The sequence below is a fragment of the Natronococcus roseus genome (assembly GCF_043677095.1).
Lineage (GTDB): Archaea > Halobacteriota > Halobacteria > Halobacteriales > Natrialbaceae > Natronococcus > Natronococcus roseus.
The window spans coordinates 1-56,516 of the sequence record NZ_JBHLJR010000008.1 but is presented as its reverse complement, the minus strand read 5'-3'; the positions used below and the strand labels follow the sequence as shown (position 1 = coordinate 56,516).

The 56,516-nt window shown below is 63.3% G+C and carries 49 protein-coding genes, 1 tRNA gene and 1 pseudogene (1 of these 51 running past the window's edge); 19 read left to right on the top strand and 32 right to left on the bottom strand.

What is annotated here, in order from left to right:
• The 3 genes from ACFEMD_RS19825 to ACFEMD_RS19815 all read right to left on the bottom strand — a co-directional run.
• On the bottom strand, positions 1–546 hold the 5' end (the start) of the coding sequence (locus ACFEMD_RS19825; protein ID WP_394743014.1) for an RNA-guided endonuclease TnpB family protein. 690 nt of this gene lie to the left of the window's left edge; only the first 546 of its 1,236 coding nucleotides appear in the window; the start codon lies at positions 544–546; its stop codon lies off the left edge, out of view.
• Between the two features lie 245 nt (positions 547–791).
• On the bottom strand, positions 792–1,559 hold the full coding sequence (locus ACFEMD_RS19820; protein WP_394743013.1) for an NAD(+)/NADH kinase: 768 nt from the start codon (positions 1,557–1,559) through the stop codon (positions 792–794).
• Between the two features lie 42 nt (positions 1,560–1,601).
• Positions 1,602–2,912, bottom strand: coding sequence for a M28 family peptidase (locus ACFEMD_RS19815; RefSeq protein ID WP_394743012.1), 1,311 nt, complete (start codon positions 2,910–2,912; stop codon positions 1,602–1,604).
• A 168-nt stretch (positions 2,913–3,080) separates the two neighbouring features.
• On the opposite strand from ACFEMD_RS19815, the gene ACFEMD_RS19810 reads away from it, so the two are divergent.
• The 4 genes from ACFEMD_RS19810 (at position 3,081) to ACFEMD_RS19795 (ending at position 5,454) form a co-directional block, all read left to right on the top strand.
• Positions 3,081–4,145, top strand: a complete 1,065-nt coding sequence (locus tag ACFEMD_RS19810; RefSeq protein ID WP_394743011.1) for a polyprenyl synthetase family protein — start codon at positions 3,081–3,083, stop codon at positions 4,143–4,145.
• A 157-nt stretch (positions 4,146–4,302) separates the two neighbouring features.
• Positions 4,303–4,518 (top strand): hypothetical protein, encoded by a 216-nt coding sequence (locus ACFEMD_RS19805; RefSeq protein ID WP_394743010.1) that lies wholly within the window; start codon positions 4,303–4,305, stop codon positions 4,516–4,518.
• Positions 4,519–4,714: 196 nt separating this feature from the next.
• Positions 4,715–5,095, top strand: a complete 381-nt coding sequence (locus tag ACFEMD_RS19800) for a DUF7541 family protein (RefSeq protein ID WP_394743009.1) — start codon at positions 4,715–4,717, stop codon at positions 5,093–5,095.
• A gap of 80 nt (positions 5,096–5,175) precedes the next feature.
• Positions 5,176–5,454 carry a hypothetical protein gene (locus tag ACFEMD_RS19795; protein WP_394743008.1) on the top strand — a complete coding sequence of 93 codons (279 nt, stop codon included), beginning with the start codon at positions 5,176–5,178 and terminating at the stop codon, positions 5,452–5,454.
• Here the strand turns inward: ACFEMD_RS19795 and ACFEMD_RS19790 are convergent, their stop codons facing one another.
• The 18 genes from ACFEMD_RS19790 to ACFEMD_RS19705 form a co-directional block, all read right to left on the bottom strand.
• Positions 5,455–6,369, bottom strand: a complete 915-nt coding sequence (locus ACFEMD_RS19790) for a cation diffusion facilitator family transporter (protein ID WP_394743007.1) — start codon at positions 6,367–6,369, stop codon at positions 5,455–5,457.
• 66 nt (positions 6,370–6,435) lie between these two features.
• A complete protein-coding gene (locus ACFEMD_RS19785) occupies positions 6,436–8,136 on the bottom strand; it encodes an acyl-CoA mutase large subunit family protein (RefSeq protein ID WP_394743006.1) in 1,701 nt (566 codons plus the stop codon).
• A gap of 46 nt (positions 8,137–8,182) precedes the next feature.
• Complete coding sequence (locus ACFEMD_RS19780) at positions 8,183–8,920, bottom strand: NAD(P)-binding oxidoreductase (RefSeq protein ID WP_394743005.1); 738 nt, start codon at positions 8,918–8,920, stop codon at positions 8,183–8,185.
• Positions 8,921–8,984: 64 nt separating this feature from the next.
• A complete protein-coding gene (locus ACFEMD_RS19775) occupies positions 8,985–9,791 on the bottom strand; it encodes a CBS pair associated ParBc domain-containing protein (protein WP_394743004.1) in 807 nt (268 codons plus the stop codon).
• Positions 9,792–9,834: 43 nt separating this feature from the next.
• The gene (locus tag ACFEMD_RS19770; protein ID WP_394743003.1) at positions 9,835–11,316 is read right to left on the bottom strand and encodes a DHH family phosphoesterase; all 1,482 of its coding nucleotides are present in this window, start codon (positions 11,314–11,316) and stop codon (positions 9,835–9,837) included.
• A 90-nt stretch (positions 11,317–11,406) separates the two neighbouring features.
• Positions 11,407–12,936, bottom strand: coding sequence for an NADH-quinone oxidoreductase subunit N (locus tag ACFEMD_RS19765; protein ID WP_394743002.1), 1,530 nt, complete (start codon positions 12,934–12,936; stop codon positions 11,407–11,409).
• Positions 12,936–14,462 carry a complex I subunit 4 family protein gene (locus ACFEMD_RS19760; protein ID WP_394743001.1) on the bottom strand — a complete coding sequence of 509 codons (1,527 nt, stop codon included), beginning with the start codon at positions 14,460–14,462 and terminating at the stop codon, positions 12,936–12,938. Before ACFEMD_RS19760 ends, ACFEMD_RS19765 begins: the two co-directional genes overlap by 1 nt.
• Complete coding sequence (gene nuoL / locus ACFEMD_RS19755) at positions 14,459–16,495, bottom strand: NADH-quinone oxidoreductase subunit L (protein ID WP_394743000.1); 2,037 nt, start codon at positions 16,493–16,495, stop codon at positions 14,459–14,461. Before nuoL ends, ACFEMD_RS19760 begins: the two co-directional genes overlap by 4 nt.
• Position 16,496: 1 nt before the next feature.
• The gene (nuoK, locus tag ACFEMD_RS19750) at positions 16,497–16,802 is read right to left on the bottom strand and encodes an NADH-quinone oxidoreductase subunit NuoK (protein ID WP_005553423.1); all 306 of its coding nucleotides are present in this window, start codon (positions 16,800–16,802) and stop codon (positions 16,497–16,499) included.
• A complete protein-coding gene (locus ACFEMD_RS19745; RefSeq protein WP_394742999.1) occupies positions 16,799–17,227 on the bottom strand; it encodes a hypothetical protein in 429 nt (142 codons plus the stop codon). Before ACFEMD_RS19745 ends, nuoK begins: the two co-directional genes overlap by 4 nt.
• Positions 17,224–17,508, bottom strand: a complete 285-nt coding sequence (locus ACFEMD_RS19740) for an NADH-quinone oxidoreductase subunit J (RefSeq protein WP_278292212.1) — start codon at positions 17,506–17,508, stop codon at positions 17,224–17,226. Before ACFEMD_RS19740 ends, ACFEMD_RS19745 begins: the two co-directional genes overlap by 4 nt.
• 40 nt (positions 17,509–17,548) lie before the next feature.
• Complete coding sequence (locus tag ACFEMD_RS19735) at positions 17,549–18,010, bottom strand: NuoI/complex I 23 kDa subunit family protein (RefSeq protein WP_278292211.1); 462 nt, start codon at positions 18,008–18,010, stop codon at positions 17,549–17,551.
• A complete protein-coding gene (locus tag ACFEMD_RS19730) occupies positions 18,007–19,092 on the bottom strand; it encodes a complex I subunit 1/NuoH family protein (RefSeq protein WP_394742998.1) in 1,086 nt (361 codons plus the stop codon). Before ACFEMD_RS19730 ends, ACFEMD_RS19735 begins: the two co-directional genes overlap by 4 nt.
• The gene (locus ACFEMD_RS19725; protein WP_394742997.1) at positions 19,089–20,753 is read right to left on the bottom strand and encodes an NADH-quinone oxidoreductase subunit D; all 1,665 of its coding nucleotides are present in this window, start codon (positions 20,751–20,753) and stop codon (positions 19,089–19,091) included. The genes ACFEMD_RS19730 and ACFEMD_RS19725 overlap by 4 nt, the downstream gene beginning before the upstream one ends.
• Complete coding sequence (locus tag ACFEMD_RS19720; RefSeq protein WP_005553433.1) at positions 20,750–21,457, bottom strand: NADH-quinone oxidoreductase subunit B; 708 nt, start codon at positions 21,455–21,457, stop codon at positions 20,750–20,752. Before ACFEMD_RS19720 ends, ACFEMD_RS19725 begins: the two co-directional genes overlap by 4 nt.
• Positions 21,457–21,867 (bottom strand): NADH-quinone oxidoreductase subunit A, encoded by a 411-nt coding sequence (locus tag ACFEMD_RS19715; protein WP_394742996.1) that lies wholly within the window; start codon positions 21,865–21,867, stop codon positions 21,457–21,459. The genes ACFEMD_RS19720 and ACFEMD_RS19715 overlap by 1 nt, the downstream gene beginning before the upstream one ends.
• 236 nt (positions 21,868–22,103) lie before the next feature.
• Positions 22,104–22,739: an AIR carboxylase family protein gene (locus tag ACFEMD_RS19710; RefSeq protein ID WP_394742995.1), complete on the bottom strand. Its 636-nt coding sequence runs from the start codon at positions 22,737–22,739 to the stop codon at positions 22,104–22,106.
• A gap of 151 nt (positions 22,740–22,890) precedes the next feature.
• On the bottom strand, positions 22,891–24,054 hold the full coding sequence (locus ACFEMD_RS19705; RefSeq protein ID WP_394742994.1) for a 5-(carboxyamino)imidazole ribonucleotide synthase: 1,164 nt from the start codon (positions 24,052–24,054) through the stop codon (positions 22,891–22,893).
• 213 nt (positions 24,055–24,267) lie between these two features.
• Between ACFEMD_RS19705 and ribH the strand changes: the two genes are divergently transcribed.
• The 6 genes from ribH to ACFEMD_RS19675 all read left to right on the top strand — a co-directional run bounded on the left by ribH (position 24,268) and on the right by ACFEMD_RS19675 (position 30,759).
• The gene (gene ribH / locus ACFEMD_RS19700) at positions 24,268–24,687 is read left to right on the top strand and encodes a 6,7-dimethyl-8-ribityllumazine synthase (protein WP_394742993.1); all 420 of its coding nucleotides are present in this window, start codon (positions 24,268–24,270) and stop codon (positions 24,685–24,687) included.
• Positions 24,684–25,832, top strand: a complete 1,149-nt coding sequence (locus ACFEMD_RS19695; protein ID WP_394742992.1) for a pyridoxal phosphate-dependent aminotransferase — start codon at positions 24,684–24,686, stop codon at positions 25,830–25,832. The genes ribH and ACFEMD_RS19695 overlap by 4 nt, the downstream gene beginning before the upstream one ends.
• A gap of 97 nt (positions 25,833–25,929) precedes the next feature.
• Entirely contained in the window at positions 25,930–26,679 is a 750-nt protein-coding gene (locus tag ACFEMD_RS19690; protein WP_394742991.1) for an HNH endonuclease, read from the top strand.
• Between the two features lie 100 nt (positions 26,680–26,779).
• A tRNA-Gln gene (locus ACFEMD_RS19685) sits at positions 26,780–26,882 on the top strand.
• Positions 26,883–27,361: 479 nt separating this feature from the next.
• A complete protein-coding gene (locus ACFEMD_RS19680) occupies positions 27,362–27,544 on the top strand; it encodes a hypothetical protein (protein WP_394742990.1) in 183 nt (60 codons plus the stop codon).
• Between the two features lie 2,309 nt (positions 27,545–29,853).
• The gene (locus ACFEMD_RS19675) at positions 29,854–30,759 is read left to right on the top strand and encodes a hypothetical protein (protein WP_394742989.1); all 906 of its coding nucleotides are present in this window, start codon (positions 29,854–29,856) and stop codon (positions 30,757–30,759) included.
• 1,515 nt (positions 30,760–32,274) lie between these two features.
• On the opposite strand, the gene ACFEMD_RS19670 is transcribed toward ACFEMD_RS19675, so the two are convergent.
• Positions 32,275–32,880: a tyrosine-type recombinase/integrase gene (locus tag ACFEMD_RS19670; RefSeq protein ID WP_394742988.1), complete on the bottom strand. Its 606-nt coding sequence runs from the start codon at positions 32,878–32,880 to the stop codon at positions 32,275–32,277.
• 1,063 nt (positions 32,881–33,943) lie between these two features.
• Here ACFEMD_RS19670 and ACFEMD_RS19665 point away from each other — a divergent pair.
• Complete coding sequence (locus ACFEMD_RS19665) at positions 33,944–35,605, top strand: DUF7845 domain-containing protein (RefSeq protein WP_394742987.1); 1,662 nt, start codon at positions 33,944–33,946, stop codon at positions 35,603–35,605.
• A 2,675-nt stretch (positions 35,606–38,280) separates the two neighbouring features.
• Here the strand turns inward: ACFEMD_RS19665 and ACFEMD_RS19660 are convergent.
• Together ACFEMD_RS19660 and ACFEMD_RS19655 are read right to left on the bottom strand one after the other, a co-directional pair.
• Positions 38,281–39,867 (bottom strand): tyrosine-type recombinase/integrase, encoded by a 1,587-nt coding sequence (locus ACFEMD_RS19660; RefSeq protein ID WP_394742986.1) that lies wholly within the window; start codon positions 39,865–39,867, stop codon positions 38,281–38,283.
• 280 nt (positions 39,868–40,147) lie between these two features.
• The gene (locus tag ACFEMD_RS19655; RefSeq protein WP_394742985.1) at positions 40,148–41,188 is read right to left on the bottom strand and encodes a hypothetical protein; all 1,041 of its coding nucleotides are present in this window, start codon (positions 41,186–41,188) and stop codon (positions 40,148–40,150) included.
• Positions 41,189–41,346: 158 nt separating this feature from the next.
• On the opposite strand from ACFEMD_RS19655, the gene ACFEMD_RS19650 reads away from it, so the two are divergent.
• Entirely contained in the window at positions 41,347–41,853 is a 507-nt protein-coding gene (locus tag ACFEMD_RS19650) for a GNAT family N-acetyltransferase (RefSeq protein ID WP_394742984.1), read from the top strand.
• A 90-nt stretch (positions 41,854–41,943) separates the two neighbouring features.
• On the opposite strand, the gene ACFEMD_RS19645 is transcribed toward ACFEMD_RS19650, so the two are convergent.
• The gene (locus tag ACFEMD_RS19645) at positions 41,944–42,321 is read right to left on the bottom strand and encodes a helix-turn-helix domain-containing protein (RefSeq protein WP_394742983.1); all 378 of its coding nucleotides are present in this window, start codon (positions 42,319–42,321) and stop codon (positions 41,944–41,946) included.
• A 1,471-nt stretch (positions 42,322–43,792) separates the two neighbouring features.
• Here ACFEMD_RS19645 and ACFEMD_RS19640 point away from each other — a divergent pair.
• Positions 43,793–45,076, top strand: a complete 1,284-nt coding sequence (locus ACFEMD_RS19640; RefSeq protein WP_394742982.1) for a Cdc6/Cdc18 family protein — start codon at positions 43,793–43,795, stop codon at positions 45,074–45,076.
• 201 nt (positions 45,077–45,277) lie between these two features.
• Here the strand turns inward: ACFEMD_RS19640 and gdhB are convergent, their stop codons facing one another.
• Positions 45,278–46,552 (bottom strand): glutamate dehydrogenase GdhB, encoded by a 1,275-nt coding sequence (gdhB, locus tag ACFEMD_RS19635; protein WP_394742981.1) that lies wholly within the window; start codon positions 46,550–46,552, stop codon positions 45,278–45,280.
• A 252-nt stretch (positions 46,553–46,804) separates the two neighbouring features.
• On the opposite strand from gdhB, the gene ACFEMD_RS19630 reads away from it, so the two are divergent.
• From ACFEMD_RS19630 to ACFEMD_RS19620, 3 genes are read left to right on the top strand one after another with little or no spacing between them, the layout of a single operon-like run.
• A complete protein-coding gene (locus tag ACFEMD_RS19630; protein WP_394742980.1) occupies positions 46,805–47,266 on the top strand; it encodes a MaoC family dehydratase in 462 nt (153 codons plus the stop codon).
• Positions 47,267–47,268: 2 nt separating this feature from the next.
• On the top strand, positions 47,269–48,123 hold the full coding sequence (locus ACFEMD_RS19625; RefSeq protein WP_394742979.1) for a PH domain-containing protein: 855 nt from the start codon (positions 47,269–47,271) through the stop codon (positions 48,121–48,123).
• Complete coding sequence (locus ACFEMD_RS19620) at positions 48,120–48,740, top strand: PH domain-containing protein (protein ID WP_394742978.1); 621 nt, start codon at positions 48,120–48,122, stop codon at positions 48,738–48,740. The genes ACFEMD_RS19625 and ACFEMD_RS19620 overlap by 4 nt, the downstream gene beginning before the upstream one ends.
• A gap of 13 nt (positions 48,741–48,753) precedes the next feature.
• Here the strand turns inward: ACFEMD_RS19620 and ACFEMD_RS19615 are convergent, their stop codons facing one another.
• A complete protein-coding gene (locus ACFEMD_RS19615) occupies positions 48,754–49,104 on the bottom strand; it encodes a DUF5658 family protein (RefSeq protein ID WP_394742977.1) in 351 nt (116 codons plus the stop codon).
• Positions 49,105–49,233: 129 nt separating this feature from the next.
• Positions 49,234–51,012, bottom strand: a complete 1,779-nt coding sequence (locus ACFEMD_RS19610) for an acyl-CoA carboxylase subunit beta (protein ID WP_394742976.1) — start codon at positions 51,010–51,012, stop codon at positions 49,234–49,236.
• Between the two features lie 250 nt (positions 51,013–51,262).
• Here ACFEMD_RS19610 and ACFEMD_RS19605 point away from each other — a divergent pair, with 250 nt between their 5' ends.
• Both ACFEMD_RS19605 and ACFEMD_RS19600 read left to right on the top strand, forming a co-directional pair.
• Positions 51,263–52,435, top strand: a complete 1,173-nt coding sequence (locus tag ACFEMD_RS19605) for a hypothetical protein (RefSeq protein ID WP_394742975.1) — start codon at positions 51,263–51,265, stop codon at positions 52,433–52,435.
• A 1-nt stretch (position 52,436) separates the two neighbouring features.
• A complete protein-coding gene (locus ACFEMD_RS19600) occupies positions 52,437–52,703 on the top strand; it encodes a hypothetical protein (RefSeq protein ID WP_394742974.1) in 267 nt (88 codons plus the stop codon).
• Positions 52,704–52,715: 12 nt separating this feature from the next.
• Here ACFEMD_RS19600 and ACFEMD_RS22105 read toward each other — a convergent pair whose 3' ends face one another.
• The 4 genes and pseudogenes from ACFEMD_RS22105 to ACFEMD_RS19585 all read right to left on the bottom strand — a co-directional run bounded on the left by ACFEMD_RS22105 (position 52,716) and on the right by ACFEMD_RS19585 (position 55,350).
• Positions 52,716–52,895: an ADP-dependent glucokinase/phosphofructokinase gene (locus ACFEMD_RS22105; protein ID WP_449560132.1), complete on the bottom strand. Its 180-nt coding sequence runs from the start codon at positions 52,893–52,895 to the stop codon at positions 52,716–52,718.
• Positions 52,896–52,993: 98 nt separating this feature from the next.
• Positions 52,994–53,527 (bottom strand): annotated as a pseudogene (locus ACFEMD_RS19595) (ADP-dependent glucokinase/phosphofructokinase); the annotation flags it as partial.
• Positions 53,528–53,695: 168 nt separating this feature from the next.
• The gene (locus tag ACFEMD_RS19590) at positions 53,696–54,565 is read right to left on the bottom strand and encodes a class 1 fructose-bisphosphatase (protein ID WP_394742973.1); all 870 of its coding nucleotides are present in this window, start codon (positions 54,563–54,565) and stop codon (positions 53,696–53,698) included.
• Positions 54,562–55,350: a class I fructose-bisphosphate aldolase gene (locus ACFEMD_RS19585; RefSeq protein ID WP_394742972.1), complete on the bottom strand. Its 789-nt coding sequence runs from the start codon at positions 55,348–55,350 to the stop codon at positions 54,562–54,564. Before ACFEMD_RS19585 ends, ACFEMD_RS19590 begins: the two co-directional genes overlap by 4 nt.
• 212 nt (positions 55,351–55,562) lie before the next feature.
• On the opposite strand from ACFEMD_RS19585, the gene ACFEMD_RS19580 reads away from it, so the two are divergent.
• Positions 55,563–56,417: a 3-hydroxyacyl-CoA dehydrogenase family protein gene (locus ACFEMD_RS19580; protein ID WP_394742971.1), complete on the top strand. Its 855-nt coding sequence runs from the start codon at positions 55,563–55,565 to the stop codon at positions 56,415–56,417.
• Positions 56,418–56,516: the final 99 nt, after the last annotated feature.

Sequence of the window (56,516 nt, the reverse complement as noted above, 5' to 3'; positions counted from 1 at the left end):
GATATCGAAGCCGATGTACGTCTCGTCGCCGTCCGACTCGGTTTCTTCGACCGAGTACGTGACGGTAACGTGCAACACCCAGCTACTCCGGTTCTGCTGAAGCCGAATCTGACCGGCCTTCGCGTCCCCGCTAAGAATATCGTGCCAGAGCGATTCTTGCTCTGGATTGATTCGAAGCGGGATCCAGAAGTTCGTTCCGCGCCCCGGCAAGGGCACGTTCCAGCAAATCTCGTGGTGTCGAGATTCGTCCCGGTCGAACTTCGCGGCTTGGTTCGTGAGCCGGAGCGGGTGTTCGTCGTCTAACTCGCGGGCGTTGTACGTTTTCCGGAGTTTCGGGACGTAGCTACACAGCGCAGCCTTCGCCTGATACGGCAGGTCGAACGGCGTTACCACGTCGGAAACGCCGTTCATCGTATCGGCACCGGAGTCGAACGCATCGTGCAACGCCTCGCGGTAGGTGGAGAGGAGGCGACGGAGACGCAGCGCTTTCCCCTGTGTCGGTGGGGCAAGCGTCGCCTCGAGCGTTTTCGTCACCTCCTCTGCCATACCCATCTATACACATCCGCCACACTTATACATTACGGAGTTGTAGCGTGACGTGATGGAACGGAAGCAAATAACGATCCGAGAAGATCAAGTCGAATGGATCGACGAAAACCACATCAACCTATCCAGTCTCGTAAGAGGCTGCATCGACGAACGTATGGAATCCAGTTCCGCCGAGTAGCGGCGGCTGCGAAATCAAGTGACGCGATTCACGCCCGGCCTAAAGGCCGGGATTCTCTCGCTGTTTAAAGATAGTCCGCCGGTGGGACCAGCGTTCGGAGTTCGTCTTCGAACGTTAGCTCGACCGGCGATCCCACGGGTACGGACCGGACCGAGCGATCGTCGACGACCAGCGTGACGGGGCCCTCGTCGCGTTCGACCTGCAGTTCGAATCCGGGCGGGAGCACCCACTGGCGAGCGTGCGTCGCGAAGGGTGCGATCGGGGCGACAGCGACGGCCTCGAGCGCGGCCGAAAGTTCGGGCGCGTCGACGGCGCTCGCGTAGCCGTGAGTGCCGGCGGGCGTCGCCGCGACGACGCCGTCCGCCCGGAACGAGCCGACGAGTTCGTCGTTCGATCGAACGCTGTACTCCGAGATCTTGGCGGGTTCGGCGGTCACCAGCGTGACGTCGAACAGTCCGCGGTAGCGCTCTCCCTCGAGGGCGACCTCGAAGACCGGACGCGAGCGAACGCTGGCGGTATTCGAGAGGGTCGCCTCGAGCGCGTCGGCAACCGACTCGGCTGCGACCGACTCGAGGCCGATGTGCTCCCCGACCGGGAGCACCGGAACGTCGGAGGTCTCGCGGGCGAGTGCCGACAGCGCGTGCTCGCCGACGGCGACCACCACCGAGACCTCGCCGGCCGACAGCGCCGCAGCCGACCCCTCGACGACCGTCGACCCCGTGCGCTCGAGGGCACCACTCAGCGAGTCGGCGACTGCACTCCCACGGTCAGGTTCCTCGGCGACGACTCCGACGACGGCGCCGTCATCCGGCGGTTCCCACGCGGCGTCCATAGCTCGGCGTTCGCGCGGCCGATGCAAAAGGATACGGTTCCGCTACTCGTCGTACGGCCAGTCGCCGGTCACCCGTATCCCCTCGGCGAGGTCCTGGTCCTCGAGGTCGTCGATTATCTCCTCGGGCGAGCGAGGCTCGACGGACCGGTCCTTGCCCGCCAGGTCGACGACCAGATCGGTCAGCAGGATCGCCTGCTCGCGCAGGTCGCGCACCTCGAGTTTGTCGAGCGTGTCGGCGAAGGTGTGGCCCCAGCCCCGGCCCACGTCGTCGGAGGTCGACATCACGTGGTAGCCCGGAACGCCCCACTGGACGAACGGCCAGTGGTCGCTGTGGGGGCCGAGTCGAGGAACGATATCGACCGGGTGATCGTAGCGGTCGGCAACCGTCTCGGCCGCGTCCTCGAGCCCGTCGAAGCCGTGGGTCGTGAACTCGAGGGTTCGATCGCGGACGACGCCGTCGTTGTTGACGATCGCCTTGATCGCGTCGCGGTCGGCGGTCTCGGCGTGGTAGTTCGAGCCGACCAGTCCAACCTCCTCGGCGCCGTAGGCGACGAACTCGACGCGGGTCTCGAGGTCGTCCTCGCGGGCGGCGAGCGCGTTCGCGAGTTCGACGACCATCGCGGTACCCGCGCCGTTGTCCAGTGCACCCTCTGCGATGTCGTGGGCGTCGACGTGGCTCGTCACGAGCACGCGCTCGTCGGTGTCGGGGCCGAGTTCGGCGTGGACGTTCTGGCTCTCCGCGTCGTAGACGTCGGCGTCGACCGAGACCTCGATCGGCTCGCCGTCGAACCGCCGCGCCAGGCGGGCGCCAACTTCGCTCGAGACGCCGACGGCCGGGATCTCGCCGATCGGATTTTCGGGGGTGCCGACGCTGCCGGTCGGCGGCAGACAGCCCTCGACGTGGTTGCGGTAGACGAAGCCGGCGGCGCCGGCCTCGACGGCGTGGTAGTACTTCTCTCGGCGGTGGACGTACCGGTCCGCGTAGCTCGGGATGTCGCTTCGGACCATGACGACCTTATCCTCGAGGTCGGCCTCCTCGAACTCTTCGGGCAGGCCGTACCCCAGATCGACCAGCGGTGCCTCGACACCGTCCGCGGGGCTGCGCGGCAGCGCGATACAGTCCTGGCTCGTCTCGCCGGCGACGATCGAACTCTCGCCGCGGCTCCAGCCCTGGATCTCGAAGGACTCGAGCCGGGCGTTCTCCGCGCCAGCGTCTTCGAGCGCGTCGCGGGTCAGTTCGGCGGCCTCGCGCTCGCCCGCGCTGCCGGCCATCCGATTCCCGACGTCGACCAGGTCCTCCAGGTGATTCCAGCCGACGTCGCTTCGAAACAGCTCGCCGATCCACGTACTCATGCTCGCACCGTCTCCCTGGCGCCGTGTAACGGTATCGGCTTCGACGACGGTGAGTACGCTCTCTGACAGTTCGCCACGGCGTGGCACTCCCGCGAGCGCGACCGTCCGCGAGCGTGGGGAGACACGCGGAACTGAATCTTTTTTACCTCGCTCCCACTCGAGGGTGGTATGCGGGAGACGCTTGCCGAGTGGCAGCCGGCTATCGACGAGGCGATCGCCGATCTCGTACCGCGCGAGGTCGAGGGGGAGTACCTCGAGGACTTTTTCGGCGAGCCGACCTACGAGTACGACCCGGAGGGGATCCAACGGGCGCTATCCGACCCGCTCTGGGAGCTGCTCGATCGGGGCGGCAAACGCTGGCGGGCCGTACTGTTTCTGGTGTTCATCGATTCGTTCGGGGAGGATCCGGAGGAGTACCTGCGTTACGCCTGTATCCCGGAGATCCTCCACAACGGAACGATCATCGTCGACGACGTGGAGGACGAGGCCGCGATGCGCCGGGGGGAGCCGGCCCTCCACCACGTCTTCGACGAGGACATCGCGCTCAACGCGGGCAACGCGATGTACTTCCTGCCGCTGAAGATCCTGACCCGAGAACAGGCGGAGCTGCCGGCCGAGCGGCGGCTGGCCGCCTACGAGATGCTGATGGACGAACTCAATCGGACCCACCTCGGTCAGGGAATGGACATCTGCTGGCACAACGAGAGCGAGGTGCGGGTCACGCCGGAGCAGTACCTCGAGATGTGCGCCTGCAAGACCGGCTGTCTGGGGCGGATCGTCGCCCGGCTGGCCGCGATCATCACCGACCAGCCCGCCGACGTCGAGGCGGCAGTCGCCAGCTACGCCGAGCTGACCGCTGTCGCCTTCCAGATCGGCGACGATATCCTGGACGTCGAGAACTCGCTCGGCCGGGCCGGGGAGTTCGGCAAGGAGTTCGGCAACGACGTCCGCGAGGGGAAGAAGACGCTGCTCGTGATCCACGCCATCGAGGAGAGCGACCCCGAAACGGCTCGTCGACTCGAGGCGATCCTCGAGGCCGACGACAACACCGACGAGGAGATCGGCGAGGCGCTGTCGATCTTAGAGGAGGCCGGCAGCATCGAGTACGCCCGCGAGCACGCCCTCGAGCTGGCGACTGAAGCTCGAGCGGCGATCGACGGACTCGAGTTCGATCCCGAGAACGAGCGCAAGCTCCGGGAGTTCACGGAGTTCGTCATCGACCGCGACGTCTGATACGGATCGCTGTGACGAGTTGCCGGCGCAACCGCGATAGCTGTTTTCGCTCGAGGCTATCCGGTCCCGATCAGGACAGACCAACAGAAAACACATTTGACTGATTCGCAACTCGACCGGTATACCCGTTTTCGAGTGGACAGGGGGCGTACTCTTCGTGGCAGTCGTCGCGTTCGTGATTCCGGTTCTCGTCGGCGGATGGATCTACTACGATGCGAACCGAGCGGAAGTCGCGTATCCAGGTCCGTGGGCGTACGGCGTCGCGGCGCTGTTCGCCGCAGGATTCGTCCTCGGGCTCTTCGCACTGGCCGCGTACAGTTCGTACAAGAGCGACACGGACCAGGGTTCGATCGAAGCGTACAGTAGTCATTGAAAGGCAGTATACTCCTGCTCGCGAATCGGTGGCCGACACGACCGATGCTGCCAGTTCGAGTGCGAGCGACGGGTAACTCGTTTCGACGACCACTGTGACTCGAGAGACGTCTCGAGCGCTGACGACGCGTCCGGGGCATCGATCCGTTCGGCTCGATTTGGGCAGGTACTACACGCGGCAGGTCCTACGGGCCGATATGACCGACCGTTCGACCGAAACCGAACAGCCGCCCACTTCGAGCCCCTGGCCCGTTCTGATCGCCGCCGGACTCGTCCTCTCGGAAATCGGCATCCTCGTCGACGTCCTCCCGGTCGCGATCGGCGGCCTCGTGCTCCTCGCGTCGAGCGTCACTGGTTTCATTACGGAGTCGGGCCACGCCTCGAGCCCCTGGCCGCTCGCGATCGGCTTCGGCGCCCTCTTCGTCGTGCTGGGTGCGGGACTGTACGCCGTCGGCACGGAACAGGTCGTCGCTGCCGACGGCGATCCGTTCGGCCTCGCGACCCGGGGCGTCGCGCTTGCGACCGCGGGTGTCGCGACGGCCGTCGGTGCCGTCGTCCTGCGATACCGTCGCGGGTAGCCGTCCGCGCCGAACACGGCCTCCCCGCGTTCGCCCGAGAAACCGACAACCGTCTAACGTCCGCTCTCGAACCGTCAGCCGTGGCTACTGACTCCGACCGACGCGACGGCCGATCGCTCGAGAGACGGCGTCTTGCCGTCGCCCTCGGATTCGCGCTCGTCCCCGCGTCGGCCGCGCTCGGAGCGCTCCTCGGCTACACGATCCCGGCCCGCACCGGGGTCGAGGACGTGACCGTCCTCGAGATCACGTTCGTCGCCTCGCCGACGACGGGGGCGCTGTACGCCGGCGTGACGGTCGGGGTCTTTCTGGCGACGTTGGCGTTCGTGTTCGCGTCGATCGCACGTTTCGAGGACGACTGATCAGGCCGACTCGGCCTCGACGTAGATCCGATCGGCCTCGGGGACCTGCTCCCGGATCGCGACCTCGGCGGCGTCGACCGTTCGCTCGAGGTCGGCCGTCTCGAGGTCCGATCGGAAACGGACGTCACACGCCACGAGTACCGACTCGGGACCAAGGTGCATCGTCCGCAGGTCGAGCAGTTCCTCGACGCCGTCGACCGCGCGGATCGCGTCGACGATCGCGATCCGCTCGCGGTGGGTCACGCCCTCGCCGACGATGAGGCTGCGGCTCTCCCAGGCCAGCGCCAGCGCCAGGCCCATCAGCAGGAGTCCGATGACGATACTCGCCGCCGCGTCGTAGACGACCGCACCGGTGCGGTCGGTGAGGTAGATTCCGCCGATCGCGACCAGCACGCCGACGACCGCGACGAAGTTCTCCGTGGCCGCGGTGAGCAGTGAGGGGTCCTTGGAGCGCCGAAACGTCTCGAACAGCGAGCGAAAGCCCTTCGCCTCGCGCTCGGTTTGCATCCCGCCGTAGGAAGTGTACAGCGCGTAGGACTCGAAGATCAGCGCGACGCCGAGGACGACGTAGTTGATCGTCACGTCGGCGTCGTCGACAGATCCACCGGCGTCGAGTGCGGCGTACCCCTCCCGGACCGAAGCAAAGCCGGCGATCCCGAACAGGAGCACGGTGACGACGAACGCGAAGAAGTACTGCTCCTTCCCGCGGCCGAACGGGTGTTTGCGGCTCGCGCCTTCCTCGCTGAGCCGAAATCCCAGTAGCAACAGTCCCTGGTTGGCGACGTCGGCGAGCGAGTAGTACGTCTGACTCAGCATGCTCACGTTGCCGGTGAGCAGGTAGGCGACGAACTTCGCGATCGCGATCACGAGGCTCGCGACGAGCGAGACGAGGACGACGAGACGCGTAGAGACCATCGACAACGTCCCCTATCGCACCGGCGATAGAATAGGTTCGGGAGGGAGTGGCAAGGAACGGATCGCTCAGGCCAGTCCGATCTGCTCGCTGTAGGCGCCGTGTTCGGCCTCGAAGACGTCCATGATCTCGCCCATCGTGGCGTAGGCCTTCACCGCGTCGACGATGTACGGCATCGTGTTCTCGCCGCGGTCGATGGCCCCCTCGAGGGCCTCGAGCGTCGCCTCGACCTCGCCGTCGTCGCGCTTGCTCTTGACGTCCTCGAGTCGGCCTAGCTGGCGGTCGGCGGTGTCCTCGTCGACCTGGAGGATCTCGGGGCTGGTGTCCTCCTCGATCGTGTAGGCGTTGACCCCGACGACGACCTCCTCGCCGCGTTCGACCCGTTCCTGGTACTCGTAGGAGGCCTCCTGGATCTCCCGCAGGAAGTAGCCCTGGTCGATCCCCTCGAGGATCCCGTCCCGAACCGAGCCCTCGCCCATCTCGCGGATCTCCTCGATGTACTCCATGGCGCGCCGTTCGGTCTCGTCGGTCAGCGCTTCGACGGCGAAGCTCCCGCCCAGCGGATCGACGATATCGGCGGCGCCCGACTCCTCGGCGATGATCTGCTGGGTCCGAAGCGCCACCCGCACCGCCTTCTCGCCGGGCAAGGCCAGCGCCTCGTCGAAGCTGTTGGTGTGTAGCGACTGGGTGCCCCCGAGGACGCCCGCCAGCGCCTGGATCGTCACGCGGGCGACGTTGTTCAGCGGCTGCTGTGCCGTCAGGGACTGGCCCGCGGTCTGCGTGTGGAACTTCAGCCGCTTGGACTCCGCGCGCTCGGCGTCGTACCAGTCGTCCATCACGCGGGCGTAGATCCGGCGTGCGGCGCGGTACTTCGCGATCTCCTCGAAGAAGGAGTTGTGGCAGTTGAAGAAAAAGGAGAGGCGCGGGGCGAACTCGTCGACGTCGAGGCCCCGATCGATCGCGTCCTCGACGTAGCCGAAGCCGTCGGCCAGCGTAAAGGCCAGCTCCTGGACTGCGGTCGAGCCGGCCTCGCGGATGTGATAGCCCGAGATCGAGACGGGGTGGAACTTCGGCGTCTGCTCGGTCGAGAACTCGATCGTGTCCGTCACGAGGTCCAGCGAGGGCTCGGGCGGGATCACCCACTCCTTCTGGGCGATGAACTCCTTGAACATGTCGTTCTGGAGGGTGCCGCGGATCTTCTCGCGGGGAACGCCCTGATCGTCAGCCAGTGCGACGTACATCGCGTAGATCACCGGCGCGGAGGGGTTGATGGTAAACGACGTCGAGATCTCCTCCAAGTCGATCCCGTCGAAGAGGATCTCCATGTCCCGCAAGGTGTCGACCGCGACGCCTTCCTTCCCGATCTCGCCCTCGCTCATCGGGTCGTCCGAGTCAAGCCCCATCAGCGTCGGCATGTCGAACGCGACCGACAGCCCGGTCTGGCCCTCGTCGATCAGGTAGTGGAAGCGTTCGTTGGTCTCCTCGGCGGTCCCGAAGCCGGCGAACTGGCGCATCGTCCAGGTGCGCCCGCGGTACATCGTCGGGTACGGCCCTCGGGTGTACGGCTCTTCGCCCGGAAAGCCGAGATCCTCGAGGTAGTCCAGATCGCTTACGTCCTCGGGCGTGTAGAGCCGATCGACCTCGAGGTTCGAAATGGTCGCGAACCGGTCTTTTCGCTCGCCGTGGGCCTCGAGCGTCGGCTCGAGGCTCTCCGCTTCCCACTCCTCGCCGGCCTGGCGGATCGACTCGAGATCCTCATCGTCGTACATGATCGTAATTTTTGCCGGACCATCCATTAAGGATTCCGGGTGATAGTTACAGGCGCATCCGATCGCGGTCGGCCTCGACGCGGTCGAACCCCCAGTCGACCTCGACGACGCGTTTCGGCGGACCCGAGAGCCCGTTTCGGCTGGCGACCTCGAGGGTCCGGTTTCGCGCGTCCGGCGTGAACGGTGCGGCGGCCATGACGCGGGCGACGTCGGCCCGCGAGATCGATCCCGCGACGGAGTCGCCACCCTCGCCGACGACGATGTCGCCGCTGGGCGGCTCGTTCGTGAGTCGTCCGGGCCGAACGATCGTGTAGTCGATCCCCGACCGACGGATCGCGGTCTCGGCGTCGGCCTTGGCCTTCAGCGAACCCCTGATGAGGAGTCTGGCCGGCAGCGGGAGTCCCGCCTTCGAACTCCCGACGCCGATCGCGCTCTGGTGGACGAAGTGAGAAACTTCTTCGCTCACGGCGGCCGTCAGGAGGTTGCTGACGCCGGTCCGATCGACCAGCTTGCCGCCGACGGTGTGGCGGTAGCTGGGCGGCGTGCCGAGCGCACAGCAGACGACGTCACACCCCTCGACGGCCGCGACCGCGTCGCCGGGTTCGAAGAAGTCCGCGACGATCACCTCGTCGGCGCCGAGTCGCTCGAGGTGATCGACGTTCGTGTACGACCGGGTCGTCGCGCGAACCGTGAGATCCGTCGGCCGGAGGACAGCGAGCAGTTCCGTCCCGGTGTCGCCGCTCGCCCCCGCAATAAGTACGGTCGTTGAACTGTCGTCGGTCATCGAACCGCGTACTCGCTCGAGCGGCAAAACCCTGATCAGTGATCAACGGAGCGAACGGTTCGGACTACTCCTCGCCCTGGAGCCGTTCGGTCGTCTGGACCAGCGGGTGGCGCGCGTAGTCGACGACCTCGATGTCGCTGATTCGCTCGAGGCCCTCCTTCTTCGCCGTGCGGGCCATCCCGAGGTCGATCGGATCGTCGATGACGATGATGTAGGCGTCCATCTCGTCGATCGAGAGGCGGTCAGCCGCGAGCACGCGGTGGTGGCCGTCGGCCAGCAGGAGGGTGCCGGCGTTGTCGATGACGACGAGGGGCTCGGCCAGCCCGTTCTCGAGTTCGTACCGCCGGCCCTCGAGTTCGTCGGCGTACACCCGTCCCTGGGTCGGCGTGAGCTTCTCGAGGGGGACCGTCCGGCGCTCCTGGCGCAGTTCGACGTTGTGGATCTGTTCTAACGTGTTGACCAGTTTGCCGACTTTCTGGGGGGTCGCGCGCTCGATCTGGCTGCGGATCACGTCGGCGTTCGAGATGATGCCGACGAGGTTGCCCGCGTCGTCGACGACGGGCAATTTCTGGATCCCCGAGCGCAGGATCACCCGGGCGGCGTCGGTGACCTTCATTTCGGGGTGGGCGACCAGCAGGTCCGTCGTCATCACCTTGAAAATCGGGTCACCCTCGTCGGCCAGCAACAGATCGCGAGCGCTGATAAAGCCCTCCACGCGCCGGCGCTCGCAGACGGGAAAGCCGCTGTGGTTGTCGGTCTCGGCGATTCGGTTCGCGACCGCGCCGACGGTGGTGTCGGGCGAGACCGTCGCCACGTCGCGGGTCATGTAGTCTTTGACCTGGGGTTTGGTCCGGTCCGACGCTACGTCCATACCGTACCAACGCAACCCCGGTGCAAAAGCACTGTCGTCGTCGCTACTCGGTCTCGGGCTCCTCGAGCGAGAACAGCACCTCGCTGGTCTGGGTGTAGGAGCCGACCGGCGTGCCGGGCTGGCTCTCGATCGCCTCGAAGAACCGATCCGTGATGACCTCCTCGACGACGCTGACGATCGAGTCGACCTGCTCGTCGTCGGCGGTGCCGAGGATGCCGATCTCGAGCTGGGCGCCCGCCATGTCGGCGTGGCCGCCCGCGCTGCCGATTCGGTCGAACGCGTCCCGCAGGGTCTCGCCGAGGTCGACGTCGGTCGCCCGCGACCGCGCGGAGACGAACACCATCTCCTCGATGAAGCCGAAGACGAGCGACGTGTCGACACCCTCCATCGTGAGCAGCCGATCGGCCGCCTGCGGGAGCGCGTCGCGGTCGCCGATTCGGCCTACGCTCGCGGCCGCGACCGAACCCCGCTGCTCCCGGTTCTTGATCGCGCGGGCGATCGTCTCCAGCGTCTCGCCCTCGAGGGACGGCTGTTCGATCTGTCGGAGCACGTCGGTATCGACGTGTGGCCACAGCGTCGCCGCCGCCTCGAAGTCGGCTGCCGAGACCTCTCGGGTGAACTCGTCGGTGTCGACGCGGATCCCGTACAGAAGCGCCGTCGCGACCGCCCGGTCGAGCCCCGACCCGAACCGCTCTAAGTACTCGGTCAACACCGTACTCGTCGCGCCGGCGTGTTCCCGGAGGTCGACGTAGTCGCTCGGCACCGGACCGCGTGGCGGGTGGTGGTCGATGACGATGTCGACGTGGAGATCCTCCGGAAGCTGGTCGTTGACGCCCGGCCTGGAGTGATCGACCAGCGCGAAGGAGCCGTACTCCTCGAGGGAGGCGTTGGGCTCGAAGTTTCGCAGGTCCAGTTCGAGGACGTTGACCATCGCCCGATTCTCCTGGTGGGAGATCCGTCCGAAGTAACAGGGGTCCGCCGACACGCCGACCGACTCGGCGATTTCGGCCAGCGCGACCGCGCTGGCGATCGCGTCGGGGTCGGGGTTGTCGTGCATTACGACCGCGAGCGGACCCTCGAGTCCCTGAAGGTGTCGCCGGAGCCGAATCCCGGCGTCGGCGGGCGAACTCGTCGTCTCCCTGAGGACGGCGTCGCCGATGGCCAGCTCGGGGTCGACGACCCGGTCCGCGAGTTCGTCGAACGCCGTCCGATCCTCCTCGGTCGGTTTCCCGCCGAGGTAGGCGACGATCGACGCGGTCGGGAACCGGTCTCGGGCACGCTCGAGTGCGAGCCGGTTGCGATCGGTGCGATCCCCGGCGACGAAGACGACGTCGGGCCTCTCGAGGCTCTCGAGGAGGGCGGGATCGGCCGGGTCGGCGTCTCGAGCCGGGACGCTCTCGTCGCGTAGCGTCTCGACAGTCTGTTCGTCGTCGGTGACGACGAGTAGCCGGCCGTCGCACTCGGGTAACCGTCCGATCGTCTGCCGACCGACGGTGCCACAGCCGAGTACGAGCCGAAAAACCATACGTCGGTGCTTGCAACCCCGTCGGGTAAAAGCTACCGGCTCGGGTGAGAACGATGGTGCCGAGAAGACGAGACGCCGACGCGGCCGGGGTTAGCTGATCGCGACGGTCGCCGCCTCGAGTGCGGCGTCGGCGATCGGGCCGAACACCGGCAGCGCGACGACGGTCAGGACGGCAGCGAAGATGATTGCCGCGTACAGGCCAGTCGGCTGGGAGAGCGTGTCGCGCCCGGAGACCGGGTCCTCGATCCAGACGGCCTTCACCAGCCGCGCGTAGTAGTACAGCGAGATCGCGCTGTTGACCACCAGCGCCGCGGCGACGATCAACATCGCGCTGTTTGCCGTCGCCGCCTGGATCGCGCCGGTAAAGAGGAAGTACTTGCTCCAGAACCCGCCCAGCGGCGGGATCCCCGCGAGGCTGAACATGAAGATTCCGAGCGCGAAACAGGCGACCGGCGCCTGGTTCGAGAGCCCGTTGTAGTCCTCGAACGTGCGACCGACGCCCCAGTACTCCGCGAGCGCGACGAACAGGAACGCTCCCGTGTTCATGAAGCCGTAGACCAGCAGGTGCATCATCGCCGCGCCCATCACGATCTCGCCGCCGTCGGCCGAGAGGCCGGCGAGCCCGATCAAGGCGTAGCCGGCGTGACCGATCGAGGAGTACGCGAGCATCCGCTTGACGTTGTCCTGGGTCGCCGCAGCGAAGTTACCCAGCGTCATCGTGACGATCGCGAGGATGATGAACGCGAGCGTCCAGTCGACGCCGATCACCGCGGTCGTCGGCTCGAGCGGGAACGCCGTCGTGAACACGCGAAAGGCGATCACGAAGCCCGCCGCCTTCGACGCCGAGGAGAGAAACGCCGCGACCGGCGCGGGCGCGCCCTCGTAGGCGTCTGGCGCCCAGAAGTGGAAGGGGACGCTGGCGGTTTTGAACGCGAAGCCGCCGATCAACATCAGAATGCCGAGCCCGAGCAGGCCGCCGTACTCGCCGGCACCCTGGAGGTTGTCCGCGATCGCCTCGAGCTGGAGGTGGCCGGTCGCGCCGTAGACGAGCGAGATCCCGTAAACGAAGATCGCCGACGAGAGCGCGCCGATCAGGAAGTACTTCAGGCCACCCTCGACGCTGCCACGGTTGTCCTTGAGGATCGAGACCAGCGCGTAGGATGGCAGACTCGCCAGCTCGAGGGCGATGAAAATCGTGACCAGGCTGTTCGCGGCGGCCATCGTGGCCATCCCGGTCGCCGCGAGCATCATCAGCGAGTAGTACTCCGCCTGGTAGGCGTGGTCGCCCATGTAGTCGTAGCTCGCCACGGCAACGAGCGCGGTGACGACCGAGACGACGGTCATGAAGAACAGCGCCATCTGGTCGACCACGAGCTGGCCGCCGAACAGCTCGACGACGCCGCGACCGCCAGCGGCGGTGGGCGTGCCGACGCCGGCGACCATGAACCAGACGGCGACGCCCAGCGCCGCGAGCGAGCCGACCGCGGTCGTGCCCGCGAGCAGCGATCGGTTCTTCGTGTGCGGGTTGATGCTGTCGATGACGAACAGCGCGAGTGCCGTCGCCACGAGGATCAACGCCGGGGCGAGTGCGGCCCAGTCGGGGAGCTCGAACACCGCCATCAGGCGTCACCTCCGTTCTCCAGGATCGGATCGACCGCGTCTGTAATCATGTCGAAGATCAGTTCGGGCGCGACGCCGAGGGCGATGATGATGCCGAGCAACACGAACATCGGTGCGACGTCGTGCAGCGGCGCGCGGCCCACGTCGTAGTCGGTTTCCAGGTGATACGGTCCGAAGACGGTCCGCTGGAGGGCAAACAGCAGGTAGCCAGCCACGATGACGATACCGAACATCGCCAGCGAGGTGAAAAGCTGCGAGTACGCCAGCAGCCCGGAGCCGAAGGCGCCGAAGAAGATGGCAAACTCGCCGAAGAAGCCGCTCATCAGCGGCAGTCCCATGTAGCCGAAGGCGCCGGCGACGAGGATGCCGACGGCGACTGGCATCCGATCGGCCATCCCGGACATGTCGGTGACCATCCGGGTGTGGGTCGCGTTGTAGATGACGCCGACGGCCATGAACATCAGTCCGGAGATCAGGCCGTGACTGACCATCTGGAAGGTCGCACCGCCGACGCCGAACTGGGTGTAGGCGACCAGACCGAGGATGACGTAGCCCATCGACGACACCGAGGAGTAGGCGACGATCCGCTTGAGGTCGGTCTGGGCCAGCGCGAGCATCGCGCCGTAGATGACGCTGATGACCGCGATCGCGGCGATCGGGATCGCGTAAGCCTCGACCTGCTCCGGGAACATCGTGAAGTTGAACCGCAGCAGGGCGTACGTCCCCATCTTCAGCAGGACCCCGGCCAGCAGCACCGATGCGGGGGTCGGCGCCTCGACGTGAGCGTCGGGCAGCCAGGTGTGGAACGGCACGATGGGTACCTTCACCGCGAATCCGACGAACATCGCGACGAACACGACCGAGGCAAGCGCCGAGCCCCCGAGGCCGGCGAAGCCGTCGGGCCCGCCCTCGAGCATCGCCGTGGCGACCTCGGGCAGCGCGAAGCTGGTGACGTCGCCGAGGCCGAACACGAGCGTGATGAACGCACCGAACATCAGCAGCGAGGCGACGTTCGTGTAGACGAAGAACTTGATCGCCGCGTACTTCCGGCGCGGGCCGCCCCAGACGCCGATCAGCAGGTACATCGGGATCAGCACGGCCTCCCAGAAGATGAACCAGACGAAGAAGTCAAGCGCCGTGAAGACGCCGATCAGGTTCGCCTCGATGAAGAGCACGAGTCCGTAGAACTGCGACTCGCGCTCGTCGATCGGCGTCCACGAACTCATGATCGCGAGCGAGGTAAGCACCGTCGTCAACACGACCAGCGGCAGGCTGATCCCGTCGAGCCCGACGAGCCACGAGATGGTGTAGTCGCCCAGCTGGATCCACTCGAACTGGGACTCGAAGGCGAGTTCGCCGTCGAGCAGGGCGTTCCCGCTGCCGTCGAACGCCGTGAACATCCACAGGCTGAGCGCCGCAGGGATCAGGCTGATCCCGAAGGCCAGCTTGCCGGCGATACGATTCGGCGCGACGAGCGTTACCAGCGCACCGACCAGTGTCACCGCGAGTAGCGCTTCGATCATCATAGGAACCACCCTCCAAGAACGCCGAACACGATAACCAGGGCGATAAAGCCGGTTACGATCAGCGCTGCGTAGTTAGTCACGATCCCCGTCTGGATCCGTTTGACCCGATCGCTACCGAACAGGCTCACCGACGAGACGCCGTTGACGGTGCCGTCGATGACGGTCTGGTCGAACCGGTCCGCGGCTCGAGCCAGCGGCAGGGTCAGCCCCTCCGCGAGCCAGACCTGGTACTCGTCCTGGTAGTAGTTGGATTCGATCGTCTCGCGAACGCCTCCGAGACGCTCCTTGTGTGCGACCGGCTCCGGAACGTTGTACAGCTTCCAGGCCAGGCCGGCACCCGAGAAGGCGAGCAGCAGGGACAGCCCCGCCGCGATCAGCACGGTCGTCGACTCGGTGCCGATGTAGCCGGTGTCGTACACCGCCGCGAGCGCGTCGGTGTAGGCGACGTAGGTCGTTCCCTCGACGCCGCTACTGAGCCACTCGTTTAAGAACTCGATCTCGAGCCCGGTGAGCTTCGCGACCGGGGCGAGGTTGGCGACGCCCGCGACGACCGCGAGGACGCCGAGTGCGATCAGCGGGAACTTCACCGCCCAGCCGACCGGGTGGGGGTCCTCGGCGACGTCCGAGCGCGGCTCGCCGTGGAACGTCAGGAACACCATCCGGAAGGTGTAGAAGCCGGTGAAGAAGACGGCGAGGAGTCCCATCGCGTACGCCGCCATGATCAGGGGCTGCTCGGTGCCGACGATCAGGGCGTCGTAGAGGATCTCGTCTTTCGACCAGAAGCCCGAGAACGGGATGATCCCGGCGAGCGCGAGCGCGCCCGCGAGGAACGTGTAGTAGGTGACGGGCGCCTTGTTCTTCAGCCCCCCCATCTTCCACATGTCCTGTTCGTGGTGCATGAGGATGATGACGGCGCCGGCGCCGAGGAACAGCAGCGCCTTGAAGAAAGCGTGGTTCATCAGGTGGAAGACTCCGGCGACGTAGCCGCCGACGCCCAGCCCGAGCATCATGTAGCCGTACTGGCTGATCGTCGAGTACGCCAGCACCTGCTTGATGTCGTCTTTGACGACGCCCATCGTCGCCGCGAACAGCGCGGTGAAGCCGCCGACGAAGGCGATGATCGCCAGCGCCGTCGGCGAGAGGGCGTAGTAGCCGAACATCCGGGCAACCAGGTAGACCCCGGCCGCGACCATCGTCGCCGCGTGAATCAGCGCGGAGACGGTGGTCGGACCCTCCATCGCATCGGGCAGCCAGGTGTGCAGCGGGAACTGGGCGGACTTGCCGATGACGCCGCCGAGCACGAGCAACCCGGTGATCGTCACCCAGGTCTCGGCGTCGAAGCCGAACAGCTGGCCGCCGTCGTCGATGGCCGCCTCGGCCGCAGCGACGAACGAGTCGTCGCCGGCGAACTGGAGCGTGCCGAACGTCGCGGCGATGGCGACGACCCCGATCAGGAAGAAGTAGTCACCGAACCGGGTGACAAGGAACGCCTTCTTCGCGGCCGACGGCGCCGAGCGGGTGCGGAACCAGAAGCCGATCAGCAGGAACGAACACAGCCCAACCAGCTCGAAGAACATGAACGCCATCAGCAGGTTGTCCGCGTAGACGAAGGCGAGCATGCTGAACGTAAACAGGCCGAGCCCGGCGTAGTACCGCGGGAGACCGGTCTCGCCCTCGGCGTTCATGTACTCGAGGCTGAAGACGTGAACGAGGAAGGCGATCAGGGAGACGATCACGAGCATCAGCGCGGCGAGCGGATCGATCAGGATGCCGAACGTGAACTCGATCCCCTCGCCGACCTCGCCAGCGGCGTCGCCGGCCGCCCACGTGAATAGTGTCGTGTGATAGTACCCCTCCTCGCCGCCCGCGACGGCCGCGACCATCGCAAGCGAGAGGGCTAACGAGCCAGCCGTCGCGACGATGCCTGGGATCGCCCCCTTCTTCGGGAGCTTCGGCCCGAAGGCCAGAGCGATGACGAACGCCGCAAGCGGGAACAGCGCGATTGCCGGTGCGTAGTCGAATAACCCTTCCATCTTACCACCTCATCGTCGTCGGAACCGTGACGTCGACGTCACGGAAGTTGCGGTACAACACTAGGATGATCCCGAGTCCGATCGCGACCTCCGCGGCGGCGAGCGCCATCACGAACAGCGCGAACACCTGTCCCGTGAGGTTGCCGTGATACAGTGCAAACGCGATCAGGTTGATATTGGCCGCGTTGACCATGATCTCGACGGACATCAGGAACATCAGTGCGTTTCGGCGCGTCAGAATCCCGAAGAGACCGATAGAGAACAGCGCCATCGACAGCAACACGAAGTACTCGATGGGAACGTTCACCGCTGCTCACCTCCGCTCGAGCGCGAGGAGCCGTCCTCGGCGCCGCCGTCGGTCGCCGCGGGTTGGGTGCTCGCCGAGTCGCCGGTCGAGACGCTCGAGAGCGCCGCGATCGGTTTGCCCTCAGTCTCGCGTTTCGCGAGCACGAGCGCGGCGTCCAGCGCGGCGTCGAGGACGATCGCGACCAGCAGGAACGAAACGAGGAACGGCTCGGTGTTGCCGATCGACCCCTCCGTCGACTGCAGCGCCGTAAAGTCGAACAGCGCGTAGCCGATCTCGGAGGTAACCGAGATCCCCTCGGGGAAGCCGACCATCTCGTCGGCAAAGCCGGTGTTGAGCGCGATCATCGCCATCACGCCGAACAGCGCAACGGCGAGGATCCCGGGCAACAGCGATTCGCCGAGCCGGAGTTGCGGCCCGTTGGTCATGTCTGTACCACCTCGTCGGTCTCCGTCTCCGCGTCCGCGTCCTCGCGCTGGGTAAGCATCACGGCGAACGTGATAAGGATGAGCACCCCGCCCACGTAGACGAGGATCTGCATCATGGCGACGAACTCCGCCGCCAGCATCACGTAGTACACCGCGACGCTGACCAGCGTCACGCCGAGCATCAGTGCTGAGTGCCACGGGTCGGCAAGCAACACGACGCCGAGCGCGCTGGCGAGCGTGACAAACGCGAACAGCGCGAACGCGATCAGCTCATATGTCATTATTGTGAGTGTCTGCCCGTTCTCGGGACGGGCGGCCCGATTACTGATAATCGACCTCCCCGTCACCCTCGCCGATCCACGCGCCTCGGTCGGGTTCGCGCGACTCGAGCGGGTCGATGTCCTTGTACCACGGGACGGCCTTCAGCTGCTCCTTGTTGTACACCAGATCGTGTTTGGTGTCGCCCGTGAACTCGAAGTTCTGGGTGAGCAGAATCGCGTCGACTGGGCAGACTTCCTCGCAGAGCCGACAGTAGATACACTGGCCGATGTGGAGGTTGTACTGTTCGCCGTTTCGCTGGTCGTCCATCACGATCTGGATGGTGTCGTTCGGACAGACGTTCTCGCACTGGCGACACCAGATACAGCGTTCCTGGCTGAACTTGTGGACGCCCCGAAAGCGCGGCGAGACGTCCGGTGCGGTCTCCGGATACTCGACGGTGAACGTCGAGCCGTCCAGTGCGTGTTTCATCGTCGTTGCCATCGATTTGAGTATCCCGATCATTGGATGATCCCCACGATTATCGCGGTCAAGATAAGATTCGCAAACGAAAGGACGAGCAGTCCCTTCCAGCCGATCTCGATTAGCTGGTCGACTCGAACTCGCGGCACCGCCGACCGCATCCACTGAGTCAGCAAGAAGACGCCCCAGATTTTGATGATAAACCAGACGATCCCGAGCGCCTCGGGACCGGGTCCGGCGGGGCCGCCGAGGAAGATCGTCGCGATGATCGCCCCGCCGAGGAAGATGTGGAGGAACTCGCCGAGGTAGATCAGGACGAAGTACACCGAGGAGTACTCGGTCTGGTAGCCGGCGACGATCTCCGTCGGCGCCTCCGGCGTGTCGAACGGGTTGCGGCCGACCTCCGCGAAGTTCGCGAGCAGGAAGAGCACGAACGCGAACGGGTTGACGATCGCGAACCAGGCCGGAATCGCGAACAGGCCGAAATCGACTAGCGGCTGGTTCTGGACGGCGACGATCTCGCTCATCTGCAGGCTGCCGGTGAAGATAACGACCGACATCCCGGTGACGACGAGCGGGATCTCGTAGGCGACGTTCTGTGCGACCGCCCGCAGGCCGCCGAGCATCGAGTACTTGTTCGCCGACGAGTAGCCGGCCATCACCAGGCCGAGACTCGCGATGCCGGCGACGGCGAAGACAAAGACCAGGCCGACCTCGGGGTCGGCAAGGTGGATGCCGCTGCCCATCGGAATAACCGCGAAGCCGAGCAGCGCCGAGGACGCGACGACGATCGGCGCGAGGTCGTAGGCCGGCCGGTCGGCGTTCTCGGGGATGATGTTCTCCTTCGAGAGCAGTCGTACCGCGTCGGCGACGATGATAAACAGGCCGGCGGGTCCGAGCCGGTTGACGGCGATCCGGTCCGTGAACGCGGCGGTGATCTTCCGTTTCGCCCACGGGCCGGCGACGCCGGTCATCGCCAGCATCAGGTTGCCGATAACGAAGGCGGCGAGAAACGCCGCGAGCAGCTCTCCGGCGAGGCCGAACTGATCGAGCCCGGTCAGATCGCCGATCCGCTCGGGAAGCAAGACCGTATCACCGGCCTGGAGGAGCGTCCCCTCGATCATCGATCCACCTCTCCGAGCACGATATCGAGGCTGCCCAGCGAGGCGATCAGGTCCGGAATGAAGTCACCCTCGCTGATCTCTTCGAGCGACGAGAGGTTGTGGAAACACGGACTGCGGATCTTGAATCGGGCGGGTTTGTCGGTCCCGTCCGACCGAATGTAGATGCCGAGTTCACCCTTCGCACCCTCGACGGCCCGGTAGATCTCAGTGTCCGGATCCGGCTTGAGCGTTCGGGGGACGTTCGCCTGGATCTCGCGGTCGTCCTCGGGCCAGTCCTCGAGCAGGTCGAGACACTGCTCGATGATCTTCGCGGACTCCTCGACCTCCTCCATCCGACAGAGGACGCGAGCGTAGTTGTCACAGCCCTGGCGGGTAATGACGTCCCACTCGAGGTTCTCGTAGTAGCCGTAGGGGTCGTCTCGCCGAAGGTCGTAGTCGATTCCCGACGCGCGGGCGACGGGCCCCGTACAGCCGTAGGACTTGGCGAGGTCGGGGTCGAGGACGCCCGTGTTGTTACATCGAACCTGGAAGATCTCGTTGCCCGTCACGAGGTCGTTGTACTCGGAGATCTTCGCCGGGAGCTCGTCGAGGAAGTCCCGGGTTTTCTCGATGAACTCGTCGCGGGGTTCGGGCAGGTCCCAGGCGACCCCGCCGAGCCGGAAGTAGTTGAACATCAGCCGCTGACCGGTCAGGTCCTCCAGGATGTCCTGGACGACCTCCCGGTCGCGGAACGAGTACTGGAAGACGGCGTTGAAGTCGCCGTAGACGTCCAGACAGAAGGTTCCGAGCGCCAGGAAGTGCGAGGCGATCCGGCAGAGTTCCGCGCCCATCGTCCGGATGATCTGGGCGTACTCGGGGACCTCGATGTCGGCCAGATCCTCCGCGGTCCGGGCGTATGCCCACTCGTTGAGCAGGCCGGCGGAAACGTAGTCCCATCGGTCCGGGTAGGGCATGATCTGGTGGCGGTAGGTTCCCTGCTGGCACATCTGCTCCTCGCAGCGGTGGAGGTAACCGACGTCGGGGTCGATGTCGACGACAGTCTCGCCGTCGAGCACCGTCTTGACGTGGAGGACGCCGTGAGTCGCCGGGTGATGGGGACCGATGTTGAGGAACATCGTGTCCGACTCCTCGTCGTGGTGATCGGGCTGGATCGGGTTGGCGTGCTCGGCGAGGGTGACGACCTGTGGCTGCTCCTGGTCGTAGTCCTTCGAGAGGGGATGACCCTGCCAGGTTTCGGGCAGGAGGATCCGGCGGGGGTCCGGGTGGCCCTCGTAGTCGATCCCCACCAGGTCGAACGCCTCCCGCTCGTGCCAGTCGGCGGTGCGGAAGACGGGTTCGGCCGACTGGCTGACCGGGTTATCGACCGACGTCGGAACGACGACCGACACCTCCTGGGTCGGGTCGGCGTACTTTTTCATGTGGTAGATCGACTCGTAGCGGTCCTCGTACTGCTGGGCGGTCAGACAGGAGAGGTGGTCGAACCCCGCCTCGTCCCGGAGATCGAACAGGACGTCCTGGACGTCGTCCGGCCGGATGACAAAGCCCGGCGCGTTGAGGTGGTCGTCGCGCCTGAGCGCCCGATCGCCGATCAGTGCCTCGAGTTCGTCCTCGGTGACCTCGACGCCGATCCTCTGCTGGTCGCGTTCGAGTTCCGTGCTCATGGCGAATCAGCCCAGTTGTACCGCATGACGAGGTCCTCCTCGTCGATGTCGTCGGCGAGTTTCTGTATAAGTTCGTCCTTCGGCAGGTCGCCGAACTGCTCGAGTTCGTACGGTTTGACCACGACGGGCGAGGTCTCACCGTTGCGAATTCGTTCCTGAAGCTTGGCGACGCCGTAGATCAGCGCCTCCGGTCGGGGCGGACAGCCGGGGACGTGGATGTCGACAGGGATGATCTCCTCGGCGCCCTTGACGACGTTGTACCCCTCCTGGAACGGTCCCCCGGAGATCGTACACGATCCCATCCCGACGACGAACTTGGGTTCGGGCATCTGGTCGTAGACCCGCTTCATCCGCGGGCCGAACTTCGAGACGATCGTTCCGGGAACGATCATCACGTCGGCCTGTCGCGGCGAGGCTCGAGGGACCCCCGCACCGAAGCGGTCGAGGTCGTGTTTGATCGCGTACGTGTGAATCATCTCGATGCTACAGCAGGCGATCCCGAACTGCAGCATGAACATCGAGTTCCCCCGAACCCAGTTCATGAACTGGTCGAACTTCGTGAGGATGAACGGCGACGCACCGAACGCCTCCCGAAGCTTCGAGTTGAATCGATCGTCGGGGCCGGCACCCATCCGCGCCTCGCGAGTGTCGGTCGACGGGGCGGTACTGTCGTAGATCTCTTGGCGTGGTTTGTCACTACTCATTATTGATCAGCTCCGGCCTCGACCTGCTCTGGCGTCCGCGCCCACTGAACGGCGCCGGTGCGCCACGCCCAGGCGAACCCGATCAGCAGGATGGCCACGAACGCCAGCATGGGACCGAGGGCGTGGACGAGGCCGTACTCCTCGGCCGCGAGCGCATCTTGGTAGACGACCGCCCACGGAAACAACAGGACGGTTTCGATGTCGAAGACGAGAAACAGAAGCGCAACCATGTAGTACTGGATGTTAAATCGGATGCGCGTCCCGCCGGTCGGCACCTCGCCACTCTCGTAGGTGGCACGTTTGCTCGTTTCGGGGACGCTCGGCCGCAGGAGGTACGATACCGCCATCATCCCGAACGGTATCAGCAGTCCCACGAGCGCGAGCGCGCCGATAGCGATCCAGTCATTCATCTCGGTAACGTTCGAAGCTTCAGAGCCCACGCATATAAGGGTTGATTCTTGCTGTTTCGGCCGGTAGGAGCATCAGCATCCGTTTTCGTCGTTCGGGGAATCGGCCGAACGATCGTCAGCACAACTCCTGACCCGTCCATCGCCGAAAGAAGCCGCTAATCCCTCGCGCGGGACGGTCCCGAATCGATAGCCCCCAGGGGCGGAATCGATAACCGGCCGGGGACGCCGTGGGTCGGCTACTCGCTCGAGAAGCGCGCAGTGCCGTCGTCGTGGAGCCGCCGGGAGACCTCGCCGACCTCCGCTCGAAGTCCCTCGTGGTACTCGAGGAGCCGCTCCCGAACCGGCTCGTGCTGACGAGCGAGGATCTGGGCTGCCGACAGCGCGGCGTTGAACGATTTCCCGGCATCGACGGCCACCAGCGGCGCGCCCGTCGGCATCCCGATTACGCTGTCGACGGACTTCTCCTGGACGGGAACGCCGATCACCGGGAGGGGGTAGGCGATCGACGCGGTCATGTTCGGCAGATCGGCGGACTTGCCGCCCGCGCCCGCGATCAGCACCTCGAGCCCGCGGTCCTCGGCCGTCTCGGCGTAGGCGGTCATCAGTTCCGGCGTGCGGTGGGCGGAGGTGACGTACGTCTCGAACGTAAACCGGGCCTCGGGCGGGTTCTCGTAGTCGGTCTGTTCCTCGAAGCCGAGCTCGTCGACGAGGGCGTCGTAGGCGCCACGGCGCCGTCCGCCGGTGGACATCACCTCGAGGTCGGAGTCGCTGCCCATCACAATGCCGACGTCGGGGCTCTCGGCGTCGGGCAGGTCCAGTTCGGCCTCGCGGTGCAGGCGATCGATCAGTTCCGAAACCGAGTTCGCGGACATGGTGGAGGCTACGATCCGCCGACAAAGAAACGGTACGTTTCGCCGGCGTCAGGTCGGAGATACATTCGCCGTGGACCCCAGACGGAACGCGCTCGTCGTATCGAAACGACCACATATTGTGCTGGCCTGTCCGTCACTTCCCGTTCGTTCGTTACTCCGCGGTGAACGTAACGGATCGCTCGAGTTCCCGGGCCGTCTCGAGCAGATCGTCGGTCGTCTCGCCTTCGCGCCCGGCGATCGTGACGTGGCCCATCTTCCGCAGCGGCCGAACCTGTCGCTTGCCGTACCAGTGGAGGTTCGCCGCGGGCGTCTCGAGGATCCGGTTGACGTCTCTGAGTGTGGCGTCTCGAGACTCCTCGACGTCGCCGAGCAGGTTCACCGAGACGGTCGGCGAGCGCAGATCGGTCGCCGCCAGCGGCCAGCCCAGCACGGCTCGAGCGTGCTGTTCGAACTGCGAGCTCTGGGCGCCCTCGATCGTCCAGTGGCCCGAGTTGTGCGGGCGGGGGGCGATCTCGTTGAGCAGGACTTCCCCGTTGGGTGCTTCAAAGAGTTCGATCCCGTACACGCCCCGCCCCTCCATCACCTCGAGGACGTCCTCGGCGACCTCGAGGGCCCGTTGCTCGACGGCCTCGCTCGAGCCGGCGGGAACGATCGTCTTCCGGAGGATCTCGTCCTCGTGGACGTTCTCCCCGATCGGAAACGCCGCGGTCTCGCCCTCGCCCTTGACCGCGATCACCGAAATCTCCCGTTCGAAGTCGACGAACGATTCGACCATCGCGGGGCCGGCGACCGACTCGAGTGCGTCTTCCGCGTCGGCTTTCGACTCGACGGGGACGTTCCCGCGGCCGTCGTACCCGCCAGTCCGGGCCTTCAGCATGACAGGTGCTCCGTAGTCGTCGATCGCTTCGCGGATATCGTCGGCGTCCTCGACCGCCCGGAACGGCGGGACGGGAACGCCCGCGTCCTCGAGGGCCCGTTTCTGGACGAGCTTGTCGTGGATCGTCTCGAGGGTCGCGGGATCGGGGTGGACGGGGGTTCCCGACTCCTCGCTGACCCGCTCGAGAACGTCCTGGTCGGCCAGTTCGATCTCGAAGGTGAGGACGTCGGCCCGCGCGGCGAGCTCCCGAATGCCGGCCTCGTCGTCGAACTCCGCGACGATCTGATCGCGCGCGACGGGTGCAGCCGGACAGTCCGGCGTCGGATCGAGCACGACGACCTCGACGCCCAGCGGCGCGGCCGCCTCGGCGAGCATTCGTCCGAGCTGTCCGCCACCGACCACGCCGAGGGTCGGCCCCGGCGTCCGTAGCGTCGTCATCGGCCGTGAGTTGGACGGCCCGTCGCTTAAGTATTCTCAATGCTGCCGATTTCTTCGGCTGGGAACGGCCGCGATCGGCACGTTCGTGAGTACTCCGGCGAACGGCGACCGACTGCCCGCTTCAGTTCGCGGCGGTGGCTCGTCCTCGGCCAAAGAGCCGCGACGTCCGCCGAGAACGGTACCTCTTTGAACTCCCCACCCGACCGCTCGAGTATGACCACGCTCGGACTGGTGGTCGCGGAGTTCAACCGAGAGATCACCGAGCAGATGGAGACCGTCGCCAGCGAGACCGCCGCCGACGCCGGCGCCGAGGTGTACGAGACGGTTCGCGTCCCGGGGGTCTACGACGCCCCCCTCGCGGCCGACCGACTCGCCCGCCTCGAGGGCGTCGACGCCGTCGCCGTGATCGGCACCGTCATCACCGGCGACACGGACCACGACCAGGTGATCACCGACGCGGCCGCACAACGACTCTCCGACGTCAGTCTCGAGCGTGACACACCCGTAACGCTCGGCGTCACCGGCCCCGGCATGTCCGCCGCGGAGGCCCGGGAACGCGTCGACAACGCGGCGAAGGCCGTCGACGGCGCGCTCGATCTCGTCGCCGAGCTACCCGACCCAGATCAACGATGACCATGGAATTCACCGACCGCCTGACCCGAGTCGAACCGTCCGCAACGCTCGCCATCTCCGCGCTCGCGACCGAACTCGAGAACGACGGCGAAGACGTCGTCGACCTCTCGGTCGGCGAACCCGACTTCCCCACGCCCGAGAACGTCGTGGAGGCCGGCAAGGACGCGATGGACGCCGGCCACACCGGCTACACGACCTCGGCGGGGATCCTCGAGCTGCGCGAGGCGATCTCCGAGAAGCTCGCCGAGGACGGCCTCGAGCACGGCACCGACGAGATCATCGTCACGCCCGGAGCGAAGCAGGCCCTCTACGAGATCGTCCAGGCACTGATTGCCGAGGGCGACGAGGTCGTGTTGCTCGATCCCGCCTGGGTCTCCTACGAGGCGATGGTCAAGATGGCCGGCGGCTCGCTCTCGCGGGTCGACCTCTCCGAACACGAGTTCCAGCTCGAGCCCGCCCTCGAGGACCTCGAGGCCGCGGTGTCGTCCGACACCGAACTGCTAATCATCAACTCGCCGTCGAACCCCACGGGCGCCGTCTACTCCGACGAGGCGCTCGAGGGCGTGCGTGACCTCGCCGTCGAGCACGACGTCACGGTGATCTCCGACGAAATCTACAAGGAGATCACCTACGGCGTCGAACCCACGAGCCTGGGAACGCTCGAGGGGATGGAAGACCGCACCGTCACGGTCAACGGCTTCTCGAAGGCCTACTCGATGACCGGCTGGCGGCTGGGTTACTTCGCCGGCCCCGAGGAGCTGATCGATCAGGCCGGCAAACTGCACAGCCACTCCGTCTCCTCGGCGGTGAACTTCGTCCAGCACGCCGGGATCGAAGCGCTCGAGAACACCGACGAGGCCGTCGACGACATGGTCGCCGCCTTCGCCGAGCGACGGGACCTGGTCGTCGACCTGCTCGAGGGCCACGGCGTCGACGTCGCAGTTCCAAAGGGGGCGTTCTACATGATGCTCCCCGTCTCGGAGGACGACCAGGCGTGGTGTGAGGGCGCGCTCGAGGACGCCCACGTCGCCACGGTTCCCGGCAGCGCGTTCGGCACGCCGGGGTACGCCCGCATCTCCTACGCCGCGAGCGAGGAGCGCCTGCAGGAGGGTATCGAGCGACTGGCCGACGAGGGCTACCTGTAGCGGTTCGGACGCCCTCAATCGGTTTCGGTCGCAAGGATCGAGTCGAACGTCGAGTTCTCTCCTCGAGTTTATCCATCATTGCGAGGACACTAACCGCATGGACTGTCCCACGTGTGGCAAGTCCCTCCAGTCGGAGCGCGGAATGCGACAGCACCACACGAAAGTACACGGAGAGCCGCTGCCGAACCGGACCTGCAGCGGCTGTGAAACGGAGTTCTACGACCCGAAGGCGCGCCGGGAGTTTTGCGACGACTGCAATCCAAACGCAGGAGAGCACAACGGAAACTGGAAGGATGCCACCGAGACCTCATCGTGTACATCTTGCGGAACGACGTTCTCGTACTACCCGTCCAACAAGCAGGGACGGTACTGTCCGGACTGTGTCGATGCCGCAGATGGATTGCTTCCGGAGAACCCGTCGGAGAAGGGCGAACGAATCGAGACGGCGTGCCCGTCGTGCGGCGCGACTCTCGAGGTGCGTCCTGCTCGTCTCGAACAGCGAAAGCGGGGCGTCTTCTGTACGCTCGAGTGCCACGGGGAGTGGCTCTCCGAAAACGTCGTCGGCTCGGATCACCACCAGTGGGAGGGAGGACCGATCGAATACGGTGGAGGATGGTGGCGCGTACGGCGACAGGCGCTCGAGCGGGACGGATACGAGTGTCAGCACTGCGGCGCGGACGCCGACGAACTCGATCGCAACCCGGACGTACATCATCTCCGACCGGTCCGGTCGTTCGAGGACGTCGAGGACGCACACTCCCTGGACAACGTCGTCACGCTGTGTCGGAGCTGTCACCGTCGCGTGGAAGCGGGCTCGATAGCGGTACCCCCTCGCTGCGAAAAGTAACACTATTGTGCAGCGGGAGTCTATCCCGCGAGTGAAGTCCCGTAGTGGTGAGCGATTCCGAAGAATCGCGAGGTACGCGGGAACTTCGAACGACGTGAGAAGTCCCGTGGTGTAGTGGCCAATCATATGGGCCTTTGGACGTGTTCGGTTCGGTCCGTCACGGAAGACAGCCCATGACGGCGGTTCGAATCCGCCCGGGACTATAACCAATAAGGTTCGAATCCCTCTCGAACCGACACTCATCTGTCACATTCTAACTCGTGTCGAGCTAAATCTGTCGCATCACGCTCGCCTGCATGTATCTTCTTTCCACATGCTAGACACCGGTACCAATCAGGGTCTCCAGCAACCGGTCGGTAATTCTTGTCGAGCAAATCTTGTTTTTCACCTGACCTATCCATGCCATATATGACAAATTAAGAGGATAATGGTGTTTGGAAGAAAATCGGCTGTATAATACGCCACTCATACGATTAGGAGATGCAATGCAGCAAGGTCCCGAAGTCGAAATGACGGTAAAGGACAGCATGTGCCACTGTCGCATACGCGGCGGTCCAGAGGACAGTTTGGAGTCGGTCGCCAACGCGACCCACACCCAGTTCATGTTTCTATTCCAGAAGATTGCCGAAGACTGTGTCATTGCCGAATGGCACGACGTACACGTTGTGAGGCCCGACTGACCATGAACCACATCAAAATGACTGCCGGGGCCCTGTCGGTTGAAGTGTCGGGAGGAGAGGACGCAAGCCCAGCGGAACTCGCCGAAATCTGTAGAGACCTACAGGAGTGGCAGATGAGGCAAACGTCAGAGGTTAACGGAGCCTACGTCGAACTCAAACCCAAGGGCTTCGTTGGAGAGTGGTGATAGCGGCCCATTGCTACCTCTGTACGGAAAGCGCATAGGACTACCGCGACACGTGTGGAGTCCATATGTGCAACAGATACCAGAACCCCCTCAATACGGACGGTTTCCTCGCGATGCCACGATGCCCGCTGTTTTGAGGACGGTTCGGCGTGAGAGTAGTGTGTCTTGAGTCAGGGTAGTGAGGTCAGAGGATGGGACCCGGTGTACCGTGACTGTTTCCACCAGCGCTCGCCGTGTCCGCCTGCTCTAATCCCTGTGTCGACCGTTCCTGACTGGCGGTGGCTGCGCGCTCTCGACCGCGTTGTCCCGGCGGTTGTGCTGTCGCGGTTCCCGTGACGGCTGTGCCGGTGAGAGCAACGATACCTGCTGTTCGAAGGATAGTTCGTCGTGAAATTAAATTGCTTTGAGTCATTGTTCTGATAGAGTAGGTCAGAGGTCGGGACCCGTCCACGGTCCACGACTGCCAGCCTGTCCATCGCTCGCGTCATCTGCCCGGTCGAGCCCTTGGGTGGACCGACCGCCACTGGCAGTTGCTGCGCGGTCACGACCGCGTTCTTGGGGCGGCTGTGCCGTCGCTGTTCCCGCAAAGCCCGTCCCCGCGAGAGCGAGGATGCCCGCTGTCTTGAGGACGGTTCGTCGTGTTATTGGTGTGTCTTGGGTCATGGTGATTGGTCAGAGGTCGGGGCCCGGGTCTCCCGGACGACCGCCTCCGTTCTCGCCAGCGCGACCGTCGCTTGCATCATCTGCTCGGTCGAGCCCTTGCGTCGACCGCCCTTGACTGGCGGTAGCCGCGTGCTCTCGCCCGCGTTCTTGTGGAGGTTGTGCTGCCACGGTTCCCGTGACGGCTGTGCCGGTGAGGGCAATGATGCCTGCTGTTTTCAGCACAGTTCGCCGTGATATTTGATTGTCTTGTTGAGTCATGGTTGTAGGTCAGCCGATGGGACCCGGTTGGAACCCGCCACCGTTCCCGCCAGCCCGGCCATCACTCGCATCATCTGCGCGGTTGAGTCCTTGCGTCGACCGCCCGCCACTGGCAGTTGCTGCGCGCTCGCGGCCACGTTCTTGGGGCGGCTGGGCCGCTGCGGTTCCCGCGATGGCTGTGCCGGTGAGGGCGAAGACACCCGCTGTCTTGAGGACGCTCCGTCGTGAGATTGAATTGGTTTCAGTCATGATTGCAGTCAGATTCCGGGGCCCGGTGTGGTTGGACCACCGCCGCCACCCCGATTCTCTTGGGCTGCCTCTCTCCGCTGTTGAGCTTCCTCATAGCGTTGTTGAGCGTGGGCAGGCCGCCGGTCATGAGCGTGCTGTGGAGGCTGAGCCGCGGCGCTGCCTGTGAGAGCCGTTCCAGTGAGGACGGCGACTCCGGTGGATTTGAGGACGCTCCGTCGTGAAACTGGTGTTTTTTGTGCCATGGTTATTCAGATGACAGGGCCCGGTCGGTCAACGCCTCCTCCAGAACGTCCATCGCTCGCGGTCTCCGCCTGTTCTAATCCACGAGTCGACCGACCCTGACTGGCTGTGGCTGCTCTGTCACGACCACGCTGCTGGGGCGGTTGCGCCGCCGCTGTTCCAGTAATCGCTGTTCCAGTGAGCGCGAGGACACCCGCTGTCTTGAGGACGGTTCGTCGTGAGATTGGTGTGTCTTGGGTCATGGTTGTGAGATTAGATTGTGGGACCTGTATGTCCGTGACCGTTCCCGCTAGCGCGACCGTCGCTCGCATCATCGGCCTGCTCTAGTCCTTGTGTCGACCGTCCTCCACTGGCGGTAGCCGCGCGCTCTCGGCCGCGTTCTTGTGGGGGTTGCGCTGCTACGGTTCCGGTGAGACCTGTCCCTGCGAGAGCGAGGATGCCTGCCGTTTTGAGGACGGTTCGTCGCGAGGGTCGAGCCTCGCTGCATTGATTGTGTCGGGCCAAATTCGTCATGATTGTTCACTCCCGATGGGCGAATAATGTAGGCTCGCTACAGTCTTAAACTCGTGTCGCGGATTTCAACGAAAGTCCCATCAAAAGACCATTCGCTGTCCGGCAGAGTCTCGCCGTGGAGGCAGTGCGCGTCCTGATTTTTCTACGTCTGTGAAGGTGGCTGGTGGACGAAAGGACACACAACACTCGGAACTGCTGCACTATACTGTCCGATGCCGGAGCCTCTCTTCTCTACTTCGAGTGGGGGTCCTATGGGAAACCCCCAGAGGGGGTTTCCCTGAGGGAAGTCGGTGTGTGAGCGAGATATTCGGGATAGTCGTTTGGATAAACCGAGCCGGATATTCGACCCCCAGTATACCTTTAATCTTTGATATTATCTAGAGGATATGGATGAACAAATCGCTACTCTGAACACAGATAGCGAATCGCTCGACCTCCGTCGCCAACGATTTCTCTACGCGATTATCAAAAACACAGAGGAGGACGACGAAGGGCGATATACGGCGGATACGACACAAATTAATGCTTACGTCAACGCCCCAAAATCATCACTTCACGATATGTTCGATGACCTCGACTCGCGAGGACTCATCGAGGTTGGCCAGCGTTCCAGAGAAGAGATGGAGACGAACCGAATCCCGCCGAAGACGGCGACCATCACCGATGAGGGACTGCGACAAATCCGAGAAGATGGCCTGATTAAACAGGCGATGGCTGAAGACCCAACCGCGGTCTCGGACCCGTCGGAACAGGAGGCGATTCGCGAGCGGCTCACGATGATTAATAGCAAGATGGAGCGTCTACATGCAGATTATCGCGAGGACCTTCTCGAAACAGCCGAGGAGATAGAAGAAACGGCCAAAGAGTATTATCGCGAGAACGTAGCGCACTCAAAAGAGGCAAAAGAGCGTGCGGAAAACGCCGAGGACGCCGTCGAAGCGATGAAGCGTGAAGTCGTTCACATCGACCGGTTCGATGGCCTCGTGGATGCCCACGAGGCACTCGCAGACGCTCACGAGGACCACGCTGAAGACTTTCATCGGTACGCTCGCAAGACGACACCGCGCGTCAAGGAGTTGGAGGCCGATGTGGAACGGAAGAATCATGAACTCCGAGCAGTGCGCATGGCACTCGTTGAAGCCGTCGACCATATCCAGCATCTGGAGGAAACGTTAGGGGAGGAGTGGAACGGGTCCCGACGCATTGGTCGGTCACCGACGTACAAACCAAGAGAATGGGAGGCAATCGAGTCCATAATACCACTCTCGGGAGACGATACGTCGTCGACGTAATGTTTCGGAGTTTTCACGGTTTTAATAAAATCAAAAAGATGTTCTACTACCGGTGGGTCAAATCGTAGGCCCCGTTCCGATGTGTCCCCCGCCAGCCCTACCATCGCTCGCATCTTCTGCTCGTTCTAATCCACGAGTTGAACGGCCATCACTGGCGGTAGCTGCGCGGTCGCGACCTCGTGGCCCGTTGGGCTGCGCTGCTGCAGTTCCTGCAATGGTTGTGCCGGTGAGCGCGACAATACCCGCGGTCTTGAGGACGGTGCGTCGTGTGATTGGTAAGTCGTTGTTCATGGTTTAGAACCCCGGGCCCGGTCGGTCAACGCCTCCTCCAGAACGTCCATCGCTTGCAGCATCTGCTCGGTCGAGCCCTTGCGTCGACCGCTCTTGACTGGCGGTGGCTGCGCGGTCACGACCACGCTGCTGAGGTGGTTGCGCTGTCACGGTTCCCGTGACGGCTGTTCCTGTAAGGGCGAGGACACCTACTGTTCGAAGGACGGTTCGTCGTGGTATTTGATTGTCTTGTTGAATCATAGTTATAGGTCAGCCGATGGGACCCGGTTGGAACCCGCCACCGTTTCCGCCAGCCCGGCCACCGCTCGCGGTCTCCGCCCGTTCAAGCCCTTGGGTAGACCGACCGCCACTGGCCGTGGCTGCATGGTCGCGACCACGTTCTTGGGGCGGCTGTGCCGTCGCTGTTCCCGTGATGGCTGTGCCGGTAAGGGCAACGATACCTGCTGTTCGGAGGACGGTTCGTCGTGAGAGTGGAATGTCTTGGGTCATGGTTGTAAATTAGATTGAGGGCCCCGGAGTTCCTCCACGGTCACCTCCTGCGCGTCCACCGCTCCGTTCGTTGGCTTCGTCTAGGGCGTCCTGTCGTCGCTGCTGGGCTTCCGCACGCCGTTGTTGGGCATGGGAGGGTGGTTGAGCGGCCGCTGTTCCAGTAATCGCTGTCCCAGTGAGCGCGAGGACACCCGCTGTCTTGAGGACGGTTCGTCGTGTTATTGGTGTGCCTTGTGTCATGGTTGTGAGGTTAGAGGATGGGACCCGGTTGGGACCCGCCACCGTTCCCGCCAGCCCGGCCATCACTCGCATCATCTGCGCGGTTGAGTCCTTGCGTCGACCGCCCGCCACTGGCCGTGGCTGCGCGGTCGCGACCGCGTTCTTGGGGCGGCTGGGCCGCTGCAGTGCCAGTGAATGTAGTACCTGCGAGCGTAACGGCACCTGTAATTTTGAGAACCGAACGGCGCGAAATACGTGAATTGTCCTGCCCGTCAAGGGCATGTTGTTCTGTCATGGTTTCTCGTGGCCCCTATTGACCACATATTGTAGGCTAGCAAAGGTATTAAAGCAGACAGTAAGTCTTGATATGCGACTATCGCGGCGGTAGACTCGTCTTGATACCGTCTGCTTTTCAATTTCTGAGTTTCAGGCCGTGTGCAAAGCGCAGACGGTGGTGGTTCAAGAAGGACTTACCCTCACAATAGGACATGTCGCACACAGCACATCAACTATCGCTTACAATTCGACCTCTCGCATCTCACGGATGATGTTTTCTTCGGACGGAGCGTTCAGGTATGGTTCGATACTCGAATAATTACTCCATCCGCCGAGGGCCATAACAACCCGGACGCCGACGCCCTCTTCAACCAGCAAGTGATGTGCCCAACACCGCCGAAGGTCGTGACTCGATACGTGTTCGTAATCGTCGTCTCCAGCAGCGTCCGCCGCCGCGCTCGCCGCGTGTTCGACCCACAACTGGACTGTCCGCTTCGCGTTCGGGATAAGCGACTCGTGGTCGTTCAGCCCCTCATCAGTTGCGTAGCGGTGGATGAGGGTTTCGAGGTCGCGCGGAAGCCACGTTTCGCGTTCTTGTCCGTCGTCATATTCTCCGGTGGTGTCCTTCGCTCCAGTGACACGCAGTTTGTGGTGTTTACCGTTGGGATACCGTTGTACGTCGCCCTTGGTAACGTGGCGAGTTTCTTCAACGCGGAGTCCGCAATCACCCATCAGTCGAATGGCGATTTCCTCCTTCCAACTGCGGGCATTGCGGGGTATCTCGCGATATTCGGTGCGATTCATCCAGACGTTGTACGTGCCGTCCTTGTTCTTCTCCAATCTCACTACACGTTTCCCTTGTATTTCGTGCAACATGAACGTTTGGTCGAACTGACTGGTATGGACGAACGGCAGGATTTGGAGGGGTTCAGCGCGTGGCTACGTCTTGCATTGCACGTTAAGAATGAAACGTGCAATACCAGACCTTCGCTGAACTGAGTATCTCTCCTACTGACTTCGATTAAATACGTGAGACCATCACTGCCAGTTATGGGAACCTCGTTCGAGGAAAGCGGCTACGACCGGTTCCGACCCCAGAACGATTAATTTCCATTTTGTTCCTGCTGTACCTCCTCTACCTTTCGGAGTAATAGGTCCGGGTTTTCAATCCCAACTCGGACGATGGCCGTGTGGATGTCTGTCGTTCGAGCCTCCCAGAGACCATCATGCTCTAACTCTAATTGGGTGAGGGCGCGGCGGAACGCTCGACGGTCGTACAACTGGAGTGTGGTCGGTTCTGGCATAATTTATACATTTATTTCGAAGGATAAAGGTGTAAGCGTATAGTTATGAATGGGCCGGTCGCTCCGCGTTCTTTGCGGCCTATTTTATGAGAATTTTATTATATTATTAGCCAGTTCGGGCGGAATCCCGATACGGAAGTCTACTGAAACAGGATTTGGGCCACTCTCTTCGGCAATCATTCGGTAATCACTCGCGTTTAGAAGCCAAAATTCCATTTCCTCACCAAACTACTGTATTCTGATGGGGATTAAATTCCGTATCGCTCTGTAACAAAATATATGTGGGTAGAGGACATTCGGTCAACTATGGGTGCTGAAGATACGCTCATCGAACGACGTAGGAAACCAGTCTCGGCAGATGGCTTGCTCCGCTTGCCAATTTCCATCTATCGCGAGTGGGGAGAGCCTGCTGAGGTGACATTCGACCTAGTAGAAGTCGACGGAGCAACGGAGGTGCGCCTCCGGGTCCAGTAGTCGACTTTCCCGCTGACGCCTGTTGCAGCAGGCGTCAGCGGCAAGTAGTCTCGAATCCCCCGGTCGGGGTGAATCCCGAGCGAGATGGTCCGTGGCACGGGTTCTCGCTCGTACGCAACACGCCCTCTCCAATGAGTATCAACACTACCACAGAACATAAAAATACCGACGTATCGCCAGTAAATGATTCCCCGGAAGCGAACAACCGCGCTGAAACCTACCCGGTAACCCCGATGGTCCACGCGGCCACAGTCTTCATCCAACTTGAAGACGATAATGCACTGTACGACTGGCTCAGCGCCAAACAACGCGAGTTCGACACACTACGAGACGAACCGGGAACGTCAGCGAACCCGCATCTCGTAGCGCATGAGTATACTCCTGTGTGGGATAGAAAAGAACGAGAGTGTGAGATAGGCCTCTTCACCAGTGCGACAGGCTATGGCAAGCGGACGAGTGACGGAGAGTTCATCCCCGAAACCGACTATCACCTCGGTCTCTACGCCGATGCCTTAGAGGCGAAAAAGCCCCCGCTCCCGGCGAAGTGTAAACTCGTCGTTGACAAACGGGAAGCAGGTCTCCAGAGTTGCAATGGGGGCGAGTTTTCGTGGCCACCCGGAACGGACGGGCGTCGCTGGGAGGGAACTCATCTGAAAATTCAGACCAGCTACATCACCAACCCATTGGAAGCCGTGACTCGTGCTGAGGAGATGCTCAGTGCTGCATTCGACGACTTCAACTCGCTCGATGAATTCGGCGACCTCATTCCAGAAATGTGCCGTGTCCGGGGTGTCGAGGTTTACATCCGTTTTCATCGCGACCTCGCAGAAGCGACCGTCCGAGAACTCGAACAGAGCGCAAACCTGACCGTCAAAGCCGACGGTGAGGGGGATATATATAGTCAGTTCCGAAACGGCGAATGTACCAACTACGGGTTCAAGACGACCAGACTGCCGTTCCTCGGGTTGGATACGAATTCCCTCGAAGACCCACCGAACAGTGTTAAATTGAAAGCGTACGCAGCGACGCGTCACAATCAGAGGGCTGACGGAGACCCCCTCCGACACTGGAAACTGGAGGCGACCATCAACGGTGCATACGCGTGGGATGACTGGGCGGCAGTCCGTCACTACGCAGAACGCATCGTCTGTAGCCACGCTTTGTGGGCCGGTATCCGCGAAGACGACCTTATTCCAGATGAGTGGTTCTTGGCAGGCGAGCAGTCACAGGAACCGCTCTCGTTTGACCATCCAGCAGACCGTCGTAACCAACTTACCGAGTTCTGGCAGTCCCAACGGTTCGAGCGAACCGTCCTCGGCCGACTCTTTAACAGCCGGACAAAATCGTACTACGATTGTCTTTGTGTCCTACTGAACCGGGCGAACGACCAAATCACCTATCAGGAGATGGCTGACGAGATAGGCCTAACAACGGACACTATCGGTCGAATAGCTGGAAAGCTCGAAGAAGATGGGATTGTCGTTCGGGGTTTCAGCGGGATTGGATACATTCGCTGGCAATCACAACAAGCAAAAGACACGGTTCACTCTTTACTTGACCGCGACATAACCGAAGCTGAGCGACGCGAAAAAATAGAGGCCCGTGCCGACGAGCGACGAAGGGACCGCGAAGCGCAGAGAGAGCGTGACAGCGATTCCGAAGTGACAGACAGGGAAGACGCCGACCCGTGGGTCGAGGTCCCCGAGAGCGGGATTGATGCGGAAGAACTCGCAGAACGCCTCCTGAACGGCGACATCGACCCGGCGGACGTATCCTTGCGTCCCGGTGGATAGTGCATCCCACCTCGGGACCGACCTTCGATAGCTGCAGCACTCGTTTTCCAAGTGTCACTTACTGTATTCCGACTATACTATTTTCCAGTTACTGTATTGTAGTACCATGTACCATTTATCATGGTTGGGACTCGCACGCTGGAAATAGACATTCGCCGAGGGTACAGTAGCTCCTCAAACATTGCCTGAGATAGGAGAATTATTGCCATTCGACGGGTAACTCTTGCAAATCGGTGGTTGAACGGGATGTGACCGGTGTCATAGATACCCCTTCCCCCTTAGGGGTATGCCCCTAAGAAGTGTCGAGATTCAGCCTCGAAGCTGGAGCAGTATGAATAGAACGAGTCATGCGAGCCGCCAATATGCTACTCAGGTATGGTTGCTCCCGACCTCGTCTTAGGAGACCGAAATAGAGTCCTCGTCGAATAGGCAGGTCAAATTCTGGGTCCCGGTGTTGCTCCACCATTGCCGCCAGCGCGACCGTCGCTTGCATCATCGGCCTGTTCGAGTCCTTGTGTCGACCGTCCTTGACTAGCCGTGGCTGCGCGGTCACGACCACGCTGCTGAGGTGGTTGCGCTGTCACGGTTCCCGTGACGGCTGTGCCGGTGAGGGCGACTATTCCAGCCGTCTTGAGGACGCTCCGTCGTGAGATTGATTTGTCTTGAGTCATGGGTGTTGGTTAGATACCGGGTCCTCCCGGTCTACCACCGGGGCCTCCTCTGTTCTCTTGCGCCTCCTCTCTCCTCTGTTGAGCCCCCTCATAGCGTTGTTGAGCGTGAGGAGGCCGCCGGTTTTGGGCATGTTGCGGGGGTTGAGCGGCCGCTGTTCCAGTAAGAGCCATGCCGGTGAAGACGGCTACTCCAGCGGTCTTGAGGATGGTTCGTCGTGAGATTGGTGTGTCTTGGGTCATGGTTGTGAGATTAGATTGTGGGACCTGTATGTCCGTGACCGTTCCCGCTAGCGCGACCGTCGCTCGCATCATCGGCCTGCTCTAGTCCTTGTGTCGACCGTCCTCCACTGGCGGTAGCCGCGCGGTCTTGCCCACGTTGTTCCGGTGGTTGGGCCGCGGCAGTGCCAGTGACGGCTGTGCCGGTGAGGGCGATGATTCCGCCTGTCTTCAGTACAGTTCGGCGTGATATTGGGTTGTCTTGGGTCATGGTTATTAGAGGATAGGGCCCGGAGAGGCCCCACCGCGTCCGTTACCGCCAGCCCGGCCACCGCTCGCTGTGTCCGCCTGTTCTAATCCACGAGTCGACCGACCCTGACTGGCTGTGGCTGCGCGGTCACGACCGCGTTGTCCCGGCGGTTGTGCTACGGCGGTTCCGGTCAGAGCCGTGCCCGTGAGGGCGAGAACGCCCGCTGTTCGAAGGACGCTGCGTCGTGTGAGTAGTGTGCCTTGAGTCATGATTGTCAGTCAGATTGTAGGGCCTGTATGTCCGCGACTGCCAGCCCGTCCATCACTCGCAGTAGCTGCTCGGTCGAGTCCTTGTGTCGACCGACCGCCACTGGCGACGGCTGCGCGGTCATGGCCGCGTTGTCCCGATGGTTGAGCCGCGGCAGTGCTGGTGACGGCTGTGCCAGTGAGGGCGAGAACGCCCGCTGTTCGGAGGACGCCGCGTCGTGAAATTGGATTGTCTTGAGTCATGATTGTAGGTTAGATTGTGGGTCCCGTTCCGTGATGGCCTCCGCCAGCCCGCCCATCGCTCGCCGTGTCAGCCTGTTCTAATCCTTGTGTCGACCGTCCCTGACTGGCGGTGGCTGCGCGGTCGCGGCCGCGCTGCTGGGGCGGTTGAGCAGCCGCTATTCCCGAGACTGCTGTCCCGGTGGAGGCGACTATACCAGCGGTTTTCAGCACAGTTCGGCGTGATAGTGGTGTGTCTTGAATCATGGTTGCAAGGTCATAGTCCGGGACCCGGTTGGCCAGTTCTACCGTTTCCACCAGCCCGACCGTCGCTCGCATCATCGGCCTGTTCGAGTCCTTGCGTCGACCGTCCTCGACTAGCGGTGGCTGCGCGCTCTCGGCCGCGTTCTTGTGGGGGTTGCGCTGCCACGGTTCCCGTGAGAGCAGTTCCCGTGAGGGCGATGATTCCCGCTGTTTTGAGGACAGTGCGCCGAGAGACTGGTATCGGTTCGTGCTGCCGAGAGATAGGGTCATTCATGGTTTATCACGGTTTTAATTGACCAAGTACTGTAGGCCAGCTATGATAATAAACCCGTAACGCGGATTGCGGCGAGAGTCTCAGCGGAAGACCATTCACGACCCGTAGAAGTCTCTCTACACGGTCGGTATGTGGCTCCTGAATATTCTACCACCGTGAGGATGGAGGATGAACGAAAGACACGCACAAATACCCCAAATCCAGAACTACTGAACGTGTGGACGATGCCCGGTGTGTTCTCCAGCAACTACTAACACTGTTAGGTTCATTTATATGAACTTCCGCAAAATCGCTACCGTAGCGAAAGAGAAAACAGCGGCACAGGAACCGAGCCCTCGAAATTCTTGACCTAACAGCTATGTTAGCGTCTATTCTCGATATCTTGTTAGGTCGGTTCGGGTAACACACCGCACACTGGAAATATCCTGCCTTGGATGTGGAGGTAAAGTCCACGCTGGAAAGAATGACGATTCAGATTTTCGGCTGCACGAGTTAATGGAGCATCGAAATTGAAGTCATTCAATATCTTCTGCAGGTTCTTCGGGTATCGTTGATACCACTTTGAGGGCTTTGCCGTCTATTCCGAAGGCGATTAGCTCTGTGTCGGTTATCGTCTCAAATCGGTCGATTTCATCTTGGATATCGTGAATTTCGGAGTACGGTATCTGGTATTGTTCTTCATCGATTTCGGTGGTGACCGGTTCGTCTAGTTCCGACGCTCGGTCAATCCCGAGTTCATCCAATACTTTCTGTTCGCTAGTGACAGTGCCATCAATGAATGATTCCCCGATAACGGATTGTTCGGTCTCCTCGAAGTATCGCGACACGCAGTTTTCGACGCGATGATAGACGCTGTGGGGGAGGTCGTAGACCTCGTCGCGGAGGTGGTGTGGATTCTCGATGAGCCATTGGATAATGGGGTCGTCTTCGCCGACGGCATCGCGTAAGTCCTCGAACCAGTGGGGTTTGTCGCGGACGATGTCGAGGTTCTGGCCACAGTTTGCACAGAACGACATGATGGGCTCGATGGAGATGCCGCATTGGGGACAGTCGTCGAGGAGTGGGATGGCTTTCTCCGCCGGTTCGATACCGTGTCGTCGGAGAATTTCGTTGTTGATGTCTTTGTCTGTGAGATGTTCGTAACGGTCTAGCTGTCTTGATTCACGTGTCCATCCCGCTCTGTGGACAATTTCGCGGTCAGAAAGCCCTCTCTGCGCCCATCGTGTTATAGCGGTGTGACGAAACGTGTGTGGGTTGATTTTCTCGTCTGGAATTTCGTCGTAGTCGGCGGTGATTCGTCGGAGCCGCCGTCGGACGACGGGAGGTTGCATCGACCCGTCGTCGTCTTCGTTCTCTTCATCCCAGTTCTGTTTGTGCAGGAGTGGTGCGCCCGGGTCGTCGGGTCGGGGGTGGTCGCCGTTGATGTAGCGCTGTAAATATGGGGTCGACCACGTGGTGACGTGTGTAGGGCCGTCTGCGCCTTTGGTTCCTTCGGCTTCATCGTTGATGCTCAGGATGCCTATTCCTTCGTCCTGCTGATATCGGTAGTCTCCTCGGCGAAGGGAGCAGATGGCACCAATTCTGAGTCCCATATCGAGCAACAATCCGAAGAGTACGCGGTCACGTTCATTGCGCGCACACTCCTCTATCATGAGGCGAACTTGTTCGCGGTCGAATACATCCTCCTCGGTGATTTTACCTCCGCTGTCATCTTTGTGGAGGGTGATGTAATCGGGGTTTGCCTCGAATGCCCAGTCTCGTTTGCGCTTCTCCGTGTGCTTTTCGAGGTTTTTGATGAACGAACGCGCCGATTTCCCATAGTTGCGCGCGGTGCCGTCGCTCCACTCTCGTTCGAGTTGTAGGTCATCGATGGCCTGTTCGATGTCCCCGGCGTCGGCATCGACGAACGGCGTATCGAGTTGACCCATTACGACTTTGACCCTCATCGCGTTGTTGTATACTGTGCCTTTCGCCTGTTGTTTCTGCATTTTCTTGATATATAGGCGCAGAAGTTTCTGGTCAGGTTTGTCTAGTTCCTTTATGTCCTCCGTGAGCAGCCGTTGTAATCTTCGTTCATACCCATATGGGTCATCAACAGACATGGCAAGGTAGTTGACCCTCAATACGATAAAGGATTCGAACCGTTTAGGTATCACTCCGCCCGGGACTACTTCTGTCGCGAGCAAACCCGCGAGCGACGAATACGTCCAGCGGATTCGAGCCCAGAGGACGAGAGGATTCGAGTCCTCGCGGTTCGAATCCGCCCGGGACTATATTCCACTACTTCTTGTATGAAATAAAACGAGTAGGCCGATAGCTGTCGTTCGGAAATATCCCTCAGCGGAAGCAACCTCGAGCGATCCACCCAAACTTCCGAACAGCTTACGACGGCAGTTCCTCGAACGTCGCCGACGCGTGGACGCGATTCCCCTCGAGGGCGATCTCGTGGGACACGTCCTCGCCGACGAGGTGGTCCCGGACCATGCTCTCGGCGGGGACCGAATCCTCGGGATAGAGCCCCGAGAATCGGGCTTCCGTCTCGAGGAGCTCGCCGTCCTCGGCATCGACCACGAGGGTGGCGACGAATCCCTCGAGATCGCCGAGAACGGGGTTGCCGCCCGCGTCAAGATCGACCCCCGGCTCGTCGCCGGCGTCGATCTCCTCGGCCGGCTCGAGCGCGTCGTCGAAGCTCTCGACGTTCCAGACACCGAACGCCATCGCGGCGTCGCCCGTCGTCTCGAAGAGCCAGCGACCGTCGTCGGTGTCGACGGTTCGGTCGACCTCGTCGAGGCGACGCTCGAGCGCGTCCTCGACGACGGCTTTGGGCCGATACCCGTCGTCGCCGGACTGGATCGCGACGACTACGGCGTCCTCCGAGACGGCGTAAGCCAGCTCCTCGGGGGTGACGTAGACGGTGTACCCGTTCCGTTCGTCCGCCTGTTCGAACTCCTCGGAGTACTGCGCGACGAAGAGTTCGGGGTCGTACGTTCCGTGGAACACGAGCACGTTCTCGGTCCAGGTCACCGAGTCGGTCGCGATCCCGTCGATATCCTGGCCGTCTTCGGGGAGGATGTCGCCGGAGAAGGGGTAGAACATGATTCCGAACGCCGCAAACGGAGCGATCAGCCCGCCGTACATCGGGAGTCCGAGGATCGGAGCCTCCTCGAGGAGCGCCTCGGTTTCGTCGTCGGTTCTCGGATCGTCGCCCTCGAGTTCCTCGAGGGCCGTCCAGTCGAGGTGGGCGAAAAACGTGCCCGTCTCCGTTCCTCGGCTCGCCTCGGGGACCCACCTGGCGTAGCCGGGAACGTCGTGGGAGGGGAACTGGCCGTCGTCACCGTCGAGGTCGCCGGTGCCGGAACACCCGGCGATCGTCGCGAGGCCCGTCGCGGCGAGAGTCGTCGAGAGCAACTGACGGCGTTTCATACGGAGGCGCTTCGGCCCGAACGGGGAAAACCGTGACGCGCTCGTCCCGCAGAGACGTACGGTACCGAGTCTCTCGACCGAAACGACGGATGCTCGGTCGCTCCCAGTCGCTGGGAACCCGGGACAGGCTTAGGAACGTCCGCCACCGAGTAGACCACATGACCCTCCCGTCCGATCAGCGATCGCGGTTCCCGCGTCCGCCGACGACGGCCGACGATCACGAGGGCCGGACGATAACCGTCGTCGAGTACGACGACGGCACCGAGCCCCTCGTCGAGATGTACGGCCACTTCGACGAGGAGTCGCGGTCACAGGGGCTCCCGCCCAGATCGGACGATCGAACCCGCGAGTGGCTCGAGGGGCTGCTCGAGGACGGGTACAACACCGTCGCGTACCACGGGGACGACGCGGTCGGCCACGCGGTGTTGGTCCCCTCCGGCGAGCTGTTCGAGCTCGCGATCTTCGTCCGACCGGAGTACCAGGCGGCGGGGATCGGCACGCAGCTCATCCGCGGGCTGCTCGGCCAGGGACAGGACCGCGGCGTCGAGCACGTCTGGCTCACCGTCTCCCGGTCGAACCGGATCGCGATGAACCTCTACTGGTCGGCCGGCTTCGAGACGACGGCGAGCGGGCGGGGAGAGCACGAGATGGAACTCCGCCTGTAGTCTTGTGACCCTGTTTTGGAAGTCGATTCGAAGAAAAGGGGACGTATCCGTCGCTCGGCGATCGGCGGGAGCGTCGCAGAAGCGTAAACGTTAGTCCGAGAGCGCACTCGAGCCCTGCCCCGGGGCGTCGATCGAAATTCCGTCGGTGCCGGTCACGGAGACCGTGATCTCGTCGAAACACTGGCAGTACTCGCTGGCGTGTTTGCCGCCCATCTGGATTCGGGTCCGCTCCTCGAGCAGTCCCGCGTCGGTCAACAGCTCGAGTTTGCGGTACACCGTCGAGGAGGGGATCTCGCACCGATCGGCGACCTCGGCGGCGGTCAGCGCCTCGTCGGTCGTCGCCTCGAGGATCGTTCGGCAGTCGCCGTCCTCGAGAGCGGTGAGAACGGTGTCGACGTCGACGTCGTCTTCGGTCGGGAGGGGCGATGCGGAGTCGGCGGGATCGCGGTCGTAGTTCGTCACGGACATCGTCGTTCTACTCCCTTCTTTCCGTGGAAGCCGTACCAACTAACGCCCAAAATATACGGGGCTATTTATCAGGGGGCGGTTATGTGGGGGAGGATTGGAGATGCAGCGAAACACAAGTCCGCTCGAGATCGAATCGAGCAGCGCCGAATCGGATCGGAGAAGGACGACTGCGATCGGACGCGGGATCGAACGGGATACGGCCGAAATCGAACGGGAACTCAGTAGGGACCTTTGCGGTTGCCCATCGGCATCTCGGCGGTCGGTCCCGAGGACGTCGCGCTGCAGGTTCCACAGCGGAAGTCACCCTCACCGTCGTTGAGCCGTCGTTCGGCTCGAGGCCGAGCTGTGTGTACAGCAGCAGGGTGACCTCGGCGTCGTGGACCAGGTAGTGGATCGGGTTTGGGGAGTCGGCCACCTCCGGTGGGTTGACCAGCCGTGCTGGTCCCATCTTCCATGGGTGCGTGTTCGGAGCGAACGCTATTTCACCCAGCGTCTCTTTCCAGGGGTTGGAAAGATGTAGGCGGCGTTCGAACTCGTTGTCCACCGAAAGATCGGTGTACCCTCACGGTCGTCATCCCCCGGTCCCCTCGTTCAGAGTGTAACGACTCGAGCGGGAAGCCGGGGGAAGCGGCGATAGCTGACTGCAGCTTTTCACTCTGAATGGAGTGTGTGCCCACCCCCACCCCTCGTTCAGAGTGAAAAGGGCTTCGAAGGTGTCCCCCTGTCTGTGGGAGACGACGGTGGGGCGGATATCCAGTAGAGAATCAACGTACTGATCGGAAGCGCCATATTTGAGTCGTCTCACGATAATTCTACACGATCGCCCGATCGGAGCGGAAAAGGGGAGTAAACCTTACCATGTAGATACGGCATACTACCAGCATCCTTATCTTGAGCCGATGCAGACGTCGGGTCGTGTGGCACGCTGTCTTGGAGTGTGTTATCTCTGACCTAGTTGGTAGCTAGCATATAGTGGTGGACTATCTCTCTGGATGTCTACGTCCGGTTACTAGATAGATATCTAGAACAACATAGTAACTAACTAGAGCTATTCTAGACGCTGCCCTCCTACCAGCAACAACAACCTATACCATAACATATAATACTAACTAGTAAGTCCCGTCGTAGAGAATGCTAGACACACTCATCCATGTTCGAGATGAAAGTATGATGAGTGTACTGTTACATTCTCACAGCAGTTACTGTCTCAATTCCGTGGTTTCTCACCGCCGTTCCTCACACACCTCCCACCCCCTCTTTCGAGCCGTTACACTCTGAACGAGGGGTGGGGGTGGGGTCGAAGAGAGGCCGAAAACATTGGTGGAGTCTCCCCATTATTCAGTCTGCATGCGGCCTCCGGCCCGCTCGCGCCGATTCTCTCGAAATACATCGGTTCAACGCCGCTCGAGATACCTTATCAGTCTGAGCTACCTTCCATAGTTTTATTATACAACTCTCCAAGGACAGCAACATGACCGAACAGGCCGGTGGGGATCCCCTCTTCCAGTCGCAGGATCCGATCTTCAATCGGAAGGAACTCCTGCACGTCGGCCACGTCCCCGAGGAGGACCGGATCGTCGGCCGGGACGACGAGATCCAGTCCGTCGCGGCCGAAGTCGGGGCGATCACGCGGGGCGACCCACCGAACAACGTGATGATCTATGGCAAGACCGGGACCGGGAAGAGTCTCATCTCCCGCCATGTCGCGACGCGGGCCCGGGACGCCGCCGATGACAACGAAATCGGCTGTGGCGTGCTCTACGTCGACTGCTCCGAAGCCAACACCGAAACGCGGGCGACCCGCCAGCTCGCCCTCAGCCTCGCCGACCAAACCGGCTACGACCAGCATATCCCGGTCCGGGGGGTCGGCACGATGGAGTACTACCAGCACATCTGGTCGGTCCTCGAGGAGTTCTTCGACTCGGTGATCGTGATCCTCGACGAGATCGACAAGCTCGACAACAGCAACATCCTGATGCAGCTCTCGCGGGCCCGCGAGGCCCGAAAGACCGACGCCTACATCGGCGTCATCGGCATTTCGAACAAGGTCCAGTACCGAGAGACCCTAGACGAGCGCATCGACAGCAGCTTCGGCCACCGGGAGCTGTTCTTCCACCCCTACGACGCCGCACAGCTCCGAGAGATCATGCGCAATCGCCAGGACGCCTTCCAGCCGGACGTGCTCGAGGACGGCACGATCGAGCTCTGTGCTGCTCTCGCGGCGAAGAAACACGGCGACGCGCGCAAGGCGATCGAGATCCTCAAGGAAGCCGGCGAGCTCGCCCGCCGCACGGCCTCCGAGAGCGTCTCCGAACGCCACATCAAGCAGGCCCAGGAAGTCGCCGAGATCAACCGGATCGAGGAGCTCACCAGCGGGGCGACCGCCCACGCGAAGCTGGCACTGTACGCGCTGGCGAGCTGTATCGTCACTGGCGACCGCGAGACCTACAAGACCCGCGAGATCTACGAGCGCTACGCCGACATCTGCGAGCTGGTCGCGACGGACCCGATCACCGAGAACGGGCTCTACCGCCAGCTCAAGGAACAGGCCTTCTTAGGCGTTATCGAGTCCGAGAAGACCGGCGGCGGTCGCTCCCAGGGAAGCTACCTCCTCCACCGGCTCGTCACGGATCCGAAGCACATCGTCAAGGCCGTTCGCCGCGACGACTCGCTCGAGGAGCTGCCTCCCTACGACAAACTCGTCGACAGTACCGATTCGACGCGCGGACGCGTCGACCTCTCCTCGTTCTCGTAGCTCTCGGCCCTACTCCCCGTTCCCGTAGCTCTCCGCTCCACTCCCCGTTCCCGTAGCTCTCTCGCCTTGCTCTCCGTTTGCGTAGCTCCCGATTCCATTCTCGTTTCTGTAGCCCCACCGTCCTCTCGAGCCGTTTCACTCTGAACGAGGGGTGGGACCCCGACCCAACGGTCCCGCCTGCCGACGGGGACGATACCCCGACTACGGCCACAGGCCGCGGGCGTCGTGTGCGTCCGCGATCCGCGAGAGCGCGACGAGGTAGGTCGCGTCGCGCCAGGTGACGTCCCGCGCGTCGTACTCCTCTCGAACGGCGTTCCACGCCTGGAGCATCTCCGACTCGAGCTCCTTGTGGACCCGCTCCAAGCTCCAGGCGCGGCGGTTGATGTCCTGAAGCCACTCGAAGTAGCTCACCGTCACGCCGCCGGCGTTGGCGAGGATGTCCGGGATCACGTGAACGCCCTGGTCCTCGAAGACCTGGTCGGCGGCCGACGTCGTCGGCCCGTTCGCGCCCTCGACGATCATGTCCGCCTTGACGTTGCGGGCGTTCTCGACGGTCAACACGTTCCCGATCGCCGCAGGAATCAGCACGTCGACGTCGAGCTCGAGCAGCTCCGCGTTCGAGAGCGTCTCGAGGGCGTCGTACGTCGAGACCATCCCCGGCGCCTCGTCGTGGTCCTCGACGTCGTTCGTGTCGAACCCGTCCGGATCGTAGATCGCCCCGTCGACGTCCGAGACCGCGACGATCGTCGCGCCGCGTTCGTCCAGATAGCGGGCCGCGTTCGCACCGACGCTGCCGAACCCCTGGACCGCAACCGTCGTCTCCTCGAGATCTCGATCGTAGTACTCGATCGCCTCTCGCGTGACGATCCCGACGCTCCGGCCGGGGGCCTTCTCTCGCCCCTCGGAGCCACCGATGACCGGCGGTTTCCCCGTAACGACACCGGGCGTCGTTTCGCCGGCCTGCATCGAGTAGGAGTCCATGAACCACGCCATCGTCTGGGGATCAGTTCCCATGTCCGGCGCCGGAATGTCCTTCATCGGGCCGATGACGGGTCGGAGCTCCTCGGCGAACCGACGGGTGAGTCGCTCTTTCTCCCCCCGGCTCAGCTCCTTCGGGTTGACGACGACCCCTCCCTTCGCGCCGCCGAAGGGGAGATCCATCACGGCACACTTCCAGGTCATCCACATCGAGAGCCCGACGCACTCGTCCTCGGTGACGCCGGGATGGTAGCGCAGCCCGCCCTTGTACGGGCCGCGGACGCTGTCGTGGTGGGCGCGGTAGCCGGTGAACATCTCGGTTGTCCCGTCGTCGCGCTCGAGCGGGATCGACACCCGGTAGACGCTGGTCGGATAGCGGAGCCGTTCGACGACCCCCTCGTCGACCTCGAGGTGGGCCGCGGCGCGCTCGAGCTGGCGGCGGGCGGTTTCGACGGCGCTCTCGGATTCGGGTTCCGCTGTGGATTCGGCTGTAGTCATTGTGAAACGGTGAGTGCACCGACCGGAGTCGTGTTCGACTCGGCTGACGACCTCCCGCCGAACCGGCCTCCGGGTGCAGGTGTAACTGGTATTCGTACCGAACAATAACCCTTGTCACTGCGAGCGAGTGTTGACAATACTTGCGATCGCGAGATGAAGGGGGATGATCGCTCACCTCTTGAGTCATCGAGCGGGCAAACGACCCCTCGAGATCCCGACGCGTTTTTGTGCGGTCTCGTGGAGGTCGAACGCATGACGGGACTGTACTACGAGGAGTTCGAGGTCGGCGAGACGATCGAACACGAGCGCCGACGGACGATCTCCGAGAGCGACAACCAGCGCTTCTGTGATATGACGATGAACCAGCAGCCACTCCACCTCGACGAGGAGTTCGCTGGCGACACCCAGTTCGGGGACCGGCTGGTCAACGGACTCTACACGATGTCGCTGGCGGTCGGGGTCTCGATCCCGGAGACGACCGACGGGACGATCGTCGCGAACCTCTCCTACGACGACGTCGAACACCCCCAGCCGGTGTTTCACGGCGACACGATCCGAGTACAGTCGACGGTGACCGACAAGCGCGAGACCAGCGACGGTGAGCGCGGGATCGTCACCATGCGCGTCGAGGCGTTCAACCAGGACGACGAGCTCGTCTGCGAGTTCGAGCGCACGGTTCTCTCGCTGAAACGCGAGCGCGCGGAGGCGGAGTGACGATGTCGGCCTCCGGTGACGCCGCCCTCGAGCGCGACCTCGAGTGGCTCTCGCTGGAGGACGACGAGGAGATCGTCTGGGTCGGCGGCCCCGACCGTCGGACGCTGCTGCCGACGCTGGCGATCGGGATCCCACTCTCGATCGTGCTGATCGGGATCCTGCTCATCGTCGGCGAGTACCTTCGGATCAGTAACACCGTCTACGTGATCACCGACAGCGCCGTCTACCGGAAAACGGGCGTGCTCTCCCGGGACGTCAAACGGATCGACCACGAGAAGGTCCAGGACATCTCCTACAGCCAGTCAGCGCTCGGCTCGACCTTCGGCTACGGAACGGTCGAACTCACGACCGCCGGCGGCGCGGGCGTCGAGATGGCGTTTCGATCCGTTCCGGAGCCCCGAACGGTCCAGCAACGAATCAGCGAACAGGTCGGCCGTCACCGCGATCCGGGTCAGGGAGAGGGGGACGTCCTCGAGGAGATCCTCACCGAGCTACGGGCGATCCGTGCGGCCGTCGAGGGGTCGGACGACGTCGAGATGCCGGATATCGACGACGAAGTATCGGATATCGACGGCGAAGGGTTGCTCGAGTCCAACTCCGACGTCGAACCCGAAGCCGACCCGGAAGCCGGACCCGACTCCGAGCCGAGGACCGAATCCCGACCGGATCGTCGGGAGCCCGTTCGCAGGCGACAGCCGCCGAGGGACGACCCGGACCCGGCGGACGATGTCCCGTCTGGCGGACATTCGTCCGACGACCGACTCCTCGAGGGCGACGATCCGTCGCTCGATGACCGTCCGCTCGAGGACGACGCCTCGAGGAACGGATCCGACGACGACGATCGGAACCGACGATGACGGCCACGACGAGTCGTTCTCGGACCGATTCGGGCGATCAGGCGGACCGAGAGAGGGTCGCATCCTGGCTGGCCCTCGAGTCCGACGAGCGACTACAGTGGCGAGGCCGACCTCGGGTCCAGACCATCTACCCGTGGCTGGCCGGCACGGTCCTCGCTATGGCCGCGGTCGCCGTCGGCGTCGTCCTCGAGTTCCTCACGATCCTGGCACTGGGCTGGATCCCGATACTCGCGGCGGTGCCGCTGTGGCCCTACGTCCGGCTCGCGAGAACGGAGTTCGTGATCACGGACCGTCGGCTGGCGATCAGACGCGGCGTGGTCGGCGTCTCGGTGCGAACGGTCGGCCTCGCGCGAGTCCAGAACACGACCGTCACGCAGGGTGCCCTCGAGACGGTGATCGACGCCGGAACGGTCTCGATCGAGACCGCGAGCGGATCGACGCTCGCGTTTCGCTCCATCGACGCTCCGCTCGCGGTTCGAGCCGAACTCGAGCGTGCGGCGGGCGGATCCGAAAGGGCTGGAGTTCCCGGCACGCGGGCACAGTGGGCCGCGATCAAGGACGCGGTTCGGGGCTGGCGGGTCGCCCTCGAGGAGCGGAACGGCGACGAGCGTCGATAGCACCCTCAGGCGCTCAGACGACCCGCGAGATCATGTAGAGGTTGATCCCGACCGCGACGGTCCAGGGGATCGCGAGCCCGGCGGGGACGATCACCCGATACACCTGTGGAAGGAGCGGCCGACAGGCCAGGCCAATGCCGACGGCGGTCCCCTTCATCGCGAGCATTCCCGCGAGCCCGTAGCTGTAGATCACGTTCCTGGCGATCGGGTTCGACTCGGCCAGCCCGAGCTGGAGGCCGACGAACGTCGTGACGACGTCGCCGACCAGCGAGAGGGCGACGAGGATCCAGAGCGCGCGCTCGAGCATCTTCGGCGTCAGCTCGCCGGGAAGCCGTCTCGAGGCGTGTCCCTCGTCGAAGCTCATGAGTCTCCCCGCCGGAGTCGAACCGGCAGCCGCCCTCGGGAGCGTGTAGCTCTCCTCGACGAGGAGCGGTTTTGTTATGAGAGCGATAGCGATCGGATAGGCGGCTGCTAAACGGTTTTCGGGATCGAACTAGAGGATCGTGCCGTGTTTCTTGTCCGGCAGCTCCTTCTCGAGGCCCTCGTAGAACGCGAAGCGGGCCGACAGCTCCTCGCGAAGCGTGCTCGGGGGGACGATCTCGTCGATGACGACCTCGCTTGCCATCCGGTGGACGTCGATGTCCTCGCGGTACTCCTCGCGCAGTTCCTGCTCGCGGCGTTCGCGCTCCTCGGGGTCGTCGATTTCGGAGAGCTTGCGCGCGTAGACTGCGTTGATCGCGGCTTCGGGACCCATGATGGCGATCTCTCCAGACGGGAGACCGATGACGCTCTCGGGATCGTATGCGGGGCCGCCCATCGCGTAGATCCCGGCGCCGTAGGCCTTGCGGACGACCACCGTCTGCTTGGGCACCGTCGCCGAAGAGGTCGCGTAGATCATCTTCTTGCCCTGCTCTAAGATGCCCTCCTTCTCGACCTGCGAGCCGGCCATGAACCCGGGCGTGTCACAGAGATAGAGCAGGGGGATGTCGAACGCGTCGGACTTCCAGATGAACTCCGCGGCCTTCTCGGCCGCGTCGGGGAAGATCGCGCCCGCGCGGTGGGCCGGTTGGTTCGCGACGATCCCGACGGGGCGGCCGTCGATCCGGGCGTAGGCCGTGATGATCTCCTCGCCGTAATCGGGCCGTAACTCGAAGTACGACCCCTCGTCGACGACCCGATCGATGACATCGGTCATGTCGTACCCCTTGTTGGGCTCCTGCGGAACGATCGCGTCGATCCCCTCCGGCGAAGCGACCGGCGGCTTCGGCTCCTGTTTCGGCGGCTTCTCGTCGGCGCTGTCGGGGAGATAGGTGATCAGCTGGGCGACGAGCTCGCGGGCATGTTCCTCGTCGCGGGCGACCAGATCCGCCGACCCCGACTCGCAGGCGTGGACCGCGGGCCCGCCGAGCTCCTCGAGGTCGATGTCCTCGCCGGTGACCATCTGGACCATCCGTGGGGAGGCGATCGCCATCGCGGACATCCCCTCGACCATGATCGTGAAGTCGGCGAAGACGGGCGTGTAGGCGGCCCCGGCGATACAGGGACCGTAGAGCACGCAGATCTGGGGCACCCGACCCGAGAGCATCGAGTGGTTGTAGTAGTACTTCCCGATCCCCTCACGGTTGGCGAAAAAGCCCGTCTGCTGGTCGATCCGCCCCCCTGAGGAGTCCATCAGGTACAGTACCGGCTTGCCCGTCTTCAGCGCCCGCTGTTGCATCCGGAGGAACTTCTCGACGCCCTTGGTCGCCATGCTGCCGCGCTTGACGGTGTAATCGTTGGCCATGAAGTGGACGTCCCGTCCCTCGAACTCCGCGGCGCCAGTGATGAGCCCGTCGGCCGGAAGTCGGTCGTCGGTCTCCTCGTCCGCGTCGGCCCCGCGGGGGTGCCAGTCGTCGAACGCCGCGAACTTCCCGTCCTCGAACAGCAGGTCGCCGCCGTCCCCGCCGAACCACAGGTCGAGTCGATCCCGGACGAACAGCTTCTCGCCGTCCTCGAGCTGCTCGCGGTACTTCTTCGGGCCGCCCTCGAGGATATCCTCGATCTCCGCCCACAGCAGCGCCTCGCGGTCGGTCGGTCCGAGCGACTCCGCGGACCGGTCGGCCGCCGATCGATCCGCCGTCTGCTCGGGCTCGGTCGGCTCCTCGTGGGTCGCTGCCGGCTCGTCTCCGTCGCCGACGTACACCTCGACGTCGCTCCCGACGTGCTCGGCCAGCGCGGCCGCGATCGCGGCCGCCTCGTCGTCGGACGCGGTCGCAGCGATACGAACTTTCATGACAAAAATTGCGACGGGGGGTCCCAAAACCGTTTTCACTCGCCGGCGTCGTGATTCGACCGACTATCCCGCCGAAACGCCGGTTTCGGTGACTGTCAGGGTACCAAACGGAAATAGCACCTGCAGGCAGAATCGGTATCTTCTAAATTACCCAAACCCGTAGTAGCTTCCGATCCCACGGGTGTACGTGACGATTAGCTATGACAGCCCGTGGCGTACGCCGTAGAGCCAGACTCGAGAGATCAGTAGTATGTCCCATGCGACCGCTTCCCGCTCCGCAGATCGACTCGCGAGGATTCGCGACCACGTCCGAGAGGGAATGAGCCGCCGTGAGTTCTTCCGAACCCTCGCTACTGGCGGGTACGCCCTCGGTATGGCCCACTTTCTCGGCGTCGAGGACTTCCTCGCGGCCGACGACGGCGAGGTCCCGGTCGTCACCGCGCTCGTCCGAAGCGACCCCGACGACCCCTGGTCGCTCGAGGAGCGCACGGAGTACGTTCCCGCCGACTGGTACGCCGCCGTCGAGAGCGCGATCGAGCTGAACGACCGCCTCTCCCGGGCCGCCTTCACCGGATACCTCGGCAGCGCGGTCGTCCCCGAGCCCTACGACGACGGCGGTGCGGCGGTCTCGGTCGGCGTCTCCGGCGACCTCGATTCGATCCGAGACGCGGTCGGCGACCTCTCGGAGGGCGTCTCCCTGACCGTCCGAGAGATCGTCGACGTCGAGGCGGTCGAGGACGACTCCGACCGCTACGAGCCGCGAATGGCCGAATCGCTCACCTCGAGCCAGGTCCCCGCCGGAATCGCCTGCGAGACGCCCTCGAGTCTCGCGACGCTCGGGCCGGCTATGTTCGACCCCGAAATTCAGCAACGGTACTTCGTCACGGCCGAACACGCCTTCGAGGAGCAGGACGAGGTCGACGGCGCGTTGCTCTCGCTCCCGATTTCGGCCGAGGACCCCGTCGAACTCGGGCCGGTCAGACACGCCTATCCCGTCGAGGACGTTGCCGCCATCGAACCGAACGGGAGTCTCGCGCCGTCGATGTGGATCGACGCTCCGGAGCCAGTTCGCGTGCGCGGCCAGCTGACACGCTGGGGCCTCGCCGACCTCATCGCCCGGGACGAACGCCTCGAGAAGGTCGGCGCGCTGACGGGCCATACGACCGGTCGGGTCCAGGGGTTCGACGCGGTAACCTGTTTCACCGACGACTTCTGTCGGCGGGGCCAAATCCGCTGGGGCGGCGAGATGGACCTGACCGACGGCGACAGCGGCTCGGCCAGCTACTACGACGATCCCGGGGGCGACGAGGAGGACGTCCTCGTCGCGGGGTTCAACAACGCCCGCACCTGGTGGCCCGGCCAGAGCTACGTCTGGGGGGTCGCGGCCTATCGCGTCACCGAGCAGTACGGTTATCACTTCTGAGATGGAACCCGACACCACGCACGCAGCGATGTCCGACGACCGCCGCTCCCGACCGCGACGCGCGCTCGCCAGCCTCGCAGCGGCCGTCGGCGTCGGAACCCGTATCGTCCTCGACGCGCTCGTCATCGGTCTCTGGGTCCTGTTTCTGACGCTGCTGTTTCTCTCGACGAACTGGCCCCGGTGGCTGTTCTACCTCCTCCTGCTGGTCGGGGTCGGACTGTACGTCTCCATCACGGCCGGCTGGGGCGGCTCGTCGAACCGCGACTGATCGGGACCGCGATCACCCCTCACTCTCGTCCCTGGTGACGGCGAGCTCGAGGACGAAACTCGAGGCCGAGACGATGTCGCCGATACCGACTGTCCCCGCGGGATCGGCGACGACGCGGTTGGGGCAGGCGGCGACCGTCGGCTCACAGAGGGTGCCGTCATCGACTCGCCCGCCGACGTGTTCTGCGAGCAGTTCGATCGCCGCCAGTCCCTTCCTCGAGGGGTCTCGAGATCGCCGGCCGTCAGGTCGAACTCCGGCGGTCTCGAGGCAGCGATGAACCGGGAGCCACCTGTCGCCCGCACCCCGAAGAACTCGTCTCCCTCCCTGAACTCGAACACCCAGTTGATCTTCGTTCGCTCGGCGGTTTCGGCCTCTGGAAGGGAAACGTAGCTCACCGTCTCGTCCTCGAGGACGGGGTAGCGCACCGCCTCGGGGTGGTCGAACATCGACAGCTGTCGCTCGGAGAGCAGGTACGTGTACGTGATCGGTGCGGTCCCCAGTGCGGTGAGCAGGTTCGTCATGATCCCCGCCTGGCCGTCGGGCTTCAGCTCCGCCTCCAGCGTGGCGGCGAACGCATCGGTCATGGCGATCTCGTCGCCGTGTCCGGCCGCCATCGTTCGCGCGATCGCCGCCGCGAGATCCCGCTTCGACTCGAGCGGTTTCGCCGGTCCCGTCTTCCCGGGGTCCGACGGTCGATCGAGAAACGACGCCAGCTCTTCGGCGACTCGAACGATCGCATCGACGTTCGCGTTGTAGGCGACGAATACCGACAACTCCTCGAGGGCGGCGAGATCCCGCTCCAGTCGGGCGTGGGCGTCCCTCATTGCACCGGCACCTCCCAGCCGTAGCGAAATAACCCTGTGCGTGTCGGACTCTCGCTTTGGCACTCGCCGTCTCCCCGGGGACGCGGCGATCCCGACCGCCATGGAAACAGTGGACCCGGTTCCTACGCGCGAAAAAGGAGGGTCGTCTGGAACGTTCGCCTCAAGTGGCTACTCGAGGGCGTCCTCGAGGCGGTCGATCAGCTCGTCGTTGCCGACGTGCAGCGGCACGCGGTCGTGGAGCTCGTCCGGTTCGACCTCGAGGATCGACTGGCTTCCATCTGTGGAGCTGCCGCCGGCCGTCTCGACGAGGTGTGCGATCGGGTTCCCCTCGAACTGCAGGCGGAGCTTGCCTCGGGGGTTGCCCTCGAGGGCGGGGTAGGCGAAGATCCCGCCGTAGGTGAGCACCTGGTTGACGTCGCCGATCATCGCGCCGCCGTAGCGCAGTTTGTGGTCCGGATCGGACTCGATCTCGCGGACGTAAGCCTCGAACTCGTCCGACCAGTGGGGGACGCGGCCGCCGAAGCCGTAGACGAGGGGATCGTCGGGGAGGGTAACGTCGTCGTCGACGAGGTTGCGGTCGTCGCCCGTCAGCTCGTACTTTTCGACGACTCCGTCGCGGGCGAGGGCCATCGTCGTGATCGGCCCGTAGAGGATCCAGCCCGAGGCGACGAGCGAGGTGCCCGGTGCGGGAAGGGGTTCGTCGTAGATTCCGAACACCGTCCCCATCGTGTTGTTCGATTTGAGGTTCGAGGAGCCGTCGAGGGGGTCGACGCCGACCGAAAGCCCGCCCTCGTCCCCGCAGTCGATCGTCTCGAGGCGCTCCTCGCTCGCGTACTGACAAACCCCGTCGATCGACGAGAGGCGGTCGGCGAGCAGCTCGTCGGCCCAGACGTCGGCCTCGGCCTGGGTCTCACCGCTCGGGTTCTCCGCGTCGGCGTCCTCGCGTCGGCCGACGAGGCCCTGCCTGATCTCCGGTGCCGATTCCGCGATCGTCTCGACTACCTCGTCGACCACGCGACTGTCGTCGCGTCCGGTCATTCCTCGAGCGCGGCGTCGGCGGTCTCCTCCTCGAAGATCACCTTCTCGAGGGCGTCGAGGATTCGGGTCGGGTTCTCGCGCTGCCAGACGTTGCGCCCGACCGCGAGCCCCTTCGCGCCGGCGCTGACGGCGGACTCGACCGTCGAGAGGAACTCGTAGTCCGACGTCTTCGACCCGCCGCTCATGACGACGTTCATGTCGCCGGCGGACTTGCAGGCGTGTTCCATCGCTTCGGAACTGCCGGGGTACTTGACCTTCGCGATGTCGGCGCCCAGCTCGAGGCCGAGGCGGGTTGCATAGGAGATGGTGCTCGGCTTGGTGTCGTTTTTCAGCCCCTGTCCGCGGGGGTATGACCACATGACGACGGGCAGATCGTGTTCGCGGGCGTCCTCCTGGACGTCGCGGAACTCCTCGGCCATCTCGACCTCGTGGTTCGAACCGCCGTAGAGCGTGAAACCGATAGCGTCGGCACCGAGTTCGGCCGCGTAGTCGACCGAGCAGTTCACCGCGGAGTCGTACTCGCCCATCCAGAGGTTCGAGGTGCCGTTTACCTTCAACAGGAGGTTGACGTCGTCCTCGTAGCTGGGGTAGTACCCCTCCGCGATCCCCTTCTGGACGGCCATGCAGGTGACGGCGTCGTGGGTCGCCGTCTCGAACACCGTCGACGGGTCGAGCTTCTCCGGGACGTCCTCGAAGTCGACCGGACCGTGCTCGAGGCCGTGGTCCATCGCGAGAATCAGTGACTTACCGTCGCGAACGATCGGAGAGTCGTCGATCGGAATCATCTGTTAGACGGTCCACCGTGTCGCTATATATCTCTGGTGGTCTGCCTGATATAAATTACTTACAGTCGTAGTAAGCGACTCCGTCGGTCGTCCACTGTCCGGAAATATCCCTCCGTACAACCCCTCTGGAAAGCAACAGTTCGTCTCCCTCGAGCGGCGGACTCACACGATCGATCGGCACGTTTACGAGCCCGATGGGTGAAGGCCGGCGTATGGTACGCGATCAGATCGACCGGATCGGCGTCGTCGGCGCGGGAACGATGGGCAGCGGGATCGCACAGGTCGCCGCGACGACCGGCTACGACGTCGTGCTCCGGGACATCGAACGGGAGTTCGTCGAGAACGGCTTCGAGACGATCGAGGACAGCCTCGGCCGCCTCGAGAGTCGGGACGCCCTCGAGGAGGACCCCGAGACGATCCGCGGCCGGATCGAGGGGACGACCGCCATCGACGAACTCGGCGACTGTGACCTCGTCGTCGAGGCCGCTCTCGAGGAGATGGACGTCAAACGGGAGATCTTCGCGGAGCTGGAGCGAGTCTGCGACGAGGACGTGTTACTCGCGACGAACACGAGCACCCTCTCGATCACGACGATCGCCTCCGAACTCGACCGCCCGGAGCGCGTGATCGGGCTGCACTTCATGAACCCCGTCCCGATCATGGAGGGCGTCGAGGTCGTCGTCGGCGAAAAGACGACCGACGGCGCGACCGAACTGGCCCACGACCTCGCCGAGGAGCTGGGCAAGACGACCTGGGAGTCCGACGACAAGCCCGGCTTCGTCACGAATCGGATCCTGATGCCCTGGATCAACGAGGGGATCCGGGCCTACGACGAGGGCGTCGCGACGAAGGAAGATATCGACGCGGGGATGGAACTCGGCACGAACGTCCCGATGGGGCCGCTGACGCTGGCCGATCACATCGGCCTCGACATCTGTCTCCACGCCTCCGAGACCCTCCACGAGGAGCTCGGCGATCGGTACAAACCGGCCTACCTGCTCAAGCGGAAGGTCGAGGCCGGCGACCTCGGAAAGAAGACGGGTAAGGGGTTCTACGAGCACGACTGACGAACCCCTCGCCGACCCGACGCGGCGGTGTTCAGATAAGGTTGAAGAAGTGAGGCGTGGCGTTTTCAAAGTGTTCTATGCCCGAAAACGCACGCCTCA

What these genes read in the sequence shown, in the direction of transcription:
- ACFEMD_RS19820 (WP_394743013.1), bottom strand. Translation starts at nt 1,559, where the DNA reads ATGGACGCCGCGTGGGAACCGCCGGATGACGGCGCCGTCGTCGGAGTC.
- ACFEMD_RS19815 (WP_394743012.1), bottom strand. Translation starts at nt 2,912, where the DNA reads ATGAGTACGTGGATCGGCGAGCTGTTTCGAAGCGACGTCGGCTGGAAT.
- ACFEMD_RS19810 (WP_394743011.1), top strand. Translation starts at nt 3,081, where the DNA reads ATGCGGGAGACGCTTGCCGAGTGGCAGCCGGCTATCGACGAGGCGATC.
- ACFEMD_RS19800 (WP_394743009.1), top strand. Translation starts at nt 4,715, where the DNA reads ATGACCGACCGTTCGACCGAAACCGAACAGCCGCCCACTTCGAGCCCC.
- ACFEMD_RS19790 (WP_394743007.1), bottom strand. Translation starts at nt 6,369, where the DNA reads ATGGTCTCTACGCGTCTCGTCGTCCTCGTCTCGCTCGTCGCGAGCCTC.
- ACFEMD_RS19785 (WP_394743006.1), bottom strand. Translation starts at nt 8,136, where the DNA reads ATGTACGACGATGAGGATCTCGAGTCGATCCGCCAGGCCGGCGAGGAG.
- ACFEMD_RS19780 (WP_394743005.1), bottom strand. Translation starts at nt 8,920, where the DNA reads ATGACCGACGACAGTTCAACGACCGTACTTATTGCGGGGGCGAGCGGC.
- ACFEMD_RS19775 (WP_394743004.1), bottom strand. Translation starts at nt 9,791, where the DNA reads ATGGACGTAGCGTCGGACCGGACCAAACCCCAGGTCAAAGACTACATG.
- ACFEMD_RS19770 (WP_394743003.1), bottom strand. Translation starts at nt 11,316, where the DNA reads ATGGTTTTTCGGCTCGTACTCGGCTGTGGCACCGTCGGTCGGCAGACG.
- ACFEMD_RS19765 (WP_394743002.1), bottom strand. Translation starts at nt 12,936, where the DNA reads ATGGCGGTGTTCGAGCTCCCCGACTGGGCCGCACTCGCCCCGGCGTTG.
- ACFEMD_RS19760 (WP_394743001.1), bottom strand. Translation starts at nt 14,462, where the DNA reads ATGATGATCGAAGCGCTACTCGCGGTGACACTGGTCGGTGCGCTGGTA.
- nuoL (WP_394743000.1), bottom strand. Translation starts at nt 16,495, where the DNA reads ATGGAAGGGTTATTCGACTACGCACCGGCAATCGCGCTGTTCCCGCTT.
- ACFEMD_RS19745 (WP_394742999.1), bottom strand. Translation starts at nt 17,227, where the DNA reads ATGACCAACGGGCCGCAACTCCGGCTCGGCGAATCGCTGTTGCCCGGG.
- ACFEMD_RS19740 (WP_278292212.1), bottom strand. Translation starts at nt 17,508, where the DNA reads ATGACATATGAGCTGATCGCGTTCGCGCTGTTCGCGTTTGTCACGCTC.
- ACFEMD_RS19735 (WP_278292211.1), bottom strand. Translation starts at nt 18,010, where the DNA reads ATGATCGGGATACTCAAATCGATGGCAACGACGATGAAACACGCACTG.
- ACFEMD_RS19730 (WP_394742998.1), bottom strand. Translation starts at nt 19,092, where the DNA reads ATGATCGAGGGGACGCTCCTCCAGGCCGGTGATACGGTCTTGCTTCCC.
- ACFEMD_RS19725 (WP_394742997.1), bottom strand. Translation starts at nt 20,753, where the DNA reads ATGAGCACGGAACTCGAACGCGACCAGCAGAGGATCGGCGTCGAGGTC.
- ACFEMD_RS19720 (WP_005553433.1), bottom strand. Translation starts at nt 21,457, where the DNA reads ATGAGTAGTGACAAACCACGCCAAGAGATCTACGACAGTACCGCCCCG.
- ACFEMD_RS19715 (WP_394742996.1), bottom strand. Translation starts at nt 21,867, where the DNA reads ATGAATGACTGGATCGCTATCGGCGCGCTCGCGCTCGTGGGACTGCTG.
- ACFEMD_RS19710 (WP_394742995.1), bottom strand. Translation starts at nt 22,739, where the DNA reads ATGTCCGCGAACTCGGTTTCGGAACTGATCGATCGCCTGCACCGCGAG.
- ACFEMD_RS19705 (WP_394742994.1), bottom strand. Translation starts at nt 24,054, where the DNA reads ATGACGACGCTACGGACGCCGGGGCCGACCCTCGGCGTGGTCGGTGGC.
- ribH (WP_394742993.1), top strand. Translation starts at nt 24,268, where the DNA reads ATGACCACGCTCGGACTGGTGGTCGCGGAGTTCAACCGAGAGATCACC.
- ACFEMD_RS19695 (WP_394742992.1), top strand. Translation starts at nt 24,684, where the DNA reads ATGACCATGGAATTCACCGACCGCCTGACCCGAGTCGAACCGTCCGCA.
- ACFEMD_RS19690 (WP_394742991.1), top strand. Translation starts at nt 25,930, where the DNA reads ATGGACTGTCCCACGTGTGGCAAGTCCCTCCAGTCGGAGCGCGGAATG.
- ACFEMD_RS19680 (WP_394742990.1), top strand. Translation starts at nt 27,362, where the DNA reads ATGAACCACATCAAAATGACTGCCGGGGCCCTGTCGGTTGAAGTGTCG.
- ACFEMD_RS19675 (WP_394742989.1), top strand. Translation starts at nt 29,854, where the DNA reads ATGGATGAACAAATCGCTACTCTGAACACAGATAGCGAATCGCTCGAC.
- ACFEMD_RS19665 (WP_394742987.1), top strand. Translation starts at nt 33,944, where the DNA reads ATGAGTATCAACACTACCACAGAACATAAAAATACCGACGTATCGCCA.
- ACFEMD_RS19660 (WP_394742986.1), bottom strand. Translation starts at nt 39,867, where the DNA reads ATGTCTGTTGATGACCCATATGGGTATGAACGAAGATTACAACGGCTG.
- ACFEMD_RS19655 (WP_394742985.1), bottom strand. Translation starts at nt 41,188, where the DNA reads ATGAAACGCCGTCAGTTGCTCTCGACGACTCTCGCCGCGACGGGCCTC.
- ACFEMD_RS19650 (WP_394742984.1), top strand. Translation starts at nt 41,347, where the DNA reads ATGACCCTCCCGTCCGATCAGCGATCGCGGTTCCCGCGTCCGCCGACG.
- ACFEMD_RS19645 (WP_394742983.1), bottom strand. Translation starts at nt 42,321, where the DNA reads ATGTCCGTGACGAACTACGACCGCGATCCCGCCGACTCCGCATCGCCC.
- ACFEMD_RS19640 (WP_394742982.1), top strand. Translation starts at nt 43,793, where the DNA reads ATGACCGAACAGGCCGGTGGGGATCCCCTCTTCCAGTCGCAGGATCCG.
- gdhB (WP_394742981.1), bottom strand. Translation starts at nt 46,552, where the DNA reads ATGACTACAGCCGAATCCACAGCGGAACCCGAATCCGAGAGCGCCGTC.
- ACFEMD_RS19630 (WP_394742980.1), top strand. Translation starts at nt 46,805, where the DNA reads ATGACGGGACTGTACTACGAGGAGTTCGAGGTCGGCGAGACGATCGAA.
- ACFEMD_RS19625 (WP_394742979.1), top strand. Translation starts at nt 47,269, where the DNA reads ATGTCGGCCTCCGGTGACGCCGCCCTCGAGCGCGACCTCGAGTGGCTC.
- ACFEMD_RS19620 (WP_394742978.1), top strand. Translation starts at nt 48,120, where the DNA reads ATGACGGCCACGACGAGTCGTTCTCGGACCGATTCGGGCGATCAGGCG.
- ACFEMD_RS19615 (WP_394742977.1), bottom strand. Translation starts at nt 49,104, where the DNA reads ATGAGCTTCGACGAGGGACACGCCTCGAGACGGCTTCCCGGCGAGCTG.
- ACFEMD_RS19610 (WP_394742976.1), bottom strand. Translation starts at nt 51,012, where the DNA reads ATGAAAGTTCGTATCGCTGCGACCGCGTCCGACGACGAGGCGGCCGCG.
- ACFEMD_RS19605 (WP_394742975.1), top strand. Translation starts at nt 51,263, where the DNA reads ATGTCCCATGCGACCGCTTCCCGCTCCGCAGATCGACTCGCGAGGATT.
- ACFEMD_RS19600 (WP_394742974.1), top strand. Translation starts at nt 52,437, where the DNA reads ATGGAACCCGACACCACGCACGCAGCGATGTCCGACGACCGCCGCTCC.
- ACFEMD_RS19590 (WP_394742973.1), bottom strand. Translation starts at nt 54,565, where the DNA reads ATGACCGGACGCGACGACAGTCGCGTGGTCGACGAGGTAGTCGAGACG.
- ACFEMD_RS19585 (WP_394742972.1), bottom strand. Translation starts at nt 55,350, where the DNA reads ATGATTCCGATCGACGACTCTCCGATCGTTCGCGACGGTAAGTCACTG.
- ACFEMD_RS19580 (WP_394742971.1), top strand. Translation starts at nt 55,563, where the DNA reads ATGGTACGCGATCAGATCGACCGGATCGGCGTCGTCGGCGCGGGAACG.